A 57,145-nucleotide genomic window follows, 5' to 3' on the forward strand; every position below is an offset into this window, starting at 1 on the left:
ATCTTGCGGTTACCGAACCTGAGGACTTCAAAAAGCTGGTAGAGCTAGCAGCTTCTAAGTGGCAATAACATGGACGAAAAAGAGCTAAAGAGCTTACGCGATAAGGCTTTAGCTGAGATTAAAAGCATACGAGACGAAAAGGCCCTTGAAGCTACGCGGGTTAAATTCTTAGGGCGTAAGGGGGAGCTTACCCAAGTTCTTAAATCTATTGCCAAGCTCCCCCCAGAACTTAAACCAGTTATAGGCAGGCTGGCCAACCAAATCAAAAAAGAACTTGAAGAAGCTTTAAAAGAGGCTCAGGAGGCCTTAAAAGCCCGCAAAGAAAAGGTCATTCCCGGGGTTGATTTAACTTTACCGGGGAGGCCCTATTCTCTTGGCAAGCTTCATCCCATCACCCAAGTAATGGAAGAACTTTGCGAAATCTTTTTGCGCATGGGTTTTTCCATTGCCACTGGCCCTGAGATTGAGCTTGATTATTACAACTTTGAGGCCCTAAATATTCCCGAAGACCACCCGGCGCGGGACATGCAGGCCACTTTTTACTTGGAAAACGGCCTTCTATTGCGCACACATACATCACCAATTCAAATTCGCACTATGGAGCGTGAAAAGCCGCCTTTGCGGATTATTGCTCCAGGCAAGGTCTATCGTTGTGACTCTGATGTCACCCACACGCCCATGTTCCACCAGATAGAAGGCCTCATGGTTGACAAAGATGTCTCTTTTGCGGACTTGAAGGGCATACTGACGATTTTTGCCCAGGAGACCTTTGGCGAAGCGACGCGTGTAAGATTTCGTCCCAGCTATTTCCCGTTTACCGAGCCCAGTGTGGAGATGGATATAAGCTGCGTTATTTGTGGTGGTGATGGCTGCCGGGTATGTGGTCAGACCGGCTGGCTTGAGATCCTTGGCGCGGGGATGGTTCATCCCAATGTCTTCCGGGCAGTGGGTTACGATCCCGATGAATGGGTGGGCTTTGCCTTTGGCCTGGGGGTGGAACGTATTACCATGCTTAAATACGGTATAAATGATATTCGTCTTTTCTACGAAAATCACCTTCGTTTTCTGGAGCAGTTCTGATGTTGGTACCTTATAACTGGCTTAAGGAGTGGGTGAATATATCCCTTTCACCTGAGGACCTGGCTGACCGTCTCACTATGACCGGCCTTGAGGTTGAGGGTGTTTATAACGCCTACGAAGACCTTGAAGACGTAAAAGTAGTAAAGATTGTGGCAGTTAGTGCTCATCCTCAGGCGGATAAGCTTGCTGTGTGTCAGGTCTCAGACGGTGAACAGGAATATCAGGTAGTTTGTGGAGCACCAAATGTAAAGGTAGGGCTTAAAACGGCCTTTGCCCCGCCAGGCGTCATTCTTTTTACCGGTAATAAAGTTTCGCCCGTAGAAATTAGAGGCGTGCGTTCCGAGGGTGTGCTTTGTTCGCCTTATGAACTGGGAATAAGTAGTGATCATTCTGGCATTATTGAGATTCCAGAGAAGGCTTCTCTTGGCCAGTCGGTTGTGAAGTTTTTGGGATTAAACGAGCCCATACTTGAAGTAGCCATAACGCCCAATAGAGGAGATTGCCTGTCTATTTATGGCCTTGCGCGGGAAGTAGCGGCCGTGTGCGATATCGCTCTTAAAATTCCTGAACTTCCAAAGCTTCCGCTTGGGGAAGAAATATTTTCTGAAACAAGCGTTGTTATAGAAATCCCTGAGCTTTGTTATCGCTATGCCGGCCGTCTTATCAAAAATGTTACGGTTAAAGACAGCCCCTTTGAAATTCAGAAAAAGCTCTGGCTATGTGGTCTAAGGCCTATCAATAATGTGGTTGATGTTACTAATTATGTTCTTTTAGAGCGTGGCCAGCCCCTTCACGCTTTTGATTTTGACCTGCTTGAAGGTCGAAGGATTATCGTACGCCTGGCCCGAGAGGGAGAAAAGATTCTTACCCTTGACGGAGTTGAGCGCGAGCTTGACGAAAAGACTATGGTGATAGCTGATGCGGTAAGGCCGGTGGCTATTGCGGGTATCATGGGAGGGGAAGAGACGGCGGTTACGGAAAAGACAAAAAATGTCTTTCTTGAGAGTGCCTGGTTTAATCCTTCAAGTATTAGGCTTACCAGCCAGCGTTTAAGGCTTTCTTCTGATAGCTCTTATCGCTTTGAAAGAGGCATTGATCCTGAAGGTGTTATTTTCGGGCTTGAACAGGCGGCCCGGATGATAAAAGAGCTTGCTGGGGGAGATATAATTCCTGGTCGCATAGACGAATATCCAACGCCTTATGTGCTTAGGGAAATAAAGCTTTCTCCTAAAAAACTTAGTCTTTATTTGAAAATTGACTTTGAGCCCGAAGAGATAAGCCACTTTTTAGAGAGAGTTCAGGTGAAAGTTGTAAAAGGCATAGATGAATATATTTGTACTCCACCTTCTTTTCGTCATGACCTAGTTCTTCCTGAAGACCTTATAGAAGAAGTGGCCAGGCTTTACGGTTATGATCGTCTGCCGGTCAGCGTTCCCAAGGCGGAAATTGCCGGAAAGCCACCTACCAAGTTCGAAAAAGTATTGGGTAAGGCCAGGTCTCTTATGACGGCCCTTGGCCTTTACGAGGTCATTAACTACAGCTTTATTTCGCCAAAGCTTTTAGAGCTTTTGGGTTTTGCTCCTGAGGACCCGCGGGCTAACCCCTTAAATTTAGCCAATCCTCTTTCTGAAGAGCAGTCCGTTATGCGGACAACTTTGATCCCGGGCCTTTTGCAAACGGCCCAGGTAAATATTTTTAGAGAGCATCCCACGGTAAAGGTTTTTGAGATCGGCCGGGTATTTTTCCCGAAAGAAGGATCTACGCTACCAGACGAAAAACATCTCCTGGCAGGGCTTTTAACCGGTGAGGCTTTATCTCTTTCCTGTTTCCGTTCCGAGCGGAAGTTTGATATTTTTGACGTGAAAGGAATTCTTGAAAGTTTTTTCAAAGAATTAGGAGTAAGGGGTATATTGTTTGAGCCAGGGGCTCAAGAGCCTCACCTTTTACCAGCCCTTAGTTTGACCGTTAAACTTGCAGGAGAAAATATTGGCTATTTAGGGGCCCTTCGTCCGAGTCTCCTTGAGAAATTAGACATCTCTCAAGAAGTTTTTGTCTTTGAGCTTGACTTTGAAAAACTTGTAGAAATTGTCTCCTTTAAGAAGAAATTTGTTCCTTTGCCTAAGTTTCCCGCTACGAGTAGGGACCTGGCTTTGCTCTTGTCTGATGAGGTTCAAGCTTCTGAGATACTTACCTTTGTGGGTGATATGGAGCTTCCTTATCTTGAAAAGGTCTTCGTCATAGATGTTTACAAAGGCAAAGGTATTCCTGAGGGCAAAAAGAGTCTTACTCTTAGGTTTATTTATCGCGCTCCTGAGCGTACCCTTACCGACGAAGAAGTAAACGAAATTCAGGAGAAAATAACTCAGGAAATTTTAAAGAAATTTGAAGCGAGTTTGAGATGACCGTTACCAAGAAAGATTTGGCTTTATATCTTCACGAAAACTTGGGGTTTTCCGTACGCAGTATGAAGCAGGTGGTGGACAATATCTTTGAACAGATGAAACTGGCTCTTGAACGTGGAGAAAAAGTAAAAATTGTAAGATTTGGTTTTTTTACACCGTATAGACGGCCTACTCGCAAAGGGGTGAATCCTAAAGATGGATCACCTATAATTATTGAGGGTAAAAAGACCGTGATTTTTCATCCCAGTAATACCCTCAAAAATTTTATAAATGAAGAATGAAAAAACTAACAAAAGTAAACGTTATTATACTATTGGTGAGGTAGCTAAGCTATTAGAACTTGAACCACATGTCTTACGCTTCTGGGAAAAAGAATTCAAACGCTACATTAAGCCCCTACGTTTATCCGGCCGTCGTCTTTATCCTTCTGAGCAGATAGAAGTCTTCAAAAAAATTAAAACTTTGCTTTACGAAGAAGGCTATACAATCGCCGGGGCTAAAAAGAAACTTTCTACATTTCAGCAAGAATCTTCTTATGATTTTAAAAAGATATTGATTGAAATAAGAGATGATTTATTGAAATTATATCGAATTTTAAATAAAAATTGATTTTTATTTATGATTTCTCAATCTTTAGTAAATTTTCGTCTCAAATATCCTTTGAAAAGACTGTCTATAAACCAAACGAAATGGGAATATCTAGTCTTAGGAAATGGAAGAGAGACTGTTCTTTTCTTACACGGGATGATGGGAGCCTATGATGTTTGGTGGCAACAAATAACTGCTTTGCTTGATCAATATAAAATTATAAGCCTTACTTATCCTACTGTAGATACCCTTGAAGGACTTAGCCAAGGAATTTTGGCAATACTTCAGTCAGAAAAAGTTAGTCGAGTTAAAATAGTTGGTACTTCTATGGGAGGCTATTTAGCTCAGTATTTAATGCTTAAATATCCAGAAATAATTTCTTGTGTTGTTCTCGGAAATACTTTTCCTCCTAATGACTTGCTTCGTAGAAAAATTTTAATTTTATTAAAAGTGCTTCCTTTTTTACCTCAAAGCTTGATTATAAAACTTTTGAAAAGAAATATTGTTAAAAAAATTTACCCGGCTTCTCAATATTGTGATGTTACTTTAAACTACTTATTAGAGTTCTTATTAAAAAGAATTAATAAAAAACAAATTATTTCAAGAGTTAAAGTTATTATGGAAAATTTTGAACTATCTGATATCAAAACATTAAAAATTCCTATTCAGATTATAGAATCTGATAATGATCCTTTAGTTGAGGAAATTTTGAGGGAGAGACTTAAAAGTATATATTCTTCAGCCCAAATATATACTTTTTCATCAGCTGGACATTTTCCTTATATTAATAGAGCAGAACACTATACAAATTTGCTTAAAAAATTTTTTTAGTTAAAAACCAAAAAAACTTGTTTATATAATTTTTATAGTCTGGCCAGAACTTTTTGATATTAATAATTCGTCGTACAAATCTATTAATTTATTAAAAGTTTTTTCCCATGAAAAAAGTTCTTTTGTTTTTTGATGTAATTCAATGCTTAATTCTTTCGAAATACAATTGCTAGCCTTGATTATTGCTTCAGCGAGAGCTGTGCTGCTTATTTCTTTAACTAGAAAATCCTTTTTAAATTGTGTTTGTAGTCCCAAGTCAAATGCAACTAGTGGTAGTCCGCAACTTTGGGCTTCTAAAAATGTTAAAGCAAATGTTTCGTAGTGAGATGCACTTACAAAAATATCAGCATTATTATATATTTGTGCTAGGAGGATTTCATCTTCTATATGTCCAATATATGTTAAATTCTTTGTCTTATTAGCTTTTATTTTGAGCCAAGAGCTTAATGGCCCTGATCCTACTATTATCAAATGGAACTTTTCTTCATCCAGATTTTTTAGTGTCTTTATAAGTAGTTTTATATTTTTATCAATAGCAATTCTTCCAACATATAATAATTTAATTTTGTTATTATTTATCCCAAATTTTTCCCAGAAATTTGTTGTTTTTTTCATGGGTTTAAAAATATTGGTGTCAATACCTAATTCAATAGTTTTAACATTTTGAATCCCCATATCTTCAAGGATTTTTCTATATTTTTGTGAAGGCGTGATGATAATATCACTTTTTTTAAGAACATTTTCTATTATATATCCCAAAAATAGCTCTTTTAGGTGTTTAGGAGCTGGAAATAGATTTGTATCATTTATTAAGTCTGAATGATAAAATATTGAGCAAATTTGATTTTTATTTTGAATTAAAGGAATAAGTGTGTAGCATCCTCCAAATTCAATTATATCTGGATTTTCATTTTCAATAATCTTGTTTACTGTTTTTATACTTTTAAAAAATCTATATCCTCCTGTTCCAGGTATTGGTATAGAATTTATTTCATAAATAGTTGATTTGCTTTTTATATATTTTTTGTTTCCTTTTCCAGGAATAATAACTATATGTTTTATATCTCTATATTTTTCTAAAATTTCTACCTTTTTATCTATATATTTCTTTATACCTCCACTTTTTTTGTGATAGTATATGGTGATATCTAATATTTTCATTCTTTTTCTCCCTATTAAAGAATATTTCGTTTATATAATGTAAATATGTTTCTTCCAGGTTTAAATTTTGAGCAGTATAATAAGCCTTTTTTGATAGATTGTCTTTTATTTTATCGTTAGTTAGTAGTAAAGCTATATATTTAAGATAGTCATCTTCTTTTTGTGCAATGAATCCATTTTCCCCGTGTCTAATATGTTCATGGGCCGCTCCTTTGTTGCTAACAATGACTGGAAGTCCACTAGCCATAGCTTCTAAAACTACTAGTCCATATGTTTCTGTTTCTGAGGGGAATAGAAATATATCTGAATTACTATAAGCTTTAGCTAGTTTTTCGCCTTTTAAATATCCGGTAATAAATACATTCTTTGGTTTAATTTTTTCTATATGATTTTTATATGGACCATCTCCTACTATAATAAATATTTGATCCGGTAGTGATTTGGCTATTTTTATAAATGTATCTAGATTTTTTTCTTTGGATATTCGTCCAACATAAAGTATTTTTGTTTTGTTCTCTATTTCTATGTTTAGTTCTTTTTTCCAAAAATCTTTTTCTTTTTTATTTGGATTAAATAGATTAGTATCAACTCCTCTAATAAATGTTCTGACTTTGTGGCTTTCTACTCCATGAAATATTAATTTTTCAGCGTATACTTTTGATGGAACTAAAATTTTGTCGCATTGGTTACAAAACCATGATAATAATTGCCAGCTTAATTCATAGTTTTTGGGATTTTCTGTGTATTTTAGTATGTATTGTGGAACGTCAGTATGAAATGTGAAGCTTATTGGTAACTTGAATATTTTCCCTGCTAAGAAAAATAATATCCCCAGAGGTGCTGGAGTTGCTATATGAATGTGAGAATATTCTCTCTCTTTTATTAAGTCAAAAATGTCTATTATTGAGGGAATTCTTAAGCGAAATTCGTTATAAAATGGAGTAGGCAAATCTATATAGGTATTTAAATTAATGCATTCTTCATCATTTAATGAACTGTGGCTCATTGTAATAATATCTATTGGTAAATTGTGTTTTATTTTTAAGTTTTTTATTATTTGTGCTGTTCTAGATACTCCATTTATTTCGTAATATGTATCTGTTATATATGCAAGTCTATTGTGTTCTTTTATATCTATCTTTAATTTTTTGGCAATATTTTTTGTGTGGTTTTCTTCTTCTTTTTGTAGATATAATATTATTATTGGTAATAGCTGAGATAGTGTCGCTAATAAAAGCTCTCCTAAGTTTTGACAATTAAACTCTTTTTTTGTTTTTTCAAAAGTCCAAAATGGAGCTCTTTTAAGGATTTCTTTTAGTAGTAATTCTCTATTGCCGTTAATATTTGTAAAATTTTTTATTAAATAATCTACAAAATTATTTTCTTTAAATAAAAAGATATGATCTCCGACTTCTTTTATTTCTTTTGGTACTTTGTTCTTTTCTTCAAAATATTTGTAGGTTATTCTTAAAACGGTATTTATTAATCTTTCTTCGCCTAGTTTTTCTGTTTTGGCCATTGTTTCACCTTTATTGATTGCTTCCAAAAAATCTTCTATTGTCTTAGCTTTTGCTTCGGTCCAGGTTCTACCTGCATCCATTCCTCCATGATCATCTGATCCTCCAGTAAAAGTAATTTCTGCTCTCGTTCTTCTAGAGCGAATATTATATTTTTCTTCTAATCTTCTAATTTTTTCAAAACCTTGATATTTTGCTATTATCGATTTTTCAATAGTTTGTGTTTTTTGACTTCGAGTTCCATTGATTATTTCCCAATTATCAAATAGTAAGATAAACTTTTCTACTATAGAAATACTTAATGGTTTTCGGTTTACCGGATATAGTGGATGTGCTAAGGTATGAGCAATATTTTTTTCTTTTATGTAATCTATAAAATCATATACATTTTCTCTTAATTCGTTTAGTATTTTGTGCTCATTTTCATCAATTCCATAACATAGTACATGTATGTCGTATTTTTCTTCTGGAAATTTAACTGTGTACTCGCAGCCAATAAATACTTCTGGTTTGTCTGCAATTTCTAATACACCATTAATAGTGTTATGATCAGTGATAGTAATAAATGTCATTCCTCTTTCTTTTAATCTTTTGTATAATTCTTTAGGTTCTGTATAGCTTTCTGGACAGTTAAATATACTTGATAACCATCCAGCGGGACTGTTAGATGCTTTTGAGTGTACATGTAGATCAGCTTTCGCCATAAAGTTCTTCATAATTAAGAGTCCTCCTGTTTTTAGCTTTTTTTATTAGTTTTTTCCATAGTTTAACTTTTTCGTTATCATGAAAATCTCTCATATGAATCGCAAATCTTATAGTTGGGAACTTAGAAAATAGTTGAAATAATATTTCTGATGACCATTTACTAATTTCGGATAATAGATAGCGGTTACTAAATGTAATTGTTGGAGTAAAAATTTTTTTCTTTGAAAAAAAATTAATTTTTTCTCTATAGCTTATACCTTTGAAATCGTGTTTTATTAGGGCACTTTCTAAGAACTTGTTTGATATCCATGCTGGTGGTACAAAATATGAGGTTTTTAATTCTAATTTTTTAAATATTTTCTTCCCTTCTATTATTCGCTTAAATGTTTCTTTTTTGTTTAGTTTGTTGAATTCTCCTTCTCCATTTGTTGCCCAAAAATATTTTAGTGAATTTTCTCCTGTATGTTCGTATCCATGTAAAATTATTTCTTGTTTACATGCTTTAATAAGATTTGTGAATTTTACGTGTTGTTCTATGTTGTATTTGTTTTTATAGTTTGGAATTAATAGAATACAATATTTATTTATTTCCTCTTCAAATATTAATTTTAAAGCTTCAAAAAATTCATTTTTATAAAAAGGGCTAACATCATGTAATTCTATTATTATTTTTTTCATTTTTTATTAATATGCTTCTATTCTTTCTTTTGTCACTGTATAAGTGTGCAAATTTTGCTAACATCTAATTACAATTTTATGTCAAATGTTTTACTGTTTTTTAAACTAAAATTTACATTTATGAATTTGTGATATAGGAAAGTAATGGTCGATCCCTCTTGAGATTTCTTTTTTATTTCTTATTTTCAACTTTAAGGAGGTGCTTATGGGGATTGAGCCTGAAGACATTATAAAAAAAGAAGTAGTTACTGGTTTATCAGTAGGTTTAGGACTAGCTTATGTATTACCCAAATTACTACCTGTTTTTGGTCAAGCTGCCAAACCTATTATTAAAGGTATGATGAAAGGTTCTATTATTGCCTATGAAAAAGGTAGAGAAACTTTGGCAGAACTGACTGAGACTTTAGAAGACTTATGGGCAGAAACAAAAGCTGAGCTAGAAGAAGAAATTGCGTCTCAAAGCGGAGGAAAAAAGGATGCCGAGTAAGCCTGAGGCCTTTGTTGTTCATAGTCTTAAAGGACGGGTCAGGCTTAAAGCCCCAGCTCTTAAAAATCGCCCAAAAGAATTAGATCATATTATTTCAACCATTGATAGTCTTGAAAACGTTAAAAAGGTATCAGGTAATCCCCAAACCGGAAGTATCCTTTTGGAATACGAAGGAAGCCCTCAAGTTTTTTGGAATAAACTTCGTGAGCTCGATGTTTTGGACATAAAAAAGGCCGAAGAAGTGGCGGTGAAGTCACAGTTACAAACCGTCTTCAAGAAAGCAGACGAAGCTATAAAAGAAAGTTCCCATTATCGTTTAGATTTAGGAACATCAGTTGGACTTGCTTGTGTAGCGGTAGGCCTTTATCAGCTTTTAAGGGGGAGAACGAATCTTCCCTCTTGGTATACGGCTTTTTGGTACTCCCTTCATTTTTTTAAAAAATAATAAGGAGGTAAGTTATGGCTGAAGAAAAAAAAGAAATACTGGAAGCGTCTCAGTCCTCTACGGGTTTAAATATTCCAAACCCTTTTTCTCTTCTTGGAACTGCAGGTCGAGCCGTAAAAGATGGAATTGTTAGTAGCCTTAAAGGCTTACAAGAGATTGAAGCCGAAATTATTACTCTTACCCGCAACACTATAATCGATGTTTTGAGAGCCGCAGGAGATGTCACCAAAGAGGGAATAAATGTTATTGCAGATACCATGAAAGGGGCTATCCAGGCCACCGAAGAAGTTGGCACTGGGGCTATAATGAGTGTTAAAAGTGTGGCAAAAGGATTGATCCTGGGTGTCCACGAAGTAGGTGGCGATGTTGTTAAAGCCGCTTCTGAAATTGCCAGAGATGCCGTAAAAAATGCCGCTGCTGTGGGAGCGGATGTAGCCGAAGTAGCTCGTCGTACTGTAGAAGGAATAATTGAAGCTACCCGCGAAATAGGTGGAAATGTTGAGGAAGTGGCTAAAGCAGCGGTAACTGGAGCAGTAGAAGGTGCCAGTGAAATCAGCAAAACAGCTACCACTTCTGTTAAAGAAGTACTTGTCGGAGTAGTAGGTAGCACTAAAGAAGTGTTAAGCACTGCTTTGCCAAAAGGGGCCAAGTCAACTCAAGAAAAAGAACCAGAAATTATTGAAGTTAAGGCTTCGACTCCTAAGTCAGAGAATACCGAAACTAAAGAAACGAAGAAAGAAACTAAGTCTAAAGGCAATAAAAAGTCTTAGTTATTGCCAATGGCCTCACTAGAACTTCAAAAGATTCATGAGCTCAGGGGCCGCGTGCGTTTTAGGGCCCCTGTGCTTTATCGGGCGTTTCACTTAAAGGATTATCTTGAAGGAGTCCTTTCCAGGAACGGTCACATAAAAAAAGTTAAGGTTAATCCTTTAACGGCTACTATTTTGCTTGTTTTCAAACCTGATATACCAATTGAAAAGATAGAGGCTGAACTTAAATCCTACCTTGAAAAACTGCCAAGTCCTTCTGAGGTGAAAAAACTAAAAAGTGAAGCTAAGCCGGTAGTTGCATCTTTAAAAGAAGACGGCCCCCCGTGGCATACTATGCCGGTTGAAGAAGTTTTAAAGCTCCTTGGTACTGATAAAGAAAAAGGGCTTGCCCGTAAAACTTACGAAAAACTTTTACAAAAATACGGCCCAAATATTCTTCCTGAGATAACCCCCAGAACCGGCTGGGAGATTTTTTTTGAGCAAATAAAAAGTGTACCAGTAGCTATTTTGGGCGTGGCGGCTGGAATTTCCCTTTTTACCGGAGGGATTATTGACGCGGTGGCCATTTTGTGTGTGGTAGGTTTAAACGCCTACATAGGCTACAAAACCGAAGCCGAAGCAGAAAGAACTATAAGTTCGCTTAAAAAACTTCTTCATCCTGAAGCCCTGGTTATACGAGAAGGCAAAGTTCATCGCGTTCCGGCTGAAACCATTGTTCCAGGAGACATTTTTCTTTTACGCCCGGGGGACTATGTTCCCGCTGATGGACGCATTATAGAGGCGGAAAGGTTAAGCATTGACGAATCGGCTCTAACCGGTGAGAGCCTACCAGTGGTCAAGACGGAAAAACCCCTTCCTCCCAATGAAACCTATCCTCTCGCTGACCGGGTCAACATGTGTTTTATGGGTACGCTGGTGCTTGGGGGGCATGGCAAGGCCGTAGCCGTAGCCACCGGTAAGGATACAGAGATCGGACGCATTCAGCTTTCACTGGCAGAAGCAAGGCCTCCTGAGACTTCCATAGAAAAACAACTTGATGAAATGGGCACCAAGCTGGTGGTGCTTTCAGGGGCCCTTTGCGGAGCGGTTTTTGTACTGGGAGTTATGAGGGGTTTTGGCTTTCTTGAAATGCTTAATACGGCTTTATCTTTGGCCGTGGCGGCAGTGCCTGAGGGGCTCTCTACAGTCGCTACGACCACCCTTGCCCTTGGTGTGCGTGAAATGAAAAAAGAAAACATAGTGGTAAGGCGCCTCTCGGCCATAGAGGCCCTTGGTTCGGTTCAGGTGATGTGCCTTGATAAAACCGGCACCATTACCGAAAACCGTATGACGGTAACTGAAGTTAGCTGTGGTAAGTCTTATAAACCAAAAGATTTAGAAAACAGGTATTTGAATTTTTCGCCAGCCCCGCAAATTCTTTTTGAAGAGGCCCAGGACGAGCTTTTGTCTTTGTTGGCGGTATGTGTACTCTGTAATGAAAGCGAAGTGGTAAAAAACGGCGAAAAGCTTTCCTTTAGGGGTACGCCTACCGAGACGGCTCTTCTTGAAATAGCCTTTAAAGCCGGTCTTGATATTGAAGCCTTACGAAAGGCCTTTCCCAGGGTGCGTATTGTGCATCGGGCGGAAAACCGTCTTTACATGGTGACGGTTCATTCCCTGCCTTCAGGTAAGTTCCTTTACGCTATAAAAGGAATGCCAACGCAAGTACTTGGGCTTTGTGGGCAGGTTTTAAAAGGTGGCCGTCTTTATCCTCTTGATGAAGAGGAACGTATTGAACTTACCAATTTAAATGACCAGCTAGCCGTGCGGGGTTTAAGGGTACTTGGAGTGGCCTTTGGTATTTCTGATGACCCCGAAATAGACCTTGACCTAAAAGGCGAGGCTCCCTGGTGTGAAAACTTCGTGTGGCTTGGCTTCGTAGGTATGGAAGATCCAATTCGTCCAGGTATTAAAGATCTTATTTCACTTTTACACCAAGCGGGTATCCGCACCGTAATGATAACTGGAGATCAGGCTCCCACGGCTTATGCTATCGGCAAGGCCATAAACATAAGTGGTCAAGACGAACTTGTTATTCTCGATTCTTCTGACTTTTCGCATTTAAACCCCGAGGCCTTTAAAGGGCTCTTGAAAAGGGTATCTGTTTTTTCAAGGGTGAGCCCGGCTGACAAGCTACGTATTGTCCAAGCCTTTCAGGACTTAGGCCTTAAGGTAGCCATGACAGGCGATGGTATTAACGACATTCCGGCGCTTAAAGCGGCAGACATAGGGGTTACTACCGGAAGTGGCACTGATGTGGCCAAAGAAGTAGCAGACATAATTATCGAAGACGATCAACTTGGCACCATGGTGCTGGCGGTGGAAAAAGGCCGTATCATTTACAAAAACATTCGCAAGTCCCTTGAATTTTTGCTTTCTACCAACATTAGTGAGATAATGGTTTCAGTTTCAGCCAATCTAGCTGGCCTTGGCCAACCTTTGAATCAGATGCAGCTCCTCTGGATTAACCTGGTAACAGATGTTTTCCCTGGGCTTGCGCTTTCCCTTGAGCCGGCTGAGCCTGGCATTATGAAGGAGCCTCCCAGGGATCCCCAAAAACCCATCATGGATACTAACGACTTTAAAAGGCTTTCTTTGCAGGCATCGGTTATATCGGGAGCCTCTCTTTTCCCGTATGTTTATGGCCTGGTGAGATATGGACGCGGTCCTAAGGCCAGTACCCTTTCTTTCCTTTCTCTTACCGCCTCTCAGTTATTACACACTTTGAACTGTCGCAGCGAAAAGCTTACTTTTCTTGAAAATTCAGCTCTTCCGAAAAATCCACACTTGGCCAAGTGTATGTGGGGAACTGCAGCGGCGCATAGTTTATTTTTCTTGCCTCCGATTAGAAAAGTTTTAGGGTTAAGCCCTCTAGGGCTAATTGATACAGTGCTAGTGGCGGCCACTTCGTTTGGTTCTTTGTTTTTTAACGCCTTTTTAAAAAAAGTTATCCGAGAGGGGCATTTATGAGAAAAAACTTTATTTTTACTTCCTCTTCCGTAACAGATGGCCATCCAGACAAGCTTTGTGACCAGATAAGTGACGCCATTGTTGACCGCTTTTTACAGCAAGATCCTCTGGCCTCGGTAATTGCTGAGTGTGCAGTGTCTCAAGGGCTTTTATTTCTGGCGGTGAGATTTTCCTCTGTAGCTTTAATAGATGTGCCTTACATCGCCCGCTGGGTGATAAATGAGGTTGGCTATCGCTCGCCAAATTTTAGTGCCCGGAACTGTACTATTCTCACCAGTATAAATGAGCAGCCCCTTGACGAAGAAAGACGTGTGCCTGATGAAGAGCTTGACGACGAAAAGATAGAACGTATCAAAGTCCGTAACCAGGCTAATGTTTTTGGTTACGCTTGTGACCACACGCCTTCTCTCATGCCTCTTCCCATTGTTTTGGCCCACAAATTAGCCAGACGCTTGACCACCGTTAGACTTTCCAGCTTATTACCTTATCTTTCGCCAGACGGTAAAACTCAGGTAGGAGTAGAATTTCGCGATGGGCGTCCATACGCTATATCGTCTTTAATGATTCTAGCTTGTATAGCGGAAAAAATGAACGAACAAAAAGTGAAGGCCGAGATTTACGAACAGGTGATAAAACCGGCCTTTCAGGGAGAAGAAATAAGGCCTGATGACAAAACCTTTGTTGATATTCGTATTATCTATGACCCACAGGGTTGTGGTCCTATGCTTCATTCTGGATTAACCGGACGTAAAAATGCCGTTGACACTTACGGTGAATACGCTCGTCACAGTGGAGCCGCTTTAAGTGGTAAAGACCCTACGCGTATAGATAGGGTAGGGGCCTACGCGGCGCGATATGCGGCCAAAAATGTGGTAGCGGCAGGGCTTGCCAAAGAGTGTGAAGTGCATCTTAGTTATGCCATCGGCCGTTCACGTCCGGTAAGTATAACTGTGAATACTTTTGGAACGGGAATTATTCCAGATGAAAGAATAGAAGAGCTCGTTAAAAAGCATTTTGACTTTCGGCCAGCAGCTATTCAAAAGCAATTTGCTCTTCGTAAGCTACCTTCTCAGTTCAAGGGCGGTTTTTACCAAAAACTTGCGGCTTTTGGGCACATGGGTCGTATGGACCTTGCTGCTCCCTGGGAGAGAACAGATAAAAAAGACCTCCTCAAAGAGGAGGCCTAACCAAGGGAGGTGAAGCAGGGAAGGCGGGCAGTTTCTATATAATTAAACTTAGAAAAGAAAGCCCAGTTCCTCTTAAAACTTGATCTGATACTAAACCAAATATAGCCCTACCGGCCTGTTTACCTATTTTTTCTACGTGTTTTTGTAATATTGTTTCGCAACCAACGGCTAAACGACTGTTAAAATAGCCTTCTTTTTCAAGGGCCTGAACTATCTCTTCAGCATCAATCACTGCTGGATTGTAATTTATTACAATACTGCCCGTAAGAGTGTTGGTGTTGACCGAAGTAACCCCTCCAAGGTGCATTATAAAATCTTTTATTAACTCAGCCGCGGCTTCGTTGTTTTTAATTATTGGTGTTCGGAGACGAATACGCCCCTTCACTTTGTGCAGGTAATACGACATTATTTTCCTCCTCCAAAGCTATTTTTAAATAGGTGGAACACTCAGGATATCTGGAGCAACGCCAACGTATAAACTTTTGTGTTTTCATATAAACATACATTTTTTGTCCGCATTGAGGACAAGATGGTCTTTTAATAGAATTAGGTTTCGATTTTTCGGTAAACTGTTTGTTGCATACCAGGCAGCGATAGCGCTGTAATCCGTCTTTGGTTTTTCCATAGCGATTATAAGCCTGAGAGCCACAAAATGGACATTTTATTGCTTTCATTTTGTTTTCCATTTGGCTAAAACTGTAGAAGGAATTTTTGAAAGAAAAGTTTAGGCTTTTTGACAATTCCGTTACAAATTCAGTTGGCTCTTCAAAAGTTTACGAAGAAGCATATTTTAGGGACAGGCAAAAATAATTAAGGGGTTTTCCATGGCGGATTTAAAGATAAAAAGGTCTCACTCTCAGGACCCTGAAAAATTAAAAGAAATTTTTGAAAAAAATTTTGGTCCAAAGGCTGAAAAATACGGAGTCAAAGTTAAATGGGAAGGGTTAAAGGCTAGGTTAGACGGCCCAGTAAAAGGTGAGCTTCGCATTGAACCAGAGGAGATCATTCTTGAAGCTAAACTTAGCTGGACGGCCAAGCTTTTCAAAGGAAAAATTGAAGAGGAAATTAATAAAACTCTTGATGAAGTTTTAGCTTAGAACGCTGGTATTAATTGGGTCTGGTTCGCCTAGGTATTTGCCCTGCCAGAGGTCGCGGTTAAGAAGGGTTTCTTCTATTAAGCGCAGGGTTTTAGTTTTTTCGCGGGCCCAGCCTGGGGCTACTAGTTCGTCAGGACGGGGGTCTCCGGTGAGGCGCTGAATGACTACCCGCCACGGAAGCATGGCCAAGGCCTCACAGACTAGGTCAACATATTCATTTTGGGCCAGCGGCTTGTATTGGCCTTCGCGGTAGAGTTTTTCCATCATGGTACCACTAACAACGTAAAGCTCGTGAAACTTAAGGCCGTCTATAGGAAGGCTGGCCAATTTTTCTATGGTTTCAAGCATCTGGGTAGGAGTTTCCCCTGGTAGGCCAAATATCACATGGGTGCACACCAGAAGGCTTTTTCTTTTAGCTAATTCCAGGGCCTTGACGAAATCTTCGTAAGTGTGACCGCGGTTTATAAAGGCCAAAGTTTGGTCATGGGCGCTCTGAAGCCCCATTTCAAGCCAGACCATAAGCCCCTTATTTTTGTAAGAAGTGAGGAGTTCTACGACTTCTTTGTTAACGCAGTCAGGCCTGGTGCCTATGGCTAAACCTACGACGCGTTCGTCAACCAGAGATTCGTCGTAAAGTTTTTTAAGCTTCTCAACCGGGGCGTAAGTATTGGAAAAGGCCTGAAAATAGGCGATGAATTTTTTTACTTTGTAACGTTTGGCCAGACGCTCCATGCCGTTAAGCATTTGTTTTTTAACGCTGATTCCTTTTTGGGCTTCCCCGGTGCCTGAGCCAAGGGCGTTACAATAAATGCAACCGCCAGAAGAGATAGTGCCGTCTCTATTAGGGCAGGTAAGGCCGGCGTCTATGGTTACTTTCTGCACCCTTTCGCCAAAGTGCTTGCGCAAAAAGGCATTTAGCGAGTGATAGCGTTTTTGAGCTAAAAGTTTGTTTAGTTTCATCAAAATTATTCTAAAGGAGACTTCTGCAAAATTCAAAAAGCATAGATTAATCCCACGGCGAAACTTTTGCTCGAGAGAGTTGTTTTGGCTGCTGGGCAGTCTCACGTGACTATACTAAAACTCTCACTGCGAGTAACCAGACGCGCCCTGCCATTTACCATATTAGTTATAGTGAGCCTGTATGAGCGAAGCTATTTTGTAAAGGTCTTATGAAGTTAGTTTAGCAAAAAAGTCTATTTTAAATTGACAAGTAAAGAACCAGTTAAGTTTATGTTTTTTCTTCGTTTGTGTTTAAATCGCAGGAATTGTTGGAATTTGTTTGAGACTTCCGTTATAAACTGTTGAGTTCCAATAGCAATACTTTCACTAAAATATTTCATTCTATATCTGAATTTTTGAGGATTATCAAATTTTTCTGATTCACCGATTCCGCCTTTGCCGTGAACAAATTCCCGATAAAGTTTGAATTTTTCTTGATCGGACTTGCCAGCATAGGAGGGGAGACCTAGATCTAGCGATAGAAAATTTTCGCCTGTCCCTCTTCTTGCCCGGTATCCCAGCGAACACCAGCGATAGTCTTCTGGCTTTTCTACTATTCCCGCCCGCACTGGGTTCAATTCAATGTAGGCTAGGCAGTTGAGTAGAGCTTCACCGGTTTCGATGATTACGGATTTGAATCTGTCCGCCCAGAAATAACCTTTGCGGTCAACGCGTTTGTTAAACCAGCGAGAGAAGCGCTGCTTGATGTCTTGTATATAACGGGAAAGGCTGGCTAACCTAGTTCGCCATCTAGCGATTAATTCTTCGTAGATGAAGACCTTACGTTTGTCGCGGTAGTAAAGCTTGATGCGGCGGATTACTTCTTCGTCGGAAAACTGGTTTTCAGGGAGCATACGGCAGAGTAGGTGGAAGTGGTTCCCCATGATGGCAAAGCCATAAACTTCAACGAAATAGACTTGCGAGAGCCAGCGAATAAGATTGAGCAGGTGGTCTTTTTCTTCGTTACCAAGGACGTCATGACCTGGTAAGGCTGTACGCGAGATGACATGATAAGCCGCTTTTGGATGGTTGGTAAGTAAGCGAGGGATTCTTGGCATATTCAAACCTCCTGCAAAAATTTTCGCCTGTCCCTTTTATCGGAAGTGTTGGGTTTTGACTTTAAAATTTCGCCTGTCCCAAGCTCGCCAAGTGGAGCAAAAAATGCTAAGTTAGCGAGCTATGGAGATAGCAAAACCATACCTTAAAAAAAGTGTGCAACCAGAGTTTAATGAACCAGTCTCTTTTTTGCAGGAACTGGCCTCTTCTTTAGGTGTTTCAGGGGATTTACAAGAGCTGCGAGAAAATGAAATGTTACTTTCTTTGGCCAGCCTTGTCCTTGAAGTGCGGCTTGATAGTGAAAGTCCGTTTTTTAAATTTCTAGAGCAACAGCCCTGCCGCGTAAATATCGACAAGCTCGAAAAGAAACACTATCTACTTTCAGGAACGATTAAAGACTTGAGGCTCCTTTATCAGGAACTTAAAGAACAAAAAGTGGCCAAGGCCCTGCTCATTTTCCTCTGTAATTTTTTCCCCTCTCTTTTTGAAGACCTGTGGCCTAAAAGGGGTCTGGTGCAGCCACTTGGCATTGAGTTTAGTTTGTTGCCCAAAAAGGAATTTGAGAATTTAGACTTATCTATAAAACTGCGCCACGCCTATTTCCTTTCTACCTTTCAGGTAGCTTTCAGAGATCTATCTTATCTTTACGAGCTAGACATAAAACCTGTAATTTTAGAAAAGATGCCTGAAACTTATGTCCTGACTCAAGAAGAGTCACCGGTTAAGGCTTTAAGTGAAAAATTGTTCAATCTTTTGCAAGAATTCCCTGAAGATGTTTCTTCTCTTTTTTATCCGGTTGTTTACGGGGTTAAAGGGTTTTTATATCAACCTTTAATTCAATACATGGCCTTTTTGACCCGCTTTTTAGCCGAAGAAAAGCATCCTTTAAGAGAGGCTTCCTTAGAACTTTTGGCTGAACTCAAAGAAATTTATCCTGAACCTTTTGGACTTATTCCGGTATAAAGGAGGCACCTATGGGACTCACCGTAGCGGAAAAACTCATTGAAACTCACTTGGTCTCTGGTTCTCTGAAAAGAGGAGAACCAATAGCCATAAAAATAGACCAGACTTTGACCCAGGACGCTACCGGCACCATGGCCTATCTTGAGTTTGAGGCTATTGGTATTCCCCGGGTAAAGACTGAACTTTCTGTTTCCTACGTGGATCATAATCTTTTGCAAACTGATTTTCGTAATGCCGATGACCACCGCTTTTTGCAAAGCATAGCCGCCAAGTACGGCCTCTGGTTTTCCAGGCCTGGAAACGGCATCTGCCACCAGGTTCATCTTGAGCGCTTTGCAAGGCCGGGCAAAACCTTGCTTGGTTCAGATTCCCATACTCCTACTGCCGGTGGCTGTGCCATGCTAGCTATAGGGGCTGGTGGGCTTGATGTGGCTATGGCCATGGCTGGAAAGCCCTTTCACCTAATAATGCCCCGCATTATAGGGGTTCATCTTACTGGTAAGCTTCCACCCTGGGTTTCGGCAAGAGACGTAGCCCTCTGGATGCTGCGTAAGCTCACGGTTAAAGGAGGGCTTGGCAAAATTATTGAATACTTTGGCGAGGGGTTATCTTCTCTTTCAGTGCCTGATAGGGCCACTATCGCCAACCTTGGCACTGAAATGGGTGCTACTACTTCTGTTTTCCCTTCAGACAAAATAACCCTTGCCTGGCTTAAAGCTCAAGGGCGAGACGAAGAATGGCAAGAGCTTTTAGCTGACCCTGAGGCTAAATACGACGAAATTATTGAGCTTGACTTATCTTCCCTTGAACCACTGGCCGCCTGTCCTTCTTCACCTGATAATGTTAAGCCGGTAACCGAGCTTGAAGGCCTTCCTGTGGCTCAGGTCATTGTGGGCTCCTGTGCCAATTCTTCTTTGCGGGATTTACTGGTGGTCGCCAAGGCCTTAAAAGGCAAAAAAGTACATCCTTCGGTTTCTTTTGAGATTAATCCTGGCTCACTTCAGGTGCTTGAAAATCTAGACGTCCTGGGAGCCTTGCAGGACTTAATTCATGCCGGAGCGAGAATTCATCAAAGCGGTTGCCTTGGCTGTATTGGCATGGGCCAAGCCCCGGCTACAGGTACTATTTCTTTGCGCACCTTTACCCGCAATTTCCCCGGCCGTTCGGGTACTAAAAACGATCAGGTTTATCTGGTAAGCCCAGAAGTGGCGGTAGCTGCAGCCTTAACCGGTGAATTTACTGACCCGAGGAAACTTGGTGCTTATCCAGAAATTGGGCTTCCTGAGCGCTTTATCATAAACGATGCCCTTCTTCTGCCTCCGCTTCCAGAAGAGCAGGCCGCCAAAGTGGAAATCATAAGAGGCCCTAATATTGTGCCTCTGCCTCAGTTTGAACCCATGCCTGAAGAGTTGCGCTGTCAGGTGTTGTTAAAAGTAGGTGACAATATTACTACCGACCACATTATGCCCGCAGGGGCCAAGATTCTTCCTCTGCGCAGCAATCTCCCCGCTATCAGTGAATATGTATTCTCAAATATTGATCCGGAATTTGCTAAAAAAGCCCTGGCCTTAAAAGAGCAGGGCAGATGGATAGCCGTAGTAGGTGGTGAGAACTACGGCCAGGGTTCTTCACGTGAGCACGCCGCGCTTGCCCCAAGATACTTAGGGGTTAGAGCTAAACTGGCCAAAAGCTTTGCCAGAATTCATAAGGCCAACCTTATAAATTTTGGTATTCTTCCAGTTACTTTCGCTGATCCTGATGATTACGAAAAAATATCCCAGGGAGATGAACTAATCTTTAAAAAGGTAAGACAAGTGCTTTCTGAGGGAAGAGATAGGCTTGAAATTGAAATTCTCGGTAAAGGAACTATTTACGGAAAGATTGACCTTACCGAAAGAGACAGGCAAATAATCCTAGCTGGCTCTTTATTAAATTTAGCTAAGGAAGGCTAATGCGCATTTTAAACAAACTTATAATTTTACTATTTGCTCTCTTTGGTCTTTTTATTGTTTTAGGGAAGCCTTTTGTTTATTACTACACTGATTACCTGTGGTATCATGATCTGGGTTTTGAACGGGTCTTCTTTCTTAAGTTCTGGCTCCAGAGTTTGCTTTTTTTTGTAATTGGTGGTTTAACAGGCGTTCTTTTTTACTTAAACGGCTATCTGGTCCATAAAACAGCGGTTAAAACCGGGGCCTTTGCCGATTTCTTTGACCCCAGGTTTCGGATTTGGGTAGGCGAAAAATATCGTCTGCTTTTAAAGCTAATTTCTTTGGTTCTGGCCATTATTTTAGGTCTTTCCGCGGCCCCTTTCTGGGAAGAGGCTATCCTTTTTGTAAAGGCAACTCCTTTCGCCAAAGCTGACCCACTTTTGGGTCTGGATATCTCTTTTTATGTATTTAAGCTCCCCTTTTTGCGCTATTTGGCCAACTTTGGATTTGTTCTCTGGGTTTTATGTGCTGGCACCGGCTTTTTTCTTTTTCTGGTGCTTGGTCATATCAGAAGCTCCCAGACCAGTAAGCTAGTTCTCACCACGCCTTTCAGGCGATATCTGGCCTTGATGCTTGCCCTTTTCTTTTTGCGCTTGGCCTTTGATCTATGGCTTGACAGGGCGGACTTACTTTTTGACGAACGAGGAGTGGTCTTTGGGGCAGGTTTTACTGAGGCCAAGGTAATGCTACCCGTGCTAAATGCCCTGGTAATAGTTTCTCTGGTCTCAGCGGTATTGGCGGCTATTTTTGTTTTTCGCCCCCGTAAAGAGATTTTGATTGGCCTGGTCCTGGCTTACGCCGGGCTTTATTTTGTGGGGCTTAAGTTTTTACCTGGCGTAGTTCATAAATACATCGTTCAACCAAACGAGCTTGAGCGAGAAAAGAAATACCTGGCTTACGAAATAAAAGCTACTAGAGAAGCCTTTGGCCTGGACAAGGTAGATGAACAGGAATTTAAATTCGGGCCTCCTCTTACCAAAGAAGTTCTAGCCCGCAATCAAGATACCATCAAAAATATAAGGCTTTGGGACCATCAGCCTTTGCTTGAAACTTTCAGCCAAATTCAAGAAATTCGTACTTATTACAAATTTATTTCTGTAGATAATGACCGCTATAAAATTAATAATGAATTGCGTCAGGTGATGTTATCCGCCCGCGAACTTTCTTATGAAGATTTACCAAGCCGTTCCTGGATTAATGAACATTTAGTTTATACTCACGGTTATGGTTTGACTTTAGGTGTTGTCAATGAAGTTACCGAAGAAGGTTTACCTAAACTGTTGATTAAAGATATCCCGCCGGTTTCAGAGTGTGACTTAGAAGTCAAACAACCTGCCATTTATTTTGGAGAAATTGCTAACGAATATGTGATTGTGCGCACTAAAGCGAGAGAATTTGATTATCCCGCTGGAGAAGAAAATGTTTACACGACTTATAACGGAACCACGGGAGTAAGTATCGGTTCACTTCCCAGAAGGCTCCTTTTTGCTATTCGTTTTGGTTCAAGCAAGATTCTTTTGTCTGGAGACATTACTTCAGAAAGTAAAATTCTTTACCATCGTTCCGTTGCTGAACGGGTTCGTAAGGCGGCTCCTTTTATTTTCTTTGATGCTGACCCTTATCTCGTTATTGGTAATGACGGAAGGCTTTTCTGGTTTGTAGATGGCTATACAGTATCTAATCGTTATCCTTACTCTCGTCGAGTTAAGGGAGTAGGCAATTACGTGAGAAACTCTGTGTTGGCCGTAGTTGATGCCTACAACGGCAATATTTCTTTCTACTTAAAAGATGCCACCGACCCGATAATTAGAACTTATGCCAAGATTTTTCCGGGCATGTTTAAGCCTATTACCGATTTGAGAGAAGACTTACGTCGTCATATAAGGTATCCCCATAAATTATTTTTGCTTCAGGCCAAGCTTTTTGGGGCCTATCACATGGAAGATCCGCGGGTTTTTTATAACCAGGAAGACCTTTGGGAAATACCTAAGAGCCTTCGTGATGAGCGCCGTTATATGAAGCCTTATTACACCATAATGAAGCTTCCTGGTGAGGATAAGGCGGAATTTATTTTAATGATACCTTTTAACCCGGCCAAAAAGCACAATTTGGCGGCCTGGATGTGTGTGCGCTGTGATCCTGAAAATTATGGCCAGATGCTGGTTTATCGTTTCCCCAAACAAAAACTGGTTTATGGGCCACAGCAGATTGAGAGCCGTATTAACCAGGACCCTGAGATTTCGCGCCAGCTTTCTCTGTGGGATCAGCGCGGTAGCAGGGTAATCCTTGGAACCCTTCTTATTATTCCCATTGAAGGTAATTTACTTTATGTTCAGCCGCTATATTTGAAGGCGGAGTCAGGTCAGATTCCAGAGCTTAAACGGGTTATTGTGGCCTATGAGAACGAGATAAAGATGGCGCCTACCCTTGAAGGGGCTTTAAACGCCATATTCGGCGAGATTGAAAAGAAGCCTAAGGCTACGGCTCAGATGCAAAAGATTCGCCAGGAAATACTTCCTTCTTTAAAGCCTATTTTTGATATTTATCTTCAGGCTGAAGAGGCCTTAAAGCAGGGTGATCTTGAAAAATTTGGAAGACTCTGGCGCAAACTGGGAGAATTATTGAAGAATAAACCTTAATCTTAGGCGAAGCAGCCTCCGTGGCGATTTCTAGGACTCCTGCGCCCGCGTTCGGGACAGTGATTACTTTGTCGGCCCTGCGGGCCTTCCCGTAATGACCCGGCTGGGCCACTTAGCTGCCGCTACTATGGAGGCTTTGTGAAAGCTTTGTCGTGAAAAAATGCACGGATTAATGCAAAGGTTTTATTGTTGTTGCTTTTAAGGCCTTAGATTATATTAAAATTATGCTGTTATTCTTGGTTTTTCTATTCTTTCTAGGGATAATTGAACCGGTTTTTGCTGTTCAGGTTCACGGTCCTCCCGAAGGCTTTTACTCTCATATGCTCGCTCACGTTATTTTTGTGGTAGCTATACTATTTCTTCTTTACTTTTTACGTCAGAATCCTGAAGGAAAAATTCAGCCATGGCGTTATTTCCGTTGGTCTTTATTCTTTTTTTTGTTGTGGAATTTAGACGCGATGGCTGCCCATTTTTTAAAAAGAGAATTGCCAGAGGAAGCTTTTTATTTGCCAGCTAATCCTTTTGAACATGTATTATTAGGCCCATTAAGCTGGAAGAAATGGGCCTTCTATATTACTCATTTAGACCATTTACTTTGTGTTCCTGCTATGTTTTTTCTAATGCAGAGTTTAAGGCATTTTTATTATACAAAAAGAGACTTATGAACTCTCTTCCTTTATACCCTATATATTCCGTAGATTTTTTGGGCTCTTTTTTGATGCTTTTGCTCTCTTTTGCTACTTTGGGTTATGCAAGAAGATTAAGGAAAGAACATCCTAAAAGTGTTCTTTTTATTTATCTTTTCGGTTTATCTACCGCTTTTGTTGCCTTTTCTATTTCTAGAAGCATTGGTCATATGCTTCGTTTTATTTTTATTTATGCTGGAGTAGCTAATTGGTGGAAATCGTTAGCTCCAATTTCTGGAAGTTTAAATTCGATCTGTTTTGTAACTATAGCTGCTCTTTCTTTTGTCTATCCTAGTGTTCAGCATGTTATAGCACTTGTTAGATCAGATGCTGAAAAGTTAAGAAAAGCTAAAGAAGATTTAGAAAGAATTAATCAGGAATTAAGAGAATTACACCAGACATTAGAAGATAAGGTTCGTCAAAGAACTCAAGAACTTTTGGTTTCTGAGAGTAAATTTAGGCGATTATTTGAATCTTCTGGAGAAGCTATTTTTTTCTGTGATTCACAGGGAAGAATTTCAGATATTAATCCAAGTGGAGTAGCTTTACTTGGATTTAATGATAAGAATGAACTCATTGGTCAGCCGATGGTGAACTTTTTTGCCGAAAAGAAAGATTGGCAAGAATATGTTAGAACTACGTGTCAAAGTGGATTTATTAAGGATTTTGAGACTAAATTAATAGCCAAAGATGGCCAAGAAAAATATGTCATTATTACTGCCCATGCTACTAAAAAATCTAGTGGTTGCAAAATAGGTTTTGAAGGAATAGCGAAAGATATTACTAGCTATCGTAAGATGACTGAAAAATTAATTTATTCAGAGAAAATGGCTTCACTTGGCCAATTGGCTTCAGGTATCGCACATGAAATTAATACTCCTCTTAATATAATCTTAGGCTATGCCCAAATGCTTAAAAAAGACTTTAAAGATAAGCCGGATGTATTTGAAGAATTATCTATAATTGAATCTCAGGCTGAAGTTTGTAAGAAGATAGTGTCTGACTTATTAAGTTTTGCTAGATCTTCTGATAAATCTTATTCTAAATTGGATATTTCGGTTAATGACTGTATTTTGCAAACAGTTGATATTGTCAAGCATACTTTTGAAAGAGATGGAATAAAATTTTATTTAGAATTGTCTAAAGATATTCCTTATATTGAAGCTGATCCTGATAAATTGCGTCAGGTTTTTCTTAATTTATTGAATAATAGTAGAGATGCTATTGGTAATAATGGTTTGATCTTTATTAAAACTTATCTAGAAGATAAATCTCTTGTTGTAGAATTTGGAGATAATGGTTGTGGTATCTCTCCGGATATTAAAGATAAAATTTTTGATCCATTTTTTACGACTAAGCCTCCTAGAAAAGGAACGGGATTAGGTTTATCTGTGTCATATGGCATTATCCAGGAACATAATGGAAAATTTGAAGTTTATTCTCCTCCAAAAAATCCATATCATCTGAGCTTAGGCTTAAAAACAGTATTTGTTATTACTCTTCCTACTGATGATAAATCTTCTTAAGGGAGTTTTTTATGGAACCTAAAATTTTAGTAGTTGACGATGAGCCTCATATGACGAGAATGCTTAAACGTCTTTTTAAAGAAATTTCTAATGCAGAAATTAAGACATCTTTATCTGGGGAAGAGGCACTTCAACTATTATCGAAATTTTCGCCAGAAGTTGTTGTGACTGATATAAAAATGGAAGGTATTGATGGCATAGTGTTATTAAAAGAAATTCTGAAAATCGATCCCACTATTTCTGTTATCCTTATTACTGGCTATGGCACTGTCGAAATGGCTGTAGAGGCACTAAAAGCTGGTGCTTATGATTTTATTCAAAAGCCTTTTGATAGCGATCATATTTTACATGTTGTTAAGAGAGCTTTAGAAAGAACTCATCTTTTAAGAGAAAACTTGCGCTTAAGGGATCAAGTTTTTTCTTGTGCCTGGGAAAAATTGGGCATTATAGGTGAATCTCCAGCTATTAAACGTATTCTAAATATAGTTGAAAGAATAGCTCCTACTGATGTTCCAGTCTTAATAAGAGGGGAGTCTGGTACAGGCAAGGAACTTATTGCCAGAGCTATTCATGTTTTAAGTGAAAGGCGAGAAAAAGAGATGGTTGTAGTGAATTGTCCTGCTGTCCCAGAACATATTTTAGAATCGGAGCTTTTTGGCTATTTAAAAGGTGCTTTTACCGGAGCGAATTCAGATAAAAAAGGGCTTTTCCAAATGGCAAATGGTTCTACTATCTTTTTGGATGAAATAGGAGATATTTCTTTAAATGTTCAGACTAAATTATTAAGAGTTTTACAAGAAAAAGAAATTAGACCACTAGGTTCTACAAAAACTATCTCTGTTGATGTAAGAATAATTGCTTCCACCAATCAAGATTTGGAAGCAAAAATAAAACGAGGAGAATTTAGAGAGGATCTCTATTATCGTTTAAATGTCGTTACTTTAGAATTGCCCCCTTTAAAAGAAAGAAAAGAAGATATATTGCCTTTAGCATATCATTTCTTAAAAAAATATTCTGAAAAATATCAACGACCAATTGAAGGGTTTAGTTCGGAGGCCTTAGAGTTTTTGGTAAATAATCCTTGGCCTGGAAATATTAGAGAACTTCAGAATGTTATTAGGAGAGCAGTCTTATTATGTCAGGGAAATGAAATAAAACTCTTGGATCTAATGGATAAAAAAATAGAAATTATGCCGAATTGCTTTGATATCCTTTTTGATAAGCCCTATGTTCAAGCTAAAAAAGAATTAGTTGAGAAATTTTCGCGCAACTATATAGAAAAACTTCTTTCAAAGACTCAAGGCAATGTTACCCAAGCTGCACGTCTGGCAGGCATGGAAAGACAAGCTTTTCAGCGTTTAATGCGTCAATTTCAGATTAAATCTGAAGATTTTCGTTAGAGTTCGTTGCACCTGCAACAAAAAAGTTGCACTACTCGCTTCTAATTTTTTCTTTCTTTCATTGGAAATTCCTTAAATTGGGGGTTTTTTCCCTTTCAAGTAGTTTTTAAATTTTGGCCTCTATTTTGCTTATCAGTTTAAAGAAGACTTATTTGTATTTGGAAAAAGTACAAGGGGGGTGAGATATCAAAGAGTTAGAAATTTCGGTTCCAATTGATAGGCAAATCTTTTTAAGAACTTTTAAGGAGGAGGAGGAATGGATCGTATAAGAAAATTTTCTAAACTTTTGATGCCTGTCTTTATCGTATTGGTAGTTGCCTGGATTTATTGTCTTTATTCTGGAGTGCAGGCTTCAGAAGAAGCTAAGCAAATGGCTAATGAGGCCCAAAAAGCAGCTGCTGCCGGAGTTGCTGCCACTAAGGCTGCTGGAGAGGTAGCTGGTTGTAATCTTTTGCTTAATAACGATTTGGGCTTAAAGGGCAAATTAGGTGCTATAATCGCTAAAACCCCGGTTTGCACGCCCACTTGTACGGAAGGCTGCGTAGATCCCAATGCCCCTCGCGGCTATCTAGGAATTCCCGGGGCCCCGAAACCTAGCCCTATAGGCGGTCTTCTCTGGGCTATTTGGGTAGGTTGGATCTTTTCAACGGTAGGTGCTTTCGGCGGTATTATGGCGGGTGTTGGTCATATTACCATTTTTGGTCTGGCTAATTACGCCAAAAGCTTCAAGAAAACCAATCCAGCTCTCAACAAGTTTCTAACTGATACTATACGTGTATCGAACATGTTCTTAGTGGGATTAAGCGCTTTCGTTTCTACGGTGAACTACTGGCGAATGAAGCGTATTGTTTGGCCTTTGGCCATAGCTTTGGCTATTGGTGCGGTAGGTGGAGCCTTTGGTATTGCTGAGCTTACAGCCGGAAAAATTAGTTTGAAATCATACATTGGTTACTTTGGTTTGGCCGTTTTTGCCGTAGCTGGTTTTATGTTTTACGGTACCACCGAGCGGGCCCGTGCTAAAAGAAAAGCTGCTCGCGAAGCGGCCAAGCGTTTTGAAGAAGCGGCTAAAAAAGGCGGTGAGGCCGAAGGTGTTAAAGTCGTCTCTTTTGGTCTGACTAAGTGTGTATTCACCTTCTACGGAGTAGAGTTTAAGTTTAACCCCCTTCTAGCCGCTTTCGGTGGCTTGGTGATCGCTACCATAGCGGTTTTCTTAGGTATAGGTGGTGGATTCTTGTTGGTTCCGTTTATGACCGACGTGGTTAAGCTTCCTATGTTCATCGTAGCTGGTACTTCTGCTTTTGTTGTTCTCATTAAGATGATTATGGGTATTTTTACTTACATGGTTCTTAAAGGTGTTCAGGTATGGTGGCCCCTTATCGGCACGGAGCTAGTAGGTATTTTTATTGGTTCTATGGTAGGGCCTCGTACTCAGAAATACATTCCTGACATTTGGTTGAAGAGACTCTTCGTAGTGTTAGCCATCTATGTAGGCCTTAGATATACCTCCAAGGGCTTCTTGGGGAAGAGCATCGTACCTCCTTATTAAGTCAAATTATAGGGGGCCACTGGCCCCCTCCTTTTAGGAGGAATTATGCAAGATTGGATTATATATTTAGACAAAGTTTTTTTGCCTTTTTACCGCCTACTTTCAGATCCAGTGTTAGCTTATTTTCTCGGAACGTTTATTTTAGCGGTTATATGTGTCTTTTTAGGTGAGTTTTTAGTAGGTATAGCTTTTTATGCTAATCGACATTATGTAAAAAAATTAACCGATGACCTAGTTAATTGGAATAATCTTTCTGTTGAAGCAGTTAAAAAGGGAGACACAGAGGCTTATCATACTTTTAATAAAGAAGCTAATGAAGTTTATGGTAAGCTTTTTTTTCTAACTATTGCTCATTCAGCGGCTTTTTTAATTCCTATTCCTTTTGTGCTTGCCTGGATGCAATTTAAATTTGGTGGTGTGGAGTTTCCTTTGCTTTTTAATGTGCCTTTTATTGGCAATAGTGTAAGCTATATATTTACCTTTATCGTTTTATATCTACCAGCTTATTGGCTTTTTAAAAAAGTAAAAAATAGGCTTCCTATTTATCGTTATTTTAATCAAATAATGCAAGAAAGTAGTGAAGCTGTGAAGGAAATGAAAAGTTTAGCTGATTTGTTGGAAGAACGCGTCAAAGCTTCAAAGGCTAAACATAAAAATATTGTTAAATCAAAAGCTTAAGGGGGAGGTTATGGGAGAGAAAAGAACAGTTTATTCCATATGTGGTATGTGCTCGGTTAGATGCCCCATCGCCGTAGAAGTTGAAGACAATGAAGTTCTCTGGATTTCAGGCAATCCTCACGACCAGGGCATAAAAACCGGAATTTGTGCCAAAGGTATTGCTGGTCGGACCTTGCTAAAGGATACCGAAAGACCACTTTCCCCTTTGATAAGAGAAGGTGAGAGAGGTTCTGGAAAGTGGCGCAGTGTCAGCTGGGACGAGGCCTTGGATTACGTAGCTGACAAACTTAAAAAGATAATAGACGAATACGGGGGGCGGGCGGTTCTTTTAAGTGACCGAGGCGGGCCTTTCGGGGAATACCGAAAGGCCTTTCTCAAGGCTATAGGATCACCGAACTACTGTAATCATGATGTTACCTGTGCCATGTCAGTAAACCATGCGGCCCTTTCTCTTTTTGGTTTTGGGAGGAAGACTCTTAACTACGATTACAAAAATGCCAAGCATATTATTCTTTATGGCCGCAACATCATGGAAGCCATAAAGATAAAAACTACCAAAGCGGTGCTGGATGCTTTGGATAAAGGAGCCAAGCTGACTTATATTGACCCGCGCTATAGTGTTACGGCTTCTAAAGCTACTCGCTGGTGGAAAATCTGGCCCGGAACTGACTATGCCCTTAATTTGGCCCTAATTCACATACTTATTAAAGAAAGCCTTTACGATAAAGAGTTTGTATCGCGCTGGTTAGATGGTTTCGAGCACTTGGCTAATTTTGTTGAGCCTTACACCCCCGAGTGGGCGGAAAAGGAAACCGGGATTCCTGCTCATGAAATGTATGAATTTTGTCGTGAAGTGGCCCAAGATGCCCCGCACGTAATCTTTCATCCTGGCTGGATGAGGGCCCGTTACTTACAGGCCTTCTGGGAAATCAGAACTACCTATCTGTTGAATATTTTGTTGGGAGCAATAGAAGTTCCAGGCGGCCTTTTCTTTATGAAAGGGCCGGGGGATGCCGGTAAAAAAGGCCTTAATAGCATCGGAGAGAACCTGCCCAAAGTAGAAGAAAAGCGGGCCGACGGAGTGGGCTGGAAGTATCCTCACATCAATAAAGGGCCAGGATTGTTGCACCGAGCCTTTGAAGCCATAAAAACCGGAGATCCTTATCCGCTTAAGGCTTACTTTGTCCATCGTCATGATCCTTTGACGGGCCTGCCTGACCCCGAAGCCCAGGTAGAAATATTTAAAAACCTGGATTTACTCGTGGTAATAGATGTTAACTGGAGTGAAACCTCTAAATACGCTGACGTTATTTTGCCGGAGTGCACTTATCTTGAACGCTCTGATCTTATCGCTACGCAAAAAGGGCTAAAACCCGGCTTTCGTATAAGGACAGCGGCTATTAAGCCTCAATACGATACCAAGCCTGGTTGGTGGATATACTTACAGTTAGCCAAACGCTTGGGGAAAGGGGAACATTTCCCCTATGAAACCATTGAAGATCTGTGGCAGAAACAACTTGAGGGTACTGGCGTTTCGGTAGAAGATATACAGAAAAAGGGATTTATTTCTTTAACAGACAAACCAATTTGGTATGACCGTGAGGAAAAACTTCCCTTTAAGACAGCTTCAGGAAAAATTGAGATTATCGCCAAAAAGTGGGAGGAAGCTGGTATCCCTTCCTTAAAACCCTATGAGTCACCCGAAAAACCACCTGCTGGAAAGTTCAGGTTACTCTTTGGTCGTTGTGCCTGGCAGACACACGGCATGTGGCAAAACAATCCGGCTCTGCATCCTTATCTCAAGGAGAATGTTCTCTGGATTAATGACCAGGTGGCCAAAGAAATGGGTCTTAAAACCGGAGACACAGTAATCGTTAGAAACGGAAATTATGAAAAGAAAATAAAGATTTTTGCCACTGAGCTCATACATCCAGAAGCCGTCTATATGCTCCATGGTTTTGGCCGGACCGTGCCTCAACAGACCAGGGCTTATCAAAAGGGTGTGGCTGACCAGAGGCTGGAGATAGGCTTGCTAGATGTATATGACCCAGCTGGTGGAGCTAACGCCCTTTGTGAATGTTTTATAGAAGTTGAACCAGTAAAGTAAAACATGAGGAGGTAGCAAATGGCTAAATATTATATTTATCATAATCCCCAGAGGTGTATTGGTTGCTTGGCTTGTGAGCTTAGTTGTACTGATTGGAAAGGTTTGCCTTTTGGTTCGGCTAACTGTCGTATTTTTCGTTTCGGGCCGGAGAAAATTCACGGTAAAGAAAATATGACTTTTATTTATAACTCTTGCTTTCATTGTGAGAGGGCTTTTTGTGTAGAAGCCTGCCCTACGGGGGCTCTTTTTAAAAGAAATGAAGACGGGATTGTGGCCTTTAAAGAGGATTTGTGTATTGGCTGTCGGGCCTGTATAATGGCCTGTCCCTGGGGTATTCCTCAGTGGAATTCATTAAAAGGCACTATTCACAAATGTGATTATTGCGTAGAGCGCCTCGATAAAGGTCTTGAACCCGCCTGTGTTACTCGTTGTCCGATGGAGGCCCTAAAATTCGTAAAGGTAGAAGATGTGAGCAAACTAAAGCGCACTTCTTGGTTGAAAGAGACATTTAAAAAAGACGTAGCTCATGCAGCGGAGTTTTAAGCTCGCATAAATTTTCACAAATTTTTAATAATTAACTTAAAAATGAAAGAAATTGAGATTTTTTTTGGGGTTCTTTATTTAGGAATTATTAATTATTTGTATTGACAAAATTGAATTTTAATGGATGAAATAAGGCGTCCGTTGAAAATAAAGGATCTTTAGGAGGTTAAATGAAAAGCTATACTATTGAGCACGATCCATCAAAATGTGACGGATGCCAAAAATGTGTAGAAGCTTGTCAAAAAGGGCATAATTTGCCAAAGGGGGTTTCTAACTGTCGTATTCTCAAGTTACGAGTAGTAAAAGATGGTGAAGTAAAAGATATGTATGCCTATTTTTCTTGTATGCAATGTAAAAAACCCAAGTGTGCTGACGCTTGCCCTACAGGGGCTATGTACAGAGAAAACGACATAGTTTTTATAAATAGACAACTTTGTGTAGGATGTCTCAATTGTATTTTTGCCTGTCCCTGGGGTGTTCCAGTTTTTGACGAAGTGAACGGGTTAGTTACCAAATGCGATTTGTGTTATGATCGGGTAAAGGCTGGTAAAAAACCTTACTGTGTTGAAGCATGTCCTAATGAAGCTTTAGTGGTTAAAGAGAAAAAGGCTCCAGCAAAAAAGGCGGCTAAGAAGCCTAAGGCTAAGGCTTCGGCTAAGGCTAAAACACAAATATCAGAATCTCCGACCTCTAACGCTGGATAGGAGGAGTATAGATGGAAGTATCTCTCAGCTTAAAATACATCCCGATTTTGATAACAGCTCTTATCGTTTTCGTTATCGGTTTGGCCATGGTAATTATTAATCAGATATTGGGGCCCAAACGGCCTTATGCCGAAAAATACCTCGCCTACGAGTGCGGTCTTCCCCCTACAGGCGAAACGAGACATAGATTTGATATTAAGTTCTATGCTATAGCTATCCTTTTTGCTGTGTTTGATGTGGAGGCAGTTTTTCTCTATCCTTGGGCCATCACCTTTGATCAGATAGGCTTTTTTGCTTACGTAGAAATGGTAGTTTTTATCGCTCTTCTTTTAGTGGCCTATTTTTACGCCTGGATCAGGGGAGGTTTTCAATGGGATTAAAAGGCACTGTAAAAGTCGCAGAAGGTATACAGCAGGTTCCAGGTACAGGAGTTTATGTTACCACCTTCGATAAAATTATAAATTGGGCTCGGGCTGGTTCTATGTGGCCGGTTACTTTTGGCTTGGCCTGATGTGCCATTGAGATGATGGCCGCAGGTGCGAGCCACTTTGACTTAGACCGCTTTGGCATAATTTTCAGGGCTTCTCCGCGTCAGGCTGACGTATTGATTGTGGCTGGAACAGTTACCAAGAAAATGGCCCCTATTGTGCGTCGGGTTTATGACCAGATGCCTGAGCCTCGCTATGTCATTGCCATGGGAAGTTGTGCGTGTTCAGGGGGAGTTTTTAGAACTTATTCTACGGCGCAGGGTTGTGATGAGTTTTTGCCCGTAGATGTCTATATTCCTGGTTGCCCTCCAAGGCCTGAGGCCTTGCTTGAAGGCCTTATGAAGCTTCAGCAAAAGATCCGTAGTGAACATAACCGGTGGGGCAGTTTTCGCTAAGGAGGCGGTATGTTGGCGATAGAGATGCTAAAAGAAAACTTTCCAGACGAAATCATCGAAGAAGGAGAAAGTGCTGGCCAGCCCTATGTGGTGGTTAAAAAAGAAAAAATTGTAGAAATTTTGAGATTTTTGCATGATAAACCAGAATTGTTGTTTGATCATTTGGCAGATCTCACCGCGGTTGACTGGTTTAAAAAGAAAACCCCGCGGTTTGAGATAGTCTATAACCTCTTTTCCATTCGCTATAAGCAATTTTTAAGGGTCAAGGCTCAAGTTTCAGAAGAAGATCCACAGATTGATTCAGTCACATCTATATGGAAAGTGGCCAATTGGTTTGAGCGCGAAGTCTATGACATGTTCGGTATTACCTTTAAAGGGCATCCTGACTTGCGGCGCCTAATTATGCCTGAGGATTGGCAGGGTTATCCTTTACGCAAAGAGCACCCACTGGCCTTAGAAGGCGAAAGCGAATGGCAGGAATATAAAAAACTAAAAGAAAAGGCCAAAGAGTTTGCCCAATATGATTGGTACCAGCGAATTCCTCAAGGCCAAAAAGATATGACTGAAAGCCTGCCTGAAGAACAGGAGGAAGCCGATGCCACAAGCGCTTGAGATTATAAAAAAGCAAATTGATGCTGAAGAGTGGGATGAGCCTTACTACGTAAATATGGGGCCTCAGCACCCAGCTACCCACGGAGTGCTGAGATTATTTCTTGAGCTAGATGGTGAATATATTATTCATTGTGATCCCATTATAGGTTACTTGCATAGAGGTATAGAAAAATTAGGAGAAACCTTTACTTATTCCCAGAATATAGTTCTTACTGACCGTCTGGACTATATTGCTTCCGCGGCTAATAACGTAGGCTATTGTTTGGCCGTGGAAAAACTCATGGGTCTTGAAGTGCCACGCCGGGCCCAGATCCTTAGAGTAATTGTGTGTGAAATGGCCCGTATTGCCAGCCATTTGTTATGGCTAGCTACCCACGCCTTAGACATCGGGGCCATGACGGTCTTCCTCTATTGTTTTAGAGATCGTGAATGGCTTCTTAATATCTTTGAAGAAATATGTGGAGCACGCCTTACTCATACTTATCCCTGTATCGGTGGGGTACGCCTAGATTTTACGCCTCATATTATTGAAGAACTCTATAAGTTTACCGAGGAGTTTCCCAATCGTATCCCAGAATATGAAACTCTTATTGACGTTAACCGTATATGGCTTAAGAGAACCAAAGGCGTTGGCGTAGTTTCTGCAGAAAAGGCGGTAAACCTGGGTTTAACTGGGCCTTCCCTTAGAGGTTCTGGTGTCCGTTACGATCTTCGTAAAACGGTTCCCTATCTCATTTACGATGAGCTTGATTTTGAAATGGCGGTGGAATACGAGGGCGATGTGTACGCAAGATACCGGGTGCGTATGAAAGAGATGCGTGAGTCTAACAAAATTATCCGTCAATGTCTCGATAAATTGGCAGAGTGTGAGGGCGAGCCAGTCATAGCGGAAGATGCTCCAGGACTATTTATGCCGTTTAATAAACCCAAAAAGCCTCAAGCGGCCCCTCACCCTAAGAAAATTTATTTGATAAAAGGAGTGGAAGTTCCGGTAGTGCCTGAAGGTGATGTTTATGTAGCTACGGAAGTCCCCAAAGGTGAACTGGGTTTTTACATTGTGAGCGATGGCTCAGGGCACCCCTGGCGTATGCGCATAAGGACTCCTTCATTTGTGCACATATCTGCTATTCCTGACCTATGTGAAGGTCAGATGGTAGCCGACATTATCGCCGTCATAGGCTCTATAGACATTGTTTTGGGAGAATGTGATAGATAGAGAGGTTAGCCATGGATGTACAGGGAGCATATAACGCTGCTAATTACTTTTTGTTAAAGTACTTGGGTATTTCTTTGTTTAAGGCCTTAATAGTTGTTGTAGTTGCTCTTTTACACGTGGCCTATATCACGTATGTGGAACGAAAAGTAATAGGGCGCATGCAGCAAAGGCTTGGGCCTAATAGGGTAGGGCCACGAGGTCTGCTTCAGCCCATCGCTGACGTTTTAAAGCTCATTACCAAGGAAGATATTATTCCGAGCTCGGTTGATAGCCGCTGGGTCTTTATCATTGCTCCTTTCATCAGCCTAGTAGCTGGAGCCACAAGTTTAGCGGTAATTCCCATATGGAAAAATTTTGTGGTAACTAACGTTAACGCTTCTCTTCTAGTTGTTTTGGCTATGAGCTCTCTTTCTTCCTTTGGAGTTATTCTGGCTGGTTGGGCCTCTAACTCGCGTTATAGCTTTCTTGGTGGTCTTCGGGCTGGAGCGCAGGTGGTTAGCTACGAGATAGCCATGGCCCTTTCTTTAGTTGGGGTAATGATGCTAGCTGGTTCCATGAATCTTACGGAAATCGTTAAGGCCCAGATAGCAAGCCCCTTTAAAATATACGCCATCCCCCAAATTATTGGCTTTTTCGTTTTCATGATAGCGGCTATTGCCGAGACCAACCGTACTCCCTTTGACCTTCCTGAAGCGGAAACCGAACTGGTAGCTGGATACTTCGTTGAATATAGCGGTATTAGGTTTGCGCTCTTTTACCTCGCGGAATATTTCGGCATGGTGGTCATGTCCATGCTGGCGGTAGTGTGTTACCTGGGTGGCTGGTATGGCCCTTTTGATATCCCTGGTCTTCCCATGTTTTGGTTTTTACTAAAGCTTTATTTTCTCATCTTTTTCTACATTTGGGTAAGGGCCACACTTCCTCGTTATCGTTATGACCAGCTAATGGGATTGGGCTGGAAAGTGCTTATTCCGCTTTCTCTTTTAAACATAGTGATCACCGGGTTCATAAAGATTTTGGTTTAGAAGCAGAGTAGAAAAGAGCAGGAGGCGCTATGGGTTTAATTAAGACAGTCTTTCTCACAGAGATAATGAAGGGGTTGTCTCTTACCCTTCGTAAGCTTTTTGCTAAACCGGTTACCATTCAATACCCAGAAGTTAGAAAAGAGCCCGCTCCTGGTTTTAGAGGCCGTCATGCCCTGGTGCGTGACCCTGAAACTGGAAAAGACCGCTGTGTAGGATGTTACCGCTGTGCCCAGGTCTGCCCTTCTCGTTGTATTTTTATTGAAACTGAACGCGATCCTGAAACCAGAAAGCGTATAGTAACCCGCTACGATATAGATGCCTTGCGCTGTGTTTATTGTGCTTTTTGTGTGGAAGTATGTCCGGTAAACGCTTTAGTGCTTACAGAATTTTACGAGTATTCAGGTTACAGTCGCGAAGAGCTTTACTTTACCAAAGAAAAGTTATTGCAAAATTGGGATGAATTTATCGTAACGCAGAAGCGGCCATATTTTAATCCTTTCTGGAAACCTCGCGGAGTGCCAGAAAAGATGCTTCCTGGACCAAAAAGAAAGGCGGAGGGTATCTAATGGAAGCCTTGTTATCAAAGATAGTTTTTCTGTATTTGGCGGCGGTGATTATAGCTACGTCTATTTTGGTAATTACTAACCGTAACGCGGTGCACGCCGTGTTATGGATGTTGGTCATGTTCTTTCATCAGGCGGTACTCTTTATCACTCTTGATGCTGAATTTTTAGCCGCTATTCAGATAATTGTCTATGCCGGTGCGGTTTTAGTGCTGTTTTTGTTTGTGGTTTATATGATCAACCTGCGCACCGAACTCAAAATAAAAAATTTCATGGATTTTTGGCCAGCTGCGCTTCTCGTATCCATTGCTTTACTCATTTTGATAGCCAAAGGAATCGGCTCTCTTAAATTACCAGCACCAGTTGGAGACATGACACCTGAACGTATTCTGGCCGAAGGCCACGCCAAGATTTTGGGCAAGGCCCTTTTTACTGAACATATTCTTTCCTTTGAAGTGGTAGGTGTGCTTTTGTTGGTGGCGGTTCTGGGTGCCGTGGTGCTTACTAGACGAATTCGCATGAAAGGAGAAGAGGCATGATTCCTGTTTCGTGGTTTGTTTTTTTAACTCTTATTCTTTTTAGTATCGGTGCCTTGGGTTTTATGGTCAGGCGCAATGTTATCATAATGCTTATGTGCGTGGAAATAATGCTAAATGCAGTCAACATTAGCCTGGTGGCATTTGGAAGAGCGCTTGAGCATACTGTGGCTCACGTTTTGGTGTTTTTCGTCATCGCGATTGCCGCGGCAGAGGCGGCCATTGGCCTGGCTTTAGTAGTGCTTCTTTTTAAGAAAACTAGGGAAGTACACATGGACGAATTTCGTATCTTAAAGGGGTAACCTATGGAATACGTAATCTGGATACCGCTATTACCGTTAATGGCAGCTACGATAACTTTGATTTTTGGGCGTTGGTATATCAGGAAGCAGGCTCACTGGTTACCTTGTATAGCGGTGTTTGGGTCTTTTCTCCTTTCATTTAAGGCCCTTTTGGAGGTTATTGGTGGAGCCAGGGCCAATTTTGACCTTTATTCCTGGGTTATTGCCGACACTTTTCACGCGGCTATAGGTTTCCAGATTGACCCTCTTTCGGTTTTGATGCTCGCCATGGTCTCTTTTCTTTCGTTTTTGATTCATGTCTATTCTATAGGTTACATGGAAGATGACCCGGGTTACTATCGTTTCTTTGCCTATATATCCCTCTTTACTTTTTCCATGTTGATGCTTGTTTCGGCCAACAACTTCTTGCAGCTCTTCTTTGGTTGGGAAGCGGTGGGTCTTTGTTCTTATCTCTTGATTGGCTTCTGGTATCAGAAAAAGAGTGCGGCTGATGCGGCCAAAAAGGCCTTTATTGTCAACCGCTTTGGTGATTTTGGCTTTGCCCTGGGTGTTTTTCTGGTCTTTTTAACCTTTGGAACCATCTACTATGACGATGTTTTTGCCAGAGTGCACGAAATCGCCCATACCACGGTCAATGTCTTAGGAGTTGAAGTCCTTTTGGCCACGCTAATAGCGGTGCTACTCTTTTGTGGGGCTATGGGTAAAAGTGCCCAGTTTCCGCTACACGTCTGGTTGCCTGACGCTATGGAAGGTCCCACTCCTGTTTCGGCTTTGATTCACGCCGCTACCATGGTAACGGCCGGTGTATTTATGGTGTGTCGCTGCCACGAGATATTTGAACTCTCTCACGTGGCTATGGCCATAGTGGCGGCGGCAGGAATGATCACTTGTTTCATGGCCGCGACCATTGCACCTACTCAATTCGATATAAAAAGAGTTATTGCTTACTCCACCCTTTCTCAGCTTGGCTACATGTTTATGGCCTGTGGGGTAGGGGCCTTTGCCGCGGGTATGTTTCATCTGTTTACCCACGCTTTTTTTAAGGCCCTTCTCTTTCTTGGAGCAGGAAGCGTCATGCACGCCATGCACCATGCTCCTGACCCTACAGACATGCGCTATATGGGCGGCTTAAGAAAGTATATGCCCATAACCTTTGCTACTTTTCTGATTGCCTCACTTTCTATTTCCGGAATTCCAGGGCTGGCGGGCTTTTTCAGTAAAGACGAAATTCTCTGGCTTTCTTTTGTTTCTGAATACCCCTGGGGCAAACTGGTATGGTTTGTGGGAACCTTGGTGGCAGGTCTTACAGCTTTTTACTCTTTTCGCGTAGTTTTCATGACCTTCTTTGGTGAGTTTCGCGGCAAAGAAGTGCTTCACGGTCACGAACCTCACGAGTCTCCGCCGGTGATGACCATACCATTGATGATTTTAGCCGTGGGTGCGGTGGTTACCGGCTGGTTAGGAGTGCCACATGTCCTTGGTGGCCATAACCATTTCGCCAAGTTCTTAGAGCCGGTTCTCGGGCATCCTCATGAATATTTGCCCTACTGGCTTTACGGCAAAAAAGAATGGCTTGAGCTTTTCTTGATGGCCATTTCAGTGGGAGTTGGGGTGCTTGGTATAGCTGTAGCTTATGTAGTTTACATCAAGAAACCCGAACTTCAGCGTTTTATTCCAGAGAGATTCCCGGCTCTTTATCGTTATCTCTATAACAAGTGGTACTGGGATGAAATTTATGACGCTACTATTGTCAAGCCTACCTTTTTTACCGCGCGGTCTATTGTGCAGGGTGTAATTGATTCCATACTCATTGAAGGTGTGGTAAACGGGGTGCCTGATCTTTTGAGGCGAGGTGGAGCATCTTTAAGGCGGCTTCAAAATGGAGTGGTGCAGACCTATGCTTTGATTATGGCCACTGGTGCCGCCATAGTTTTATTGCTGGTTTATTTCTTTTAGGAGGGCATAGATATGGAAGTGGCCTTGCGTATGTCTGATTTTCCTTTGTTATCGCTCATAATATGGCTTCCGGTAGTAGGGTCAGCTATTCTTCTGGCCTTACCCAGAAATGACCGCCTTATTCGCTGGTTTACTCTGACCGTAGCCGTTGCTGACTTTTTGGCTTCTCTTCCCTTGTTTTTCTCCTTTGACAAAAGTTTTCCAGGGATGCAATTTGTAGAAAAACATTCCTGGATTAAGGCCTGGAATATCTCTTACTTTCTAGGGGTTGACGGTATAAGCGTACTTCTGGTGCTTCTTTCCACATTGGTAACTATTCTTTGTGTCTTGATTTCCTGGGAGTCCGTAACCGAGAAGGTCAAGGAGTTTCATATCGCCCTCCTTTTGACTTCAGCGGCCATGATTGGCGTTTTTTGTTCGCTTGATTTGTTCCTCTTTTATCTTTTCTGGGAGGCCATGCTTATCCCCATGTATCTGATAATTGGTATATGGGGTGGGCCTAATAGACTTTACGCCACCATTAAGTTTTTCCTTTATACCCTGGTGGGTTCCGTATTGATGCTAGTCGGGATTATTTTTCTCTATCTCAAGGCCGGAACTTTCAATATCCTTGAGATAATGAACCTTGGTCTTCCTTACAAGATGCAGTTCTGGTTATTCTGGGCTTTCTTTGCCGCTTTTGCAGTTAAAGTGCCCATGTGGCCGGTGCATACCTGGTTGCCAGACGCTCACACCGAGGCCCCCACGGCTGGCTCTGTAATCCTTGCTGGTATCCTTATTAAGATGGGAGCTTATGGTTTCCTTCGTTTTTCACTTTCTTTCTTCCCTGTGGCCGCCAAGGAAATGATGATTCCCATGCTTTTGCTATCAGCCATCGCTATTGTTTACGGCGGTATTATCTGTTTGGCCCAAACAGACCTTAAGCGTCTTATTGCTTATAGTTCTGTGAGTCACATGGGTTTTATTACGTTAGGTATATTTTCTTTGAATGGTAACGCGGTAGAAGGGGCTATCCTTCAGATGATCAACCACGGCATCGTGACCGGGGCCCTCTTTATGTGTGTAGGCGTGGTTTATGATCGTACTCATACTCGAGCTATTAAAGATTACGGGGGGCTTGCCACGATAATGCCGGTTTATGCGGCTTTCTTTATGGTGTTTACGCTGGCTTCGGTGGGGCTTCCTGGTACTAACGGTTTTATAGGTGAATTCCTCGTACTTTTGGGAACTTTTGCTTCTAAAAAGTGGGCGGCGGTCCTTGGTACTACGGGTATAATTATTGGGGCGACTTACATGCTTCGTCTCTATCAGCAGGTATTTTTCCAGGAAGTTAATCCTAAAGTAGCTGGTCTTCCCGACCTGAAAATGAGGGAATTTATTGCCCTAGTCCCCATGATTATTCTCGTTCTCTGGATTGGTTTTTATCCAACACCTTTCCTAGGTTTTATGCATGAATCAGTGCGCTCTTTGCTTGACCATGTGCACAATGCTTCTGGTGACATAATGCCTGTTAGCGAAATCATAAAGGAGGGAATAAATGTGGTCATCCCTTCCTAGCTTCGTAGCGGTTTATCCTGAGATTTTGTTGGTAGTGGTGGCCAGTATCATGGCCTTGATTGATCGCTGGGTTAAGCTGAAAGATGTATTTGCCTGGATTACGGTGGCTACCTCTTTGCTGGCCTTGATTATGGTCTTTGCCGTGGAAGGAGCGGTGTTTGGTAATAGTTATGCGGCAGATACTTACGGCCTCTTTTTTAAGATGATTTTCCTCTTAGTTTTAATTATGGTTACGCTTCTTTCACCGGGCTATAACCGCATGGTTGGTATACATTTTGGAGAGTATTACGCGCTCCTAATGTTTGCGGTTACCGGTATGATGCTCATGGCCTCAAGTAAAGACCTTATCCTTCTTTTTCTTGGCCTTGAGCTTATGTCTCTTTCAGTGTACGTGCTAGCCGGGCTTCTTTATAGTGACTTGCGTTCCCTTGAAGGGGCCATGAAATACTTTTTACTAGGGGCTTTTTCTTCGGCTTTCCTCCTACTAGCCATAACTTTTCTTTATGGTCTAACAGGTACTACTTATATTGACGTTATAGCTAAAAAAGTCTTTTATCCTGGACTTGCTGACAATACAGCCCTTCTTTTGTCTGCGGCTCTTTTTGCCGTAGCCTTTGGTTTTAAAGTGGCTCTGGTGCCATTTCATATGTGGTCTCCTGATGCCTATGAAGGGGCTCCCACTTCGGTTACCGCCTTTATGGCTGTAGGCCCAAAAGCAGCAGGTTTTGCCGCCATGGGGCGGGTATTTGTAGAAGCCCTTTATAATGCCCGGGTTGATTGGGTGGAATTTCTGGTTCCGCTAGCTTTGGTGACTATGTTTGTGGGAGCAATTCTTTCTTTGGTCCAGACCAATATCAAAAGGCTTTTGGCCTATTCTTCTATAACAAATGCCGGTTATGCCGTGCTTGGTATTATTGCCGCCAGTCAAGAAGGTATGGCGGCCACTATGCTTTATCTTTTGCTTTATCTTTTTATGACTACAGGCGCTTTTGGGGTCGTTACGCTTTTCCGTCAAAAAGACTTTCTTGGCGAAGAAATAGCCGATTATCAAGGCCTTTCTAAAACTCACCCCTGGGTAGCTTTGGTAATGCTCATTTTTCTCTTTTCACTGGTGGGTATTCCTCCCACTGCAGGTTTTATCGGGAAGTTTTTTGTTTTTAAGGCTGCCTATCAGGCAGGTCATCATCTCCTGGTAATAGGAGCGGTTTTAGCCAGTGCCATTGCCGCATACCCTTACCTCCGTATCGTTATGCTCATGTACATGAAAGAGCCTGAAAAAGACCTAGCGGTCAACGTAACCCCTTATGTTTTTGCAGGTCTTCTCATTTCCGTGGTTGGCGTTTTGGTCCTTGGAGTTTATCCTGAGCCAGTTATTAATTTTGCGCGAGCCTGCTGTGCTGGCTTGATTCCTTAGGATAGTTTAAAATGGGCACGCTTGACCGTGCCCATTTTCCCTCTTATTTTCTATCTTCCGTTTTTAATGTATTCTCTAGCAAATTTATAGTGTCTCTTATGGAGGTTTTATGCCGCTAAAAAGTTACGTTTTGCGGGATCATCTAGGGATATTCACTATTGGTGAAATGATCAACAGGTCAGCCAAAGTTTACGGGCCTAAAAGGGCTTTAAGTGTATATCGTGATGGTAAATGGCAGCATCTCACTTATAGAGAACTTGGAAAAAGAGTAAATCTTTTGGCAAGGGCCCTTAGTGGTTTAGGGATAAAAAGGGGGCAATGTTGTGCCATCTTGGGGCCAAATTCACCTGAGTGGGGGCAGGCTTATCTTGCTATTACTAGCCTTGGGGCCATAGCCGTGCCCATTGATCCGGCTTTGAAGCCACACGAGTTTAAACATATATTGGAAGACACAGAAACCAAGGTGGTTTTTGTGGCCACTAAGTTCCTTGAAGATATACTTGAAATAAATGAAGACATATCTTTAAAGCACATAATTGTCCTCGATTCTCCTAAAGTTTCTAAGAAAAAAATATCAGGCTTTGAGGAATTTTTGCTTGAAGGGCAAAAAGCAAAAGGAAAAATCAAAGCCCCTAAACTCTCTGATGTAGCGGCTATCATTTATACTTCAGGAACTACAGGTAAGGCCAAAGGGGTAATGTTAACTCATGAAAATATTATGTCAGACGTAGCTTTAATTTACCAGGTGGTTGATTTAGTACCAGGAAATACCATCCTTTCAGTTTTACCTATCCACCACACATTAGAATGTACAGGTGGCTTTTTGTTACCCCTTTATGCCGGGTTAAATATTTATTACGCACGTAGCTTGAAATCTCGCGAAATTATCGAAGATTTGCGTACAGCTAAGGCTTCGGTAATGATAGGCGTTCCCCTTTTGTATCAAAAGATGTTAGAAGGCATTGAACGCAAGATAAAACAGGCTCCTTTGCCCAGGAAGACTTTGTTTAAAGGACTCTTGAAAGTAGTGGAGCTGGCTGAAAGAGTTGGTAAAGACGAAGAGGCAGCAAAAGCCCTATTTGCTAAGCTTCGTGAAAAAGCAGGACTTGGGCACTTAAAGTATTTTGTCTGTGGAGGGGCACCGCTTCCTCCTTTTGTGCCTCAAAAGTTTAAACGTTTGGGCATAAAAATTATTCAGGGCTATGGCCTTACCGAGGCTAGCCCGGTGCTTACTCTAAATCCCATTTTTAGGCCCAAGGCCACCAGTGTAGGGGTTCCTATCCCTCAGGTGGAAGTAAAAATAGATAATCCCAACGAAAGCGGTGTGGGAGAGCTTTGTTTTAAGGGGCCTATGGTAATGAAAGGTTATTATAAAAACCCCGAGGCCACTAAAGCAGTCATAGATGACGAGGGTTTTCTTCATACAGGAGACTTAGGTTATGTGGATGAAGAGGGTTATGTCTATGTATGTGGCCGGGCCAAGAACGTAATTGTAACTCCAGCGGGCAAAAACGTTTATCCTGAGGAAGTGGAGTTTGAGCTTGACCGTAGGCCTTTTATCCTGGAAAGCATGGTCTATGGGATTCCTACTGAGCGGGGCGGAGAAGAAGTAGCGGCGGTGATAGTGCCTGATTACGAAGAAATTGATCGCCATTTTTCTGGCAAGCAATTAAGCGAAGAAGACGTGCGAGACTTGATAGCCAAGGAAGTCAAAAGAGCCATGGAAAACGTGGCTACTTATAAGAGGGTGAAGCAGTTTGTTATCTGGGACGAAGAATTGCCAAAAACTTCTACCCGCAAAATTAAACGCCATCATGTCTTGCCCGTGGTGCTTAATATGGCAAAGCAGGCTAAATAATTAACAGCTAAAATTGGAACATCCCAAAGAGCCGGCTAGAAGTTTAACCACCAAAGATAGAGCGTTTGAGATGTGTTGATACCTCCTAATTTATAAGTGATAGAAAGAGGGCTTTTCAAAGGTATTTAAAAGTTTTATTTTGTCGAACATGAGTGAAAATTATCATGTGCCCCATAGATTGCCGCCATGGGTCCCCTGGTTTGCCTTTTTGGTAGGGCTCACCGGGGCCATTTCCCTAAGGTTAATTCTTATTGCCAAAGCTTACCGTCCAGAACTTATAACGGTTTTCTGGTATATAGGCGTACTTGGTAATATGTTATTTTTTATGTTTCGGGCTTACGTTACCGGCCGTCGCAAAAAAACCATTGAAGAACTGGACTTACTAAATAAACTCAAACACCGGCGTGAGCTTTCAGATGAGGATTTCGAAGCTTTGCAATATCTGGTAACAAGTATCAAAGTTTCCAAAGAAAGATGGAATTATTTCATTATATTTTTCTTTTCTATGCTGGCCATAATATGGGATTTATGGTTGAGGTTTAAGCCATGAGCATCAAAGAACGTTTGGAGATTATTCTTGAAAAAATTGCCAAGGCCGCAGACAAAGCGGGCCGAAAACCTGAAGAGGTAAAACTCCTTGGGGCTTCAAAAACTCAGCCTCCTGAAAAAATTCGCGAAGCCTTTGCGGCAGGCCTTTCCCTATTTGGCGAAAATTATGTGCAGGAGGCCAAGAAGAAAAAAGAGGCTTTGACTGATCTCCCTTTAACATGGCATCTAATAGGCTATCTTCAGCGTAACAAGGCCAAAGACGCTTTAAAGATATTTGACCTTATTGAGACTGTTGACCGAGAGGCTATTGCCACTGAACTTGAAAAACGCGCGGCCAGGCTTGAAAAAGTTGTCCCGGTTTTCATTGAAGTTAACGTAGGCGGTGAGGAAACAAAAGCAGGTGTTGCGCCTGAAGAGCTTCCAGCTCTGGTTGAATGTGTGCTAGGTCTTTCTCATCTTCGTCTAGAAGGCTTGATGACTATTCCTCCTTATCGAGAAGATCCTGAAGAAGTTAGGCCTTTTTTTGTCCGTTTGAGAGAACTCAAAGAAGACCTTGAGCGGCGTTTTCCTGAAGCCAAATTTCGCGAACTTTCTATGGGTATGAGCCACGATTTTCATGTGGCCGTAGAAGAAGGGGCTACTATTGTGCGGGTGGGGACAGCCCTTTTTGGCCCTCGCCCTAAAAAGTAACGTAATTCAGAGCAGTTTCACCTTGTTATAAAGTCCTGTGAGGGTTTCTCCCAGTACATTTTCACCACCCGCTCAACCACTCAACCACTCAACTTTTCTACAAACCTCAAGGCATCTTCTTTCATGTAAGTGTTATTAAAAAGCACCACTATCTGGGAGGCCTTAGTTTTAAGGAGCCAGTTTTTTAACTGATTTAGTTCTTCATCTCGGTAACGGTAGCTATAAATTAACTTGCCACGTTCGTCTTTTTGACCATGCAATCTTAGATAAAGAAAATCAAGCCGTGGAAAGAAATACTCTCGCAAATTTGGCCATAGAAACGGATCAAAAACCGGAATAACTCCCAGGGAAACGTTGAGTTCGTCAAGTAAATCTAAATCCTCCCAGCGGATTTCAATTCCTTGGGGACAGGCAAAAAATTTAGAAGCCTCATTGAAAAAATTTTTGAAGTTTTCTTTTTGAGAGCCACATGCGGCTGGCAGCTGAAACAAAATAAAATCCGCTAGGAGTTTTTCAGCGAGTTCTTTTGTTTTTTTAAGGTAATTCCTGGTAAAGTCATTAAATTTTAAACAACCCACCAAGTCTTTTATCTTTTTTCTTTCCTCTGGTCCGAATTCCGAGCGTTTCCAGGTGGGAGAATTAACGGGATGAGTAAAAAGCTGATGGACTTTGAAACTAACAAACGCCCCTTTTTCTTTCCCGATAGCGATATATTTATGCCAGTTTGAAACCTGTCTTTCTCCTGGAAATTTATAAAAGGTGGCGTTTATTTCCAAGGCAGAATAAGTATCAAAAAACTTTTTCCAGGAAACCACCTGGCCACAAGTTCCCACGTAAAATTTTTTCATCTTCGTCGTCCTCCCTGGATTGATTTTTTGCCCTGGATTGATTTTTTGCCTGTCCCTCCTAGGCAAAAAATTTTTCACTATTAAGATAATCATTCCATGAGAGCGGTTATTCAGCGGGTAAAGCAAGCTTCTGTCACCGTAGAAGGCCAGGAGGTGGCGGCTATTGGTCAGGGATTCCTGGTATTGGTAGGTGTTTCTAAAGAAGATACAATAAAAGATATTGATTATTTGGCGCGAAAAATCGTAAATTTACGCGTTTTTGAAGACGAAAAGGGCAAATTGAATCTCTCTTTAAAAGATATTTCAGGTGAAGTGCTTTTGGTTTCTAACTTTACTCTCTATGGGGATTGCCGTAAAGGAAATCGTCCATCTTTTGCTAAGGCTGCTCCGCCAGAGCTTGCCGAAAAACTTTATCTTTCACTAGCTGAGGCCATAAAAGCCGAAGGGGTTCCTGTAAAGACAGGAAAGTTCCGAGCCTACATGGAAATATCACTTATAAACGACGGCCCTGTCACTTTACTACTTGATAGTCAGAAGAGTTTCTAATGGAGTACCGAAAAGGCCAGAACTTATTTTTACACGTAAAGCTTGCCAGAGATAGCTTTTTATCACGGGAAAAATTGCAGGCCCTTAATCCTCTCTTTCTTTTTGAAGATCACGAAAAATTTATTTTGGTTTTTCCGGCAAATGACATAGATGATGTTTTAAAACGTCTCTCTTTTGCTTTCCCTCAAGCTGATATCCTTGAAACCGGTCTTTTCCCTACTGAAAAACCGGTAAGTGGCTATCGTCTTGCTTATACTGACGAACTTTCTATTGTTTCTCCTGGTGAAGGCGTTGAGCCCAAACCAGGAGAGCTTGTTATAAAGAGTGATCTTTCCTTTGGCAGCGGTTTTCACCCTACTACTTCATTATGCGTAGAGCTTTTAGCTTCAACTTTGAGAGAAAAACAGGCGATGAAAATTTTTGACCTGGGCACAGGAAGCGGCATCCTGGCTCTCTGTGCCGCTAAACTTGGAGCAAGAGCTGTTCTTGCTGCTGATATTGACTACCGCGCCACAGTCGAGGCCCGCCAAAATGTCCTGGCCAATGGCTATGAAGCACAAATTTTGGTGGTTCATGGTTCTTACGATTGCGCTCGCCCGGGTTTTTTTGACCTGGTTCTCGCTAACCTGACTATCAGTACTATTTTGACTATTGGTAAAGCCTTGCCGCCGCTTTTAAAACCAGGCGGCTCTCTTATCCTTTCGGGGTTTACTGCTGGCCAGATTGAAGAAGTAATGAACCTTTTTCCTGAGGGCCGTTTAGCAGCTCAAAAAGTCAAGGAAGGTTGGGCTGCCCTTAAAGTAAATTTTTTATAGACTACCTTGTTGCGAATTTGCGTTCCTGGCAGTGATACATTGGTAATTGGTTGCTGGAGTTGGTTGCGAGCAAACTGCTGAAAGATTTCTTTAACTTTTCTTTGGGACAGAGGGACTAAATCAAGCGAGCAAGCGAAGAGCCAGAAAGAGACTGGAAAGAAAAGGCAAAGTTAAGGTTTAGATATTTGAGGGAGCTTGCCAAGGAAAATTCTCGTCTGGCGGAAATTTTGCGTCAGTATAGACTTCTTTAAAATAAACTAGTAGCGCATTTTAAGAGTTTGGGTTAAGTTATTAGCGCCTTATGCGCAGGAGGCGGGAAATCCCCTCCTGGGCTTAAATTTATATTTAGGAGGTTTTGAAATGGCTTTTGACGCAGAGGTAAAAAAAGAAATTATTGAAAAGTTTGCCAGACACCCCAATGACACTGGCAGCCCTGAGGTGCAGATTGCTTTGCTTACTGCCCGCATCAAGCACCTGGAAAACCATTTTAAGATTCACAAAAAGGACCATCATTCTCGTCGTGGGCTTTTAAAGCTGGTTGGTCAGCGCAGGCGGCTGCTTAATTATCTCAAAAAGACTGACTTTGAACGTTACCGTAATATCGTTAAAGCACTAGGTCTTAGAGCTTAGTCTAAAAGGCGGACTCAAGTCCGCCTTTTTTATTTTGAACTCCCGACTTTACAAACAAAAAATAAACAAGAGGTGAAGATATGCACAAAGTAGAAAAAGAATTTGCCGGTCGTAAGTTTTCTCTTGAGACCGGAAAGGTAGCCAAACAGGCCCACGGGGCCATCTGGGCTACCTATGGCGACACCGTGGTTTTAGTTACGGTAGTGGCCTCAGAAGAAGCCAAAGATGTTGATTTTTTGCCTTTAAGCGTGGAATATCAGGAAATGTATTACGCCGCTGGGCGTATCCCGGGAAGTTATTTCCGCCGCGAAGTGGGAAAGGGTAGTGAAAAAGAAATTATCACCGCTCGGCTTATTGACCGTCCCATAAGGCCACTTTTCCCCAAGGGCTGGTGTTATGAAACCCAGATAATAGCCACGGTTCTTTCCCTTGATCCTGAAGTCGACCCTGATGTAGTGGCCATTACTGCGGCCTCAGCGGCGCTTGAAGTTTCGCACATTCCCTTTGAGGGCCCTATTGCGGCGGTAAGGGTAGGGCGCATAAACGGTGAGTTTGTCGTAAATCCGCCAGCTTCTTTCCTTAAACAGAGTGATATGAACTTGGTGGTGGTGGGTAGCGAAGAGGCTATTGTCATGGTGGAAGGTATGGCCAATGAAGTTCCTGAAGAGATTGTTCAAGAGGCCATCTTTTTTGCCCATGAACAAATTAAGCCCCTGTTAGCTTTACAGAAAGAACTAAAAGAAAAAGCTGGCAAACCCAAGATAGCTTTTGAAGAGCCAGCCGTTGATGAAGAGCTTAAGAAAAAGGTACGCGAGCTGGCCGAAGAAGGCTTAAAAGAGGTAATCACTACCGCCCAAAAAGTAGCTCGCAATAAGAGACGCAAAGAGGTCTTTAAGAAGGTTCTGGAGGCCCTTGGCGAAGAGGCTGTTGGTAGAGAAGCTGAAGTGAGAGAATATTTTGAAGAGTTTGAAAAGGAACTCCTTCGTGCCATGCTAATAAAAGAAAACCGTCGCATAGATGGCCGCGGCCCGGAAGATATTCGTCCCATTTGGGCTGAAGTATCAGTTTTGCCACGTACCCACGGCTCGGTAATTTTTACCCGTGGCGAGACCCAGGTGCTTACCGTAGCCACCCTGGGTAGCCCTGAGGAAGAGCAGCGCATTGACATGCCGGGTGAAGAAGTCTTTAAGCATTTCATCCTTCACTATAATTTTCCACCCTTTTGCGTAGGCGAGGTCAAGCCATTGAGAGGGCCATCGCGGCGGGAAATCGGCCACGGTATGCTGGCTGAGCGGGCCCTAACCCCTGTGGTGCCCAGCGAAGATGAATTCCCCTACACCATCAGAGTGGTCTCTGATGTACTTGAGTCTAATGGTTCTTCTTCAATGGCCACGGTTTGCGGGGCTACCCTTTCCCTTATGGACGCCGGAGTTCCCATTAAGGCCATGGTGGCTGGCATTGCCATGGGGCTTATCAAAGAAGATGACCAGGTGGTTATTTTAACTGATATTCTTGGCGACGAAGACCGCATGGGAGACATGGACTTTAAAGTGGCGGGTACGGAAAAAGGCGTCACCGCCCTCCAAATGGATATTAAAATTACCGGTATTACCCAGGACATAATGAGTCGGGCTTTGGCCCAGGCTAAAAAAGCCAGGTTTTTTATCCTAGAAAAAATGCGCGAAGTCCTTCCTGAGCCCAGGGAGAAGCTCTCTGCTTACGCGCCTAAAGTTCTCACGGTGACCATAAATCCAGAAAAGGTGCGTGACCTGATCGGCCCGGGAGGCAAGACTATAAAAGGCATAATTTCCGCTTGTGGTGACGTAAAAATAGACGTGGATGACAAGACCGGCGTAGTGAGGATTTATTCATCTTCGTCTGAGGCTGCGGAAAAGGCAGCCAAAATGGTAAAAGAAGTTACCCAAGAGGCCGAAGTAGGAAAGCTTTACCTAGGCAAGGTCACCAGAGTGGCTGACTTTGGCGCCTTTGTAGAGATTTTCCCTGGTACAGAAGGCCTGGTGCATATATCTCAACTTGATAATCGTAGGGTTAAAAACGTGACGGATATATTGAAAGAGGGCGATGAAGTCCTGGTTAAAGTTATTGATATTGATAAAATGGGTCGTATTAAACTATCCCGCAAGGCGGCCCTTTCTGAGTCTATTAAAGAAGTAGAAGCTACCGAAGAAAATAAAGAACAAGAATAAAATTATGGAGCAACCAAGATACCCGCTCAAACGGGTATCTTGGTTAAAAATAGCTTCTGCAAGCCTTAAATTTTTAGAGACCTTTGCAATTCAAGATAGAGATTGAGATCGCCACGGCGAGACTTTCCCCTCGCGAGAGTGTTACTTCGACTGCTGGCGCAGCCTCTTGAGTTATCAGCTTCTACTATCAGCTATCAGCTATCTACTATCGGCTACGTTGTCACTGCGAGCGAAGCGAAGCAGTCTCTGCACCAATAGCTATCTGCCATCAGCCATTTGCCATTTAGTTACTGCGAGGAGCCGAAGGAGATCCCTTCGCTGGCGCTCGGGACAGGGATTGCTTCGCCACTTCGTGGCTCGCAATGACTTTCTTTCGTTGTCACTGTGCGCCATTTTCCTTTCTGTTACTACGAGTCCCTTTTTCTTTGTCACTACGAGGAGCGCGAATGCGCGACGAAGCATCTCGTGCACCACCAGCCACAAGCCATCGTATGGGCGAAGCAGTTTCTTAAAAACATTTTACAAAGGAGGACGGCTAATTAACCTTGTTTTTCCTTCAAGTGAAGAAAACTTTCTGCCGATAAAAGAAAAGACTTCATTAAAAAAGGAGTGTAGATATGGCCACGGTGCTTGAAGCGCTGGTTTCTTCGGTAAGCGAAGTTATAAAGACTTATACCGGGCTTGAGCCTAAACCAGGAAAGGCCTTTGTGCGTACGGAGCCTACGGCCCTTGGAGAGGTCTCAGCGGTAAACGGGCTGGCTGGTTCGGGGTTTACGGGAATGCTTACCGTTACCTTTTCTCAGGAGTGTTTGTTCAAAATTCTTTCGGCCCTTTTTGGAAGTGAACCTGAAAGCTTAAATGACGAGGTTTGTGACGCGGCTGGTGAGCTTGCCAACCAGATCTGCGGAGCCTTCAGGCGGCGTTTTGAAGAGCAGGGTATTTCTCTTCAAGCGGCGGTGCCGGTAATTGTTACGGGTAAGGGGCATTCTATAACGCCTCTTTGTGCCAGCCAGCGCATGGCCATACCTTTTGAAGTTGACGGTACCAAGATGGTCGTAGAGCTTTGCCTTGATAAAAAGTCCAAAACTTAAGGAGAAGGGTCTCGCACCAGAGGCCAGGTTTCTGGTGGGGTCCCTTCTCCCACGGCTTTGCCCAGCGCATAGGCCTCTTTGAGGGCGCTTGGGTGTTTTTTAATGTCTCCTTTTTTTTCTATGCCCCGGTAAAAAAGCCCGCCTTCATAGCGGGCGTAAACCGCGTCAAAAAAGTATCTTATAACTCTTTGGGCGCCTTCAAAGAGCTTTTTGCCTTTGGTAGCCCCGAGAGAAAGAAATATCCCCTGTTTTTCACGGCCAAAGGGAGGTTCTTTTTTGAGAACGTATTTACACACCCAGCGGGCCTGGCTTCGTTCCACCAGGGCCTGGGTGCGTGAAGATATGTTGTAAAAAAAGATAGGCGAGGCCATGACTATTACGTCAGCAGCATCAATTTTGGGGTAAATGTTTTTCATGTCATCAGAGATTACACATTCACCAGTGTCATCACATTCGCCGCATTCTATACAGGGGCCAATCTCAACGCGATATAAATATATTTTTTCAATGATGGCTCCTGCTTCCTCCGCTCCTTTTAAAAAAGAATCCAGGAGTAAATCTGTGTTACCGCCTATTCTAGGACTACCCTGAAAGGCCAAAATTTTCATTTTGTTATCTACTTTCCATATATTTTTCTAAGTTATTCATCAGGTTAAAAAATTCTTTTAAAGTTTTGGAGTCTTGTGGCGCTCGAATTTTTCCTTTTTCAATAACCAATATTTTTTCTCCTAAGGATATAGCCTCAAATGGATCATAGGTTACGTGGAGTATAGTTAGTTTAAATTTTTCATGAATTTTCTTTAAGAATTTTACTAGTTTTACTTTTAAATCAAAGTCAAGGCTGGATAGAGGTTCATCAAGAAGAAATATCTCTGGTGTTGAAAGAATAGCCCTGGCCAGAGCAACTCTTTGTTTTTCTCCTCCACTCAGTACGCGTGGTTTTTTATCTATAAGCTTTTCCAAGCCAAATTCTTTAACTATGTCCTTTATAAAGAAATTATTCGGCTGTTTTCTTTTGCACCTAAACGGATATTCCAGGTTTTGTCTTACAGTCATGTGAGGGAACAATCCCAGGCTTTGGGGTAGATAGACCACAGGTCTATCCTCTGGGGGCAAAGGGGTGAGATCTTTTTCGTTATAGATTATCTTCCCTTGGTCTGGCAGTTCAAAGCCTGCAATTAACCGCAAAGTCAGGCTTTTGCCCGCTCCACTTGGGCCAAGAAGGATGCTGTAACTTCTTGGGTTGATAGTGAATTGGGCTTTCAGTTCAAAAGATGGATATTTTTTCTTAACATCGACTTTCAGCATATCGTTTGCTCAAATAGAAAAGGACAAAAAAGAGTATTAAGGAAACTACTATTACAAGCACTGTTACAGGCCTGGCCGAGGTGAGGCCATACTGTTCAAATCGATCAAGCATGATAATAGGCGCTGTTTTAGGATAATAAGCGATAACCAGCAAAGCGCCTACTTCGCTAATACTTCTTGCAAAGGCAAGTACTGCTCCTCTTAAAATAGCGGGAAAGGCTAGCGGAAGAGTTATATGCCAAAATGTGTAAGAAGGAGAAGCTCCAAGACTGCGGGAGACCATTTCAATATCCTCTTCTACGTTATCAAACCCGGTTATGGCTGCGCCTATTACAAAAGAAAGGCTGACAAAAAGCATAGCTATTATTACGCCGTAAATGGTATCTGTAAAAGTGATGTGGAATAAAGAAAAAAACTTCCCGACAGTAGTCCTAGGATTAAGAAGGGAAAGCAAGGCTATTCCTGCGGCTACGTGAGGAATAGCCACTGGAAGGTTTATTATGCTTTCAACAAAAGACTTTCCTTTAAATTCAGATCTGGCTAGCAGATAAGCTAGGGGCACCCCTAAAAGACAACCCAAAATAGTGGCCCACAAGGCGCCCCATAGCGAAGTGAAAATAGCTTTCCAAACAGCTTGATCTTTTAAAGTTTCAATTAGTCTTTCTGCAGAAACTTTTATAAATATGTGTAGAATAGGCGCAATTATAAACAATAAGCAAATTATGCCTATAATCCAGAAAAATTTGGTTTTAAAACTTTTTTGAAACCTTATCATATTTTCAGTATTTATTTTGTGGAGAAGGTATTGGGGGCGTTACCCCCAATACCTCTTTTATTCTGCTTTTATTTCCTCAGCCGGGAAGATAGGTGTTTGATAACACTTTTCAAGGATTTCTTTGCCTTCTTTTCCGGTAACAAAGTCTTCCCATAACTTAGCTTCTTTAGGATGTGGAGCGGTTTTTAAAGCAGCTATTCCGTAAACAATGGGTTTTCCTTTAATTAACTTACCATTGGCCAGTCTGATTTTACTTTTTGCGTAAAAATCTTTTTCTTTAATGCTGCTTAAATTAATAGCTTCAGGTAGCTCTATGTACTTTAAGTGATGCTGTAAAACTACGCTCTTGTAGAGGAAAAGATAATCAATGGCTCCGCTTTCTAAAAGAGCAACTAAATCTACTTCTTTAGGCCTGATAATAAGCTTTTCCGTATTTATTTTTAATTCCTTTGGAGCGATGAATAGAAGACTATCTTCTGTTTTTTTTCATTTAATATTTGTATTTTTGCCCAAAAGGTTTTCAAGAATAGCAGGGTTTTTATAGTGAAGAGAAGCAAGCCCAATACTTATAACGGTTCTATAACCGCACGGGTCTTCATTTGGATTAGAGAACCCGAATTTTACTCCCGGCTTGGTAAGGATCTCATACCAATTGTTTGAATTTATTTCATTTGCGTATTTTGAGTCTTTAGTGAAGCAAAGTACTAGTTCATTTTTGGCAAAGAGTTTTACATGATCTGCATATTTGGGAAACATCATTTTAGGAATAAGGGTATAGTCTGCTACGGCTACTACATCACAAGGTTTGTGAAGTTCTATTACTTTTCTTACTGCTCTAACACTACCACTTGACTCTCTTTGAACGTCAATATATGGGTATTTCTTTTCAAAAGCTTCTTCCGAGACCTTTGCAAAATTTGTTGAATAGTAATATTTCTCATGATAAATCTACTTAAAAACTAAAGGAGCTACATTTATGTTCAGAGAAAACAATACAAATCTAACTATAGGCGAACATCTTATCTATCAAAACTTGCCTGATGACATCTTGGCTCGTATCAATAAACTCATCAATTGGGATCCTTTTCAACAAATCCTCGCTTCTCTTCATCCTTCTAAAGTTGGACGCAAGGCTTATAACCCCGTCCAGATGCTAAAAATCCTCATCATTCAACAAATCTACGGCCACTCTGACCCGGAAATGGAACTTATGCTCAAAGGCAACCTCTTCTACCGTCGCTTCCTTGGCCTCTCTGCTATTGACCCCGTTCCTGACTACTCTACTATATCTCGCTTCCGTTCTGATCTCAAATCCTTGAACCTTTATCGTAGGTGCTTTGAAGAACTTAAACGGCAGCTCGCTCAGAAGGGTTTTGAACTTCGCTCTGGCAAAATCATTGATGCTCGTCTGGTTAAAGCGGCTAGACGTCCTGGCAAGGATGATGATGCCTCTTTTATCAAAAAAGGCAAAAAGACTGTCTACGGCTACAAAGACCATATTGCTATTGACGTTAAAAATGAGTTTGTTTCAGAGTTCGTTTGCACACCAGCTAACGTGCACGATTCCCAAGTTCTTGATGAATTACTTGAAGGAGAAGAGGCAAGTGTTTTTGCAGATAAAGCTTATGATAAGCAAGAGTTAAGGAGGAGGTGTCGTAAGAAGGGGATATTTTGTGGAGTTTTAGCAAAGGCCAGGAGGAATAGGCCCCTTTCGGCCAGACAGAAGAAGAGGAATCGAATTTTTTCTCGTATAAGGGCCAAGGTAGAGCGAGTATTTGGCATTTTTTCCTTACATCTTCAGAGGGAGAAGGCGAGATATGTGGGACTATTTGCCAACGAAATTCATTTATTTTTAACCTGTTTTACGTATAATCTTTTGAATTTAGCGTGGCAGACGAGGAGAAAGGAGGCGATTTAGAAGGAAAAATTGAATAGATAAAAGATAATAGGATAATACTGCGATGAAGGAGGAAATAATAAGGAAAATATGATTAAAACCTGTAAAAATTAAGAAATTTTGAAGGAGAAGAGAAAAGCAAAAGGGATAGAAATCAGAAATTTTTGCTTTAATGGCCAAAACGGAGAATAGAAAACAAAATTAAAATTATTTTTTTCAAAGGTCTCTCTTCCATTTTAGCGAAAGGAACAGAGAGACTCCCTGCGTGAAAAACTTTTAAAGTTATTTTCTCCGCAAAAGCATTCCTGCTTAAACATACGGAACCAAATAAGCATACACAAAACAGGAAAAATAAAAGAACCAAGTATTTCATGCTACCCTCCTTTTGGCTTTTTAAATTTGAGCGTTTTTGGATGAAAAAGTGTCATCGCTGGCATAATAGCCAAAGCGAAGTAACCCTCGCTGTTACGGCGAGGCCCCGTTTCCCTTTTTCGTCATTGCGAGCCACGAAGTGGCGAAGCAATCCAAGAGATCCCTTCGCTGCGCTCGGGACAAAGATTGCTTTGGGACTACGCCCCTCGTATGACTGCAATTGTCGCCTTTTTAAGATTGTTTCAGAATTACTAAAACGATTATCATAAAATGTCAATATAAGCTAATTTAGGAAATTTTTTAGAAAATTAAAATTTTTAAATACCTAAAATTACTGCAAATTACTATTAATCTGGTAGGGTTTTAATGTCCCTGGTTTCCGCTTAAGCGGGAGTCTGTCTGCAGAGGCAACCTCTTATATGACCTAGAGCCTGAATATTTTTTCATTCATTGGGTTAAGTGATCGGGACATGAGTTGGTTTTTGTTTTTGTGTCTTTTAAAATGAAATTACATAAGTAAGGTATATAAGTAAGGAGGCCGTTATGGAACTAAAGATTACCATTTTAGTAGAAAATAGTGTTATCTATCCTTTTGATGTATTGGGAGAACATGGATTTAGTGTGTTTATAGAAATGAAAGATTTCAGTTTTTTATTTGATACCGGGCAAGGAAAAGCTCTGATAAACAATTCTTTAGCAT

General features: G+C 41.4%; 54 protein-coding genes and 2 pseudogenes (2 of these 56 cut by a window edge). 44 read left to right on the plus strand and 12 right to left on the minus strand.

Annotated features, from left to right (window positions below; genetic code table 11):
• The 6 genes in view from rplT to THEIN_RS08160 are tightly spaced (at most 51 nt apart) and all read left to right on the plus strand, a layout consistent with a single transcriptional unit that may run on beyond the window.
• Positions 1-68, plus strand: the final stretch of a protein-coding gene (gene rplT, locus THEIN_RS08135) for a 50S ribosomal protein L20 (protein ID WP_013908197.1). It extends 289 nt beyond the left edge of the window; only the last 68 of its 357 coding nucleotides appear in the window; the start codon falls outside the window, past its left edge; the stop codon is at positions 66-68.
• A gap of 1 nt (position 69) precedes the next feature.
• Positions 70-1,080, plus strand: a complete 1,011-nt coding sequence (gene pheS, locus THEIN_RS08140) for a phenylalanine--tRNA ligase subunit alpha (protein ID WP_013908198.1) — start codon at positions 70-72, stop codon at positions 1,078-1,080.
• Positions 1,080-3,482, plus strand: coding sequence for a phenylalanine--tRNA ligase subunit beta (pheT, locus tag THEIN_RS08145; RefSeq protein WP_013908199.1), 2,403 nt, complete (start codon positions 1,080-1,082; stop codon positions 3,480-3,482). Before pheS ends, pheT begins: the two co-directional genes overlap by 1 nt.
• Positions 3,479-3,763, plus strand: coding sequence for an integration host factor subunit alpha (locus THEIN_RS08150; protein ID WP_013908200.1), 285 nt, complete (start codon positions 3,479-3,481; stop codon positions 3,761-3,763). Before pheT ends, THEIN_RS08150 begins: the two co-directional genes overlap by 4 nt.
• The gene (locus THEIN_RS08155) at positions 3,753-4,091 is read left to right on the plus strand and encodes a MerR family transcriptional regulator (protein WP_013908201.1); all 339 of its coding nucleotides are present in this window, start codon (positions 3,753-3,755) and stop codon (positions 4,089-4,091) included. The genes THEIN_RS08150 and THEIN_RS08155 overlap by 11 nt, the downstream gene beginning before the upstream one ends.
• A 51-nt stretch (positions 4,092-4,142) precedes the next feature.
• Positions 4,143-4,901: an alpha/beta fold hydrolase gene (locus tag THEIN_RS08160; RefSeq protein ID WP_169311165.1), complete on the plus strand. Its 759-nt coding sequence runs from the start codon at positions 4,143-4,145 to the stop codon at positions 4,899-4,901.
• 21 nt (positions 4,902-4,922) lie between these two features.
• On the opposite strand, the gene THEIN_RS08165 is transcribed toward THEIN_RS08160, so the two are convergent.
• From THEIN_RS08165 to THEIN_RS08175, 3 genes are read right to left on the minus strand one after another with little or no spacing between them, the layout of a single operon-like run.
• Complete coding sequence (locus THEIN_RS08165; RefSeq protein ID WP_013908203.1) at positions 4,923-6,062, minus strand: glycosyltransferase; 1,140 nt, start codon at positions 6,060-6,062, stop codon at positions 4,923-4,925.
• On the minus strand, positions 5,995-8,295 hold the full coding sequence (locus THEIN_RS08170; protein ID WP_013908204.1) for a glycosyltransferase: 2,301 nt from the start codon (positions 8,293-8,295) through the stop codon (positions 5,995-5,997). Before THEIN_RS08170 ends, THEIN_RS08165 begins: the two co-directional genes overlap by 68 nt.
• Positions 8,270-8,962, minus strand: coding sequence for a polysaccharide deacetylase family protein (locus THEIN_RS08175; RefSeq protein ID WP_013908205.1), 693 nt, complete (start codon positions 8,960-8,962; stop codon positions 8,270-8,272). The genes THEIN_RS08170 and THEIN_RS08175 overlap by 26 nt, the downstream gene beginning before the upstream one ends.
• 205 nt (positions 8,963-9,167) lie before the next feature.
• Here THEIN_RS08175 and THEIN_RS08180 point away from each other — a divergent pair, with 205 nt between their 5' ends.
• The 5 genes from THEIN_RS08180 to metK are packed head-to-tail and all read left to right on the plus strand — an operon-like array spanning position 9,168 to position 14,860.
• Positions 9,168-9,449 carry a DUF5132 domain-containing protein gene (locus THEIN_RS08180; RefSeq protein ID WP_013908206.1) on the plus strand — a complete coding sequence of 94 codons (282 nt, stop codon included), beginning with the start codon at positions 9,168-9,170 and terminating at the stop codon, positions 9,447-9,449.
• Positions 9,439-9,894, plus strand: a complete 456-nt coding sequence (locus THEIN_RS08185) for an HMA2 domain-containing protein (protein WP_013908207.1) — start codon at positions 9,439-9,441, stop codon at positions 9,892-9,894. Before THEIN_RS08180 ends, THEIN_RS08185 begins: the two co-directional genes overlap by 11 nt.
• 14 nt (positions 9,895-9,908) lie before the next feature.
• Complete coding sequence (locus THEIN_RS08190; RefSeq protein WP_013908208.1) at positions 9,909-10,664, plus strand: hypothetical protein; 756 nt, start codon at positions 9,909-9,911, stop codon at positions 10,662-10,664.
• 9 nt (positions 10,665-10,673) lie between these two features.
• Positions 10,674-13,673, plus strand: coding sequence for a cation-translocating P-type ATPase (locus THEIN_RS08195; protein WP_013908209.1), 3,000 nt, complete (start codon positions 10,674-10,676; stop codon positions 13,671-13,673).
• Positions 13,670-14,860, plus strand: coding sequence for a methionine adenosyltransferase (gene metK / locus THEIN_RS08200; RefSeq protein ID WP_013908210.1), 1,191 nt, complete (start codon positions 13,670-13,672; stop codon positions 14,858-14,860). The genes THEIN_RS08195 and metK overlap by 4 nt, the downstream gene beginning before the upstream one ends.
• Before the next feature lie 34 nt (positions 14,861-14,894).
• Here metK and THEIN_RS08205 read toward each other — a convergent pair whose 3' ends face one another.
• Complete coding sequence (locus THEIN_RS08205; protein ID WP_013908211.1) at positions 14,895-15,266, minus strand: HMA2 domain-containing protein; 372 nt, start codon at positions 15,264-15,266, stop codon at positions 14,895-14,897.
• Positions 15,208-15,546 (minus strand): IS1/IS1595 family N-terminal zinc-binding domain-containing protein, encoded by a 339-nt coding sequence (locus THEIN_RS12050; protein WP_174260724.1) that lies wholly within the window; start codon positions 15,544-15,546, stop codon positions 15,208-15,210. The genes THEIN_RS08205 and THEIN_RS12050 overlap by 59 nt, the downstream gene beginning before the upstream one ends.
• Positions 15,547-15,684: 138 nt before the next feature.
• Between THEIN_RS12050 and THEIN_RS08210 the strand changes: the two genes are divergently transcribed.
• On the plus strand, positions 15,685-15,957 hold the full coding sequence (locus THEIN_RS08210; RefSeq protein WP_013908213.1) for a polyhydroxyalkanoic acid system family protein: 273 nt from the start codon (positions 15,685-15,687) through the stop codon (positions 15,955-15,957).
• On the opposite strand, the gene mnmL is transcribed toward THEIN_RS08210, so the two are convergent.
• Both mnmL and THEIN_RS08220 read right to left on the minus strand, forming a co-directional pair.
• Positions 15,949-16,917: a tRNA modification radical SAM protein MnmL/YtqA gene (mnmL, locus tag THEIN_RS08215; RefSeq protein WP_013908214.1), complete on the minus strand. Its 969-nt coding sequence runs from the start codon at positions 16,915-16,917 to the stop codon at positions 15,949-15,951. The genes THEIN_RS08210 and mnmL overlap by 9 nt on opposite strands.
• Before the next feature lie 233 nt (positions 16,918-17,150).
• Positions 17,151-18,014, minus strand: coding sequence for a transposase (locus THEIN_RS08220; protein WP_013908215.1), 864 nt, complete (start codon positions 18,012-18,014; stop codon positions 17,151-17,153).
• Positions 18,015-18,135: 121 nt separating this feature from the next.
• Between THEIN_RS08220 and THEIN_RS08225 the strand changes: the two genes are divergently transcribed.
• The 25 genes and pseudogenes from THEIN_RS08225 to THEIN_RS08345 all read left to right on the plus strand — a co-directional run bounded on the left by THEIN_RS08225 (position 18,136) and on the right by THEIN_RS08345 (position 45,956).
• Positions 18,136-18,975 (plus strand): hypothetical protein, encoded by an 840-nt coding sequence (locus tag THEIN_RS08225; RefSeq protein ID WP_013908216.1) that lies wholly within the window; start codon positions 18,136-18,138, stop codon positions 18,973-18,975.
• Positions 18,976-18,986: 11 nt separating this feature from the next.
• Positions 18,987-20,927 carry an aconitate hydratase gene (locus THEIN_RS08230; RefSeq protein WP_013908217.1) on the plus strand — a complete coding sequence of 647 codons (1,941 nt, stop codon included), beginning with the start codon at positions 18,987-18,989 and terminating at the stop codon, positions 20,925-20,927.
• Positions 20,927-23,605: a UPF0182 family membrane protein gene (locus THEIN_RS08235; RefSeq protein ID WP_013908218.1), complete on the plus strand. Its 2,679-nt coding sequence runs from the start codon at positions 20,927-20,929 to the stop codon at positions 23,603-23,605. Before THEIN_RS08230 ends, THEIN_RS08235 begins: the two co-directional genes overlap by 1 nt.
• A gap of 224 nt (positions 23,606-23,829) precedes the next feature.
• The gene (locus THEIN_RS11705) at positions 23,830-24,270 is read left to right on the plus strand and encodes a hypothetical protein (RefSeq protein WP_013908219.1); all 441 of its coding nucleotides are present in this window, start codon (positions 23,830-23,832) and stop codon (positions 24,268-24,270) included.
• Positions 24,267-25,817 (plus strand): two-component system sensor histidine kinase NtrB, encoded by a 1,551-nt coding sequence (locus THEIN_RS08245; protein ID WP_013908220.1) that lies wholly within the window; start codon positions 24,267-24,269, stop codon positions 25,815-25,817. Before THEIN_RS11705 ends, THEIN_RS08245 begins: the two co-directional genes overlap by 4 nt.
• 11 nt (positions 25,818-25,828) lie before the next feature.
• Positions 25,829-27,217 (plus strand): sigma-54-dependent transcriptional regulator, encoded by a 1,389-nt coding sequence (locus THEIN_RS08250; protein WP_013908221.1) that lies wholly within the window; start codon positions 25,829-25,831, stop codon positions 27,215-27,217.
• Positions 27,218-27,473: 256 nt separating this feature from the next.
• Positions 27,474-28,763: a sulfite exporter TauE/SafE family protein gene (locus THEIN_RS08255; RefSeq protein ID WP_013908222.1), complete on the plus strand. Its 1,290-nt coding sequence runs from the start codon at positions 27,474-27,476 to the stop codon at positions 28,761-28,763.
• A 45-nt stretch (positions 28,764-28,808) separates the two neighbouring features.
• Positions 28,809-29,441, plus strand: a complete 633-nt coding sequence (locus THEIN_RS11710; RefSeq protein ID WP_013908223.1) for a hypothetical protein — start codon at positions 28,809-28,811, stop codon at positions 29,439-29,441.
• 10 nt (positions 29,442-29,451) lie between these two features.
• Positions 29,452-31,548, plus strand: a complete 2,097-nt coding sequence (locus THEIN_RS08265) for a molybdopterin-dependent oxidoreductase (protein ID WP_013908224.1) — start codon at positions 29,452-29,454, stop codon at positions 31,546-31,548.
• An 18-nt stretch (positions 31,549-31,566) separates the two neighbouring features.
• Positions 31,567-32,091, plus strand: coding sequence for a 4Fe-4S dicluster domain-containing protein (locus THEIN_RS08270; RefSeq protein ID WP_013908225.1), 525 nt, complete (start codon positions 31,567-31,569; stop codon positions 32,089-32,091).
• Positions 32,092-32,261: 170 nt separating this feature from the next.
• On the plus strand, positions 32,262-32,795 hold the full coding sequence (locus THEIN_RS08275) for a 4Fe-4S dicluster domain-containing protein (protein ID WP_013908226.1): 534 nt from the start codon (positions 32,262-32,264) through the stop codon (positions 32,793-32,795).
• A gap of 11 nt (positions 32,796-32,806) precedes the next feature.
• A complete protein-coding gene (locus THEIN_RS08280) occupies positions 32,807-33,175 on the plus strand; it encodes an NADH-quinone oxidoreductase subunit A (protein ID WP_013908227.1) in 369 nt (122 codons plus the stop codon).
• A pseudogene (locus tag THEIN_RS08285) lies at positions 33,166-33,678 on the plus strand (NuoB/complex I 20 kDa subunit family protein). The gene THEIN_RS08280 and the pseudogene THEIN_RS08285 overlap by 10 nt, the downstream one beginning before the upstream one ends.
• 9 nt (positions 33,679-33,687) lie before the next feature.
• Positions 33,688-34,290 (plus strand): NADH-quinone oxidoreductase subunit C, encoded by a 603-nt coding sequence (locus THEIN_RS08290; RefSeq protein WP_013908229.1) that lies wholly within the window; start codon positions 33,688-33,690, stop codon positions 34,288-34,290.
• A complete protein-coding gene (locus THEIN_RS08295; RefSeq protein ID WP_013908230.1) occupies positions 34,274-35,506 on the plus strand; it encodes an NADH-quinone oxidoreductase subunit D in 1,233 nt (410 codons plus the stop codon). The genes THEIN_RS08290 and THEIN_RS08295 overlap by 17 nt, the downstream gene beginning before the upstream one ends.
• 11 nt (positions 35,507-35,517) lie before the next feature.
• On the plus strand, positions 35,518-36,531 hold the full coding sequence (gene nuoH, locus THEIN_RS08300) for an NADH-quinone oxidoreductase subunit NuoH (RefSeq protein ID WP_013908231.1): 1,014 nt from the start codon (positions 35,518-35,520) through the stop codon (positions 36,529-36,531).
• 29 nt (positions 36,532-36,560) lie between these two features.
• Positions 36,561-37,097, plus strand: coding sequence for an NADH-quinone oxidoreductase subunit NuoI (gene nuoI, locus THEIN_RS08305; protein ID WP_013908232.1), 537 nt, complete (start codon positions 36,561-36,563; stop codon positions 37,095-37,097).
• Positions 37,097-37,633: an NADH-quinone oxidoreductase subunit J family protein gene (locus THEIN_RS08310; protein WP_013908233.1), complete on the plus strand. Its 537-nt coding sequence runs from the start codon at positions 37,097-37,099 to the stop codon at positions 37,631-37,633. The genes nuoI and THEIN_RS08310 overlap by 1 nt, the downstream gene beginning before the upstream one ends.
• Entirely contained in the window at positions 37,630-37,932 is a 303-nt protein-coding gene (gene nuoK, locus THEIN_RS08315; RefSeq protein ID WP_013908234.1) for an NADH-quinone oxidoreductase subunit NuoK, read from the plus strand. The genes THEIN_RS08310 and nuoK overlap by 4 nt, the downstream gene beginning before the upstream one ends.
• Positions 37,933-37,935: 3 nt before the next feature.
• Positions 37,936-39,888 (plus strand): NADH-quinone oxidoreductase subunit L, encoded by a 1,953-nt coding sequence (nuoL, locus tag THEIN_RS08320; RefSeq protein ID WP_013908235.1) that lies wholly within the window; start codon positions 37,936-37,938, stop codon positions 39,886-39,888.
• Positions 39,889-39,900: 12 nt separating this feature from the next.
• The gene (locus THEIN_RS08325; protein ID WP_013908236.1) at positions 39,901-41,445 is read left to right on the plus strand and encodes an NADH-quinone oxidoreductase subunit M; all 1,545 of its coding nucleotides are present in this window, start codon (positions 39,901-39,903) and stop codon (positions 41,443-41,445) included.
• Positions 41,426-42,859 (plus strand): NADH-quinone oxidoreductase subunit N, encoded by a 1,434-nt coding sequence (locus tag THEIN_RS08330; RefSeq protein ID WP_013908237.1) that lies wholly within the window; start codon positions 41,426-41,428, stop codon positions 42,857-42,859. Before THEIN_RS08325 ends, THEIN_RS08330 begins: the two co-directional genes overlap by 20 nt.
• Positions 42,860-42,968: 109 nt before the next feature.
• Positions 42,969-44,717, plus strand: a complete 1,749-nt coding sequence (locus THEIN_RS08335; RefSeq protein WP_013908238.1) for an AMP-dependent synthetase/ligase — start codon at positions 42,969-42,971, stop codon at positions 44,715-44,717.
• 148 nt (positions 44,718-44,865) lie between these two features.
• Positions 44,866-45,267, plus strand: a complete 402-nt coding sequence (locus tag THEIN_RS08340; RefSeq protein WP_013908239.1) for a hypothetical protein — start codon at positions 44,866-44,868, stop codon at positions 45,265-45,267.
• A complete protein-coding gene (locus THEIN_RS08345; RefSeq protein WP_013908240.1) occupies positions 45,264-45,956 on the plus strand; it encodes a YggS family pyridoxal phosphate-dependent enzyme in 693 nt (230 codons plus the stop codon). The genes THEIN_RS08340 and THEIN_RS08345 overlap by 4 nt, the downstream gene beginning before the upstream one ends.
• An 80-nt stretch (positions 45,957-46,036) precedes the next feature.
• Here THEIN_RS08345 and THEIN_RS08350 read toward each other — a convergent pair whose 3' ends face one another.
• Positions 46,037-46,804 carry a DUF72 domain-containing protein gene (locus THEIN_RS08350; RefSeq protein WP_013908241.1) on the minus strand — a complete coding sequence of 256 codons (768 nt, stop codon included), beginning with the start codon at positions 46,802-46,804 and terminating at the stop codon, positions 46,037-46,039.
• Positions 46,805-46,900: 96 nt separating this feature from the next.
• Between THEIN_RS08350 and dtd the strand changes: the two genes are divergently transcribed.
• From dtd to THEIN_RS08380, 5 genes are all read left to right on the plus strand, one after another.
• Positions 46,901-47,350: a D-aminoacyl-tRNA deacylase gene (dtd, locus tag THEIN_RS08355; protein ID WP_013908242.1), complete on the plus strand. Its 450-nt coding sequence runs from the start codon at positions 46,901-46,903 to the stop codon at positions 47,348-47,350.
• A complete protein-coding gene (locus THEIN_RS11715; protein ID WP_013908243.1) occupies positions 47,350-48,165 on the plus strand; it encodes a 50S ribosomal protein L11 methyltransferase in 816 nt (271 codons plus the stop codon). Before dtd ends, THEIN_RS11715 begins: the two co-directional genes overlap by 1 nt.
• A gap of 360 nt (positions 48,166-48,525) precedes the next feature.
• A complete protein-coding gene (rpsO, locus tag THEIN_RS08365) occupies positions 48,526-48,795 on the plus strand; it encodes a 30S ribosomal protein S15 (protein WP_013908244.1) in 270 nt (89 codons plus the stop codon).
• An 80-nt stretch (positions 48,796-48,875) separates the two neighbouring features.
• Positions 48,876-51,002, plus strand: a complete 2,127-nt coding sequence (pnp, locus tag THEIN_RS08370) for a polyribonucleotide nucleotidyltransferase (RefSeq protein ID WP_013908245.1) — start codon at positions 48,876-48,878, stop codon at positions 51,000-51,002.
• 617 nt (positions 51,003-51,619) lie between these two features.
• A complete protein-coding gene (locus THEIN_RS08380) occupies positions 51,620-52,093 on the plus strand; it encodes a chemotaxis protein CheX (RefSeq protein WP_013908246.1) in 474 nt (157 codons plus the stop codon).
• On the opposite strand, the gene THEIN_RS08385 is transcribed toward THEIN_RS08380, so the two are convergent.
• The 4 genes and pseudogenes from THEIN_RS08385 to wtpA form a co-directional block, all read right to left on the minus strand.
• Positions 52,090-52,701: a flavodoxin family protein gene (locus THEIN_RS08385; RefSeq protein WP_013908247.1), complete on the minus strand. Its 612-nt coding sequence runs from the start codon at positions 52,699-52,701 to the stop codon at positions 52,090-52,092. The genes THEIN_RS08380 and THEIN_RS08385 overlap by 4 nt on opposite strands.
• Positions 52,702-52,705: 4 nt before the next feature.
• Positions 52,706-53,401, minus strand: a complete 696-nt coding sequence (locus THEIN_RS08390; RefSeq protein WP_013908248.1) for an ABC transporter ATP-binding protein — start codon at positions 53,399-53,401, stop codon at positions 52,706-52,708.
• Positions 53,382-53,996, minus strand: coding sequence for an ABC transporter permease (locus THEIN_RS08395; RefSeq protein ID WP_217125037.1), 615 nt, complete (start codon positions 53,994-53,996; stop codon positions 53,382-53,384). Before THEIN_RS08395 ends, THEIN_RS08390 begins: the two co-directional genes overlap by 20 nt.
• Before the next feature lie 237 nt (positions 53,997-54,233).
• Positions 54,234-55,124 (minus strand): annotated as a pseudogene (gene wtpA / locus THEIN_RS12390) (tungstate ABC transporter substrate-binding protein WtpA).
• Between the two features lie 28 nt (positions 55,125-55,152).
• Here wtpA and THEIN_RS08405 point away from each other — a divergent pair.
• Positions 55,153-56,094 (plus strand): IS5 family transposase, encoded by a 942-nt coding sequence (locus tag THEIN_RS08405; protein WP_013907740.1) that lies wholly within the window; start codon positions 55,153-55,155, stop codon positions 56,092-56,094.
• Positions 56,095-56,988: 894 nt separating this feature from the next.
• Positions 56,989-57,145, plus strand: partial view of an MBL fold metallo-hydrolase gene (locus THEIN_RS08415; protein WP_013908251.1) — the 5' portion only. It continues 674 nt past the right edge of the window; only the first 157 of its 831 coding nucleotides appear in the window; its start codon is at positions 56,989-56,991; its stop codon lies off the right edge, out of view.

The organism is Thermodesulfatator indicus DSM 15286 (assembly GCF_000217795.1).
GTDB classification, from domain to species: domain Bacteria; phylum Desulfobacterota; class Thermodesulfobacteria; order Thermodesulfobacteriales; family Thermodesulfatatoraceae; genus Thermodesulfatator; species Thermodesulfatator indicus.

What these genes read in the sequence shown, in the direction of transcription:
- pheS (WP_013908198.1), top strand. Translation starts at nt 70, where the DNA reads ATGGACGAAAAAGAGCTAAAGAGCTTACGCGATAAGGCTTTAGCTGAG.
- pheT (WP_013908199.1), top strand. Translation starts at nt 1,080, where the DNA reads ATGTTGGTACCTTATAACTGGCTTAAGGAGTGGGTGAATATATCCCTT.
- THEIN_RS08150 (WP_013908200.1), top strand. Translation starts at nt 3,479, where the DNA reads ATGACCGTTACCAAGAAAGATTTGGCTTTATATCTTCACGAAAACTTG.
- THEIN_RS08155 (WP_013908201.1), top strand. Translation starts at nt 3,753, where the DNA reads ATGAAGAATGAAAAAACTAACAAAAGTAAACGTTATTATACTATTGGT.
- THEIN_RS08165 (WP_013908203.1), bottom strand. Translation starts at nt 6,062, where the DNA reads ATGAAAATATTAGATATCACCATATACTATCACAAAAAAAGTGGAGGT.
- THEIN_RS08170 (WP_013908204.1), bottom strand. Translation starts at nt 8,295, where the DNA reads ATGAAGAACTTTATGGCGAAAGCTGATCTACATGTACACTCAAAAGCA.
- THEIN_RS08175 (WP_013908205.1), bottom strand. Translation starts at nt 8,962, where the DNA reads ATGAAAAAAATAATAATAGAATTACATGATGTTAGCCCTTTTTATAAA.
- THEIN_RS08180 (WP_013908206.1), top strand. Translation starts at nt 9,168, where the DNA reads ATGGGGATTGAGCCTGAAGACATTATAAAAAAAGAAGTAGTTACTGGT.
- THEIN_RS08185 (WP_013908207.1), top strand. Translation starts at nt 9,439, where the DNA reads ATGCCGAGTAAGCCTGAGGCCTTTGTTGTTCATAGTCTTAAAGGACGG.
- THEIN_RS08190 (WP_013908208.1), top strand. Translation starts at nt 9,909, where the DNA reads ATGGCTGAAGAAAAAAAAGAAATACTGGAAGCGTCTCAGTCCTCTACG.
- THEIN_RS08195 (WP_013908209.1), top strand. Translation starts at nt 10,674, where the DNA reads ATGGCCTCACTAGAACTTCAAAAGATTCATGAGCTCAGGGGCCGCGTG.
- metK (WP_013908210.1), top strand. Translation starts at nt 13,670, where the DNA reads ATGAGAAAAAACTTTATTTTTACTTCCTCTTCCGTAACAGATGGCCAT.
- THEIN_RS08205 (WP_013908211.1), bottom strand. Translation starts at nt 15,266, where the DNA reads ATGTCGTATTACCTGCACAAAGTGAAGGGGCGTATTCGTCTCCGAACA.
- THEIN_RS12050 (WP_174260724.1), bottom strand. Translation starts at nt 15,546, where the DNA reads ATGGAAAACAAAATGAAAGCAATAAAATGTCCATTTTGTGGCTCTCAG.
- THEIN_RS08210 (WP_013908213.1), top strand. Translation starts at nt 15,685, where the DNA reads ATGGCGGATTTAAAGATAAAAAGGTCTCACTCTCAGGACCCTGAAAAA.
- mnmL (WP_013908214.1), bottom strand. Translation starts at nt 16,917, where the DNA reads ATGAAACTAAACAAACTTTTAGCTCAAAAACGCTATCACTCGCTAAAT.
- THEIN_RS08220 (WP_013908215.1), bottom strand. Translation starts at nt 18,014, where the DNA reads ATGCCAAGAATCCCTCGCTTACTTACCAACCATCCAAAAGCGGCTTAT.
- THEIN_RS08225 (WP_013908216.1), top strand. Translation starts at nt 18,136, where the DNA reads ATGGAGATAGCAAAACCATACCTTAAAAAAAGTGTGCAACCAGAGTTT.
- THEIN_RS08230 (WP_013908217.1), top strand. Translation starts at nt 18,987, where the DNA reads ATGGGACTCACCGTAGCGGAAAAACTCATTGAAACTCACTTGGTCTCT.
- THEIN_RS08235 (WP_013908218.1), top strand. Translation starts at nt 20,927, where the DNA reads ATGCGCATTTTAAACAAACTTATAATTTTACTATTTGCTCTCTTTGGT.
- THEIN_RS11705 (WP_013908219.1), top strand. Translation starts at nt 23,830, where the DNA reads ATGCTGTTATTCTTGGTTTTTCTATTCTTTCTAGGGATAATTGAACCG.
- THEIN_RS08245 (WP_013908220.1), top strand. Translation starts at nt 24,267, where the DNA reads ATGAACTCTCTTCCTTTATACCCTATATATTCCGTAGATTTTTTGGGC.
- THEIN_RS08250 (WP_013908221.1), top strand. Translation starts at nt 25,829, where the DNA reads ATGGAACCTAAAATTTTAGTAGTTGACGATGAGCCTCATATGACGAGA.
- THEIN_RS08255 (WP_013908222.1), top strand. Translation starts at nt 27,474, where the DNA reads ATGGATCGTATAAGAAAATTTTCTAAACTTTTGATGCCTGTCTTTATC.
- THEIN_RS11710 (WP_013908223.1), top strand. Translation starts at nt 28,809, where the DNA reads ATGCAAGATTGGATTATATATTTAGACAAAGTTTTTTTGCCTTTTTAC.
- THEIN_RS08265 (WP_013908224.1), top strand. Translation starts at nt 29,452, where the DNA reads ATGGGAGAGAAAAGAACAGTTTATTCCATATGTGGTATGTGCTCGGTT.
- THEIN_RS08270 (WP_013908225.1), top strand. Translation starts at nt 31,567, where the DNA reads ATGGCTAAATATTATATTTATCATAATCCCCAGAGGTGTATTGGTTGC.
- THEIN_RS08275 (WP_013908226.1), top strand. Translation starts at nt 32,262, where the DNA reads ATGAAAAGCTATACTATTGAGCACGATCCATCAAAATGTGACGGATGC.
- THEIN_RS08280 (WP_013908227.1), top strand. Translation starts at nt 32,807, where the DNA reads ATGGAAGTATCTCTCAGCTTAAAATACATCCCGATTTTGATAACAGCT.
- THEIN_RS08290 (WP_013908229.1), top strand. Translation starts at nt 33,688, where the DNA reads ATGTTGGCGATAGAGATGCTAAAAGAAAACTTTCCAGACGAAATCATC.
- THEIN_RS08295 (WP_013908230.1), top strand. Translation starts at nt 34,274, where the DNA reads ATGCCACAAGCGCTTGAGATTATAAAAAAGCAAATTGATGCTGAAGAG.
- nuoH (WP_013908231.1), top strand. Translation starts at nt 35,518, where the DNA reads ATGGATGTACAGGGAGCATATAACGCTGCTAATTACTTTTTGTTAAAG.
- nuoI (WP_013908232.1), top strand. Translation starts at nt 36,561, where the DNA reads ATGGGTTTAATTAAGACAGTCTTTCTCACAGAGATAATGAAGGGGTTG.
- THEIN_RS08310 (WP_013908233.1), top strand. Translation starts at nt 37,097, where the DNA reads ATGGAAGCCTTGTTATCAAAGATAGTTTTTCTGTATTTGGCGGCGGTG.
- nuoK (WP_013908234.1), top strand. Translation starts at nt 37,630, where the DNA reads ATGATTCCTGTTTCGTGGTTTGTTTTTTTAACTCTTATTCTTTTTAGT.
- nuoL (WP_013908235.1), top strand. Translation starts at nt 37,936, where the DNA reads ATGGAATACGTAATCTGGATACCGCTATTACCGTTAATGGCAGCTACG.
- THEIN_RS08325 (WP_013908236.1), top strand. Translation starts at nt 39,901, where the DNA reads ATGGAAGTGGCCTTGCGTATGTCTGATTTTCCTTTGTTATCGCTCATA.
- THEIN_RS08330 (WP_013908237.1), top strand. Translation starts at nt 41,426, where the DNA reads ATGTGGTCATCCCTTCCTAGCTTCGTAGCGGTTTATCCTGAGATTTTG.
- THEIN_RS08335 (WP_013908238.1), top strand. Translation starts at nt 42,969, where the DNA reads ATGCCGCTAAAAAGTTACGTTTTGCGGGATCATCTAGGGATATTCACT.
- THEIN_RS08340 (WP_013908239.1), top strand. Translation starts at nt 44,866, where the DNA reads ATGAGTGAAAATTATCATGTGCCCCATAGATTGCCGCCATGGGTCCCC.
- THEIN_RS08345 (WP_013908240.1), top strand. Translation starts at nt 45,264, where the DNA reads ATGAGCATCAAAGAACGTTTGGAGATTATTCTTGAAAAAATTGCCAAG.
- THEIN_RS08350 (WP_013908241.1), bottom strand. Translation starts at nt 46,804, where the DNA reads ATGAAAAAATTTTACGTGGGAACTTGTGGCCAGGTGGTTTCCTGGAAA.
- dtd (WP_013908242.1), top strand. Translation starts at nt 46,901, where the DNA reads ATGAGAGCGGTTATTCAGCGGGTAAAGCAAGCTTCTGTCACCGTAGAA.
- THEIN_RS11715 (WP_013908243.1), top strand. Translation starts at nt 47,350, where the DNA reads ATGGAGTACCGAAAAGGCCAGAACTTATTTTTACACGTAAAGCTTGCC.
- rpsO (WP_013908244.1), top strand. Translation starts at nt 48,526, where the DNA reads ATGGCTTTTGACGCAGAGGTAAAAAAAGAAATTATTGAAAAGTTTGCC.
- pnp (WP_013908245.1), top strand. Translation starts at nt 48,876, where the DNA reads ATGCACAAAGTAGAAAAAGAATTTGCCGGTCGTAAGTTTTCTCTTGAG.
- THEIN_RS08380 (WP_013908246.1), top strand. Translation starts at nt 51,620, where the DNA reads ATGGCCACGGTGCTTGAAGCGCTGGTTTCTTCGGTAAGCGAAGTTATA.
- THEIN_RS08385 (WP_013908247.1), bottom strand. Translation starts at nt 52,701, where the DNA reads ATGAAAATTTTGGCCTTTCAGGGTAGTCCTAGAATAGGCGGTAACACA.
- THEIN_RS08390 (WP_013908248.1), bottom strand. Translation starts at nt 53,401, where the DNA reads ATGCTGAAAGTCGATGTTAAGAAAAAATATCCATCTTTTGAACTGAAA.
- THEIN_RS08405 (WP_013907740.1), top strand. Translation starts at nt 55,153, where the DNA reads ATGTTCAGAGAAAACAATACAAATCTAACTATAGGCGAACATCTTATC.